The sequence below is a fragment of the Neobacillus sp. NPDC093127 genome (genome assembly GCF_044754175.1).
Lineage (GTDB): Bacteria > Bacillota > Bacilli > Bacillales > Cytobacillaceae > Neobacillus.
Map to the genome: position 1 here is coordinate 115,344 of NZ_JBIVOP010000013.1, position 56,431 is coordinate 171,774.

Below are 56,431 nucleotides of genomic sequence, written 5' to 3' on the forward strand. Positions count from 1 at the left end.
CGAAATCACGATCAAATCGTTGTACTGCTAACTTTTCAACAAAAAGTATCACCCACATACGCACATCATCAGGTGAAGGAGCTTGTATCAAAATTTCGGCAGGAAATCCAGATAAAAAACTGGGGAACAACGGTGTCGATCGGCATCGGCAGAATTCATTCAAGCTTATTAAAGGTAACAAAATCTTTACATGAAGCGGCGAAAAGCCTTCAATTCCTTCATAGTTTCGGAAGAAAAAATCAAGTTATCAGCTATAAAGAACTCGGTGTCCAAAGGCTTCTGCTTCAAAATAGCGAGGAGGAACTTATCGATTTTATCAATGAATTTCTAGGACCCCTTTTTGAATATGATCAATCTCGAAAAGGTGAACTCCTCCCTTCGCTTTTTGCTTATCTTGATTACAATCAAAATGCGAAAGAAGCAGCAGAAGCCATCCATGTTCATACAAACACATTAATGTACCGTTTAAAACGGATAGAGGACATTCTTTCCACTGACTTATCGGATAGCCAACAATTTTTAAATATCCACTTAGCGGTAAGCCTTTATCCTTTTTTGAAAGAAAAGCTGACGCAGCACGGGTCATAACGAAATGGCGCCCCTGGATAAAAGGGACGCCTAACTATCTATTTTTCACATGCATCCCCTATATGTACGTTTTTTCCTTTAAACGACAGTAATAATAATACCAAGAATTGTGATCACACATGCTGTTAGTTTTGCGGGCGTAATCCGTTCCTTAAAATAGAACCATGCTAGGAAAACAGCAAATAATGGTGATGTAAACGCTAGTGACACAACAAGTGTTCCATCTGCAAACTTTAATGCCGTAAAAAGACAAATCCATTGGATGATGACTGTCATTCCGCGTAAACTTAAATGTTTATTCAGCCCAGGAAACCACAGCTTTGGCCGGTAAAGCAGATAGGTAATCGCAGCAATACCGCTGGCACGGTAAAAGTAAAGTGTAACTGGATTTACCCATCCATGAACAAGTAACTGCTGCGAAGGCACCATACTCACTCCAAAGACAACTGCTGCAGCAATTCCCAGTAAATTTCCTGGCTTTTTTAATTCAAGAAAAGGTGTTAATGGGTTCCGGCCTTTCAAATTTAAGAAATAGACCCCCACCATGATAAACAAAACAGACACGAGAACAAAGGGATGGAACCCATTTAAGAAGGAATTCGGAATGAACGTGAATAAGGGTGTTAAAGCCATGTACACGGAAAGGACGGATACCTCGATTCGTTCCATTGCTTTAAAGAAGAGCAAATTTCCTGCCATATCTAGGAAGACGACCAATAAAAGTAAGGGAATTGAGACCGCGTTCGCTTTAAATAAATAAAGCCACGGCAATGTTAGTCCGAGAAACAAACCTACGAATGCAAAGGATGTGACAATAAAACTATTATTATCTTTCATTTCCCCAACAATTTTCTTTGCATAAAGTGCATTTAGTGCATTAAAAAAAGAACTAATCAGTGACAAAAAAATCATAAGTCCATTCCTCCTTTTCAATATAACTATTTGATAATTTCGATTTTCTAAATATTTAATAGATTACAACAAAAGAGCGCCGATTAAAAGAAGGAATTTATTATCAACGAAAAAAATTCGTGCTAGCAATAGAAAAAACCGTCCATGTAATGGTACATGGACGGTCGATTACTTATAACTCACCTTTATTGAAAATATCTGTCAAGACAGGAACGATTTGTTTTTTACGGGAAACAACGCCTTTTAATGTGGCGGTATGATTGGTAAGTGTCACATTGTAGGCTTTTTCCACTGCACTTGTTTTGCTTCCTAACGCTAAACCAACTGAATCGTTTGTTAAAATATCCGTTACGACAAACAAGAATAAATCCAAGTTCTTCTTCTCGATTTCTTTCGAGATTACTGCTTCCAATTCCGCTTGAAGGGCAAGAACTTCATTTGGATCAACGGCATTGACTTGAGCAATTTCCACCTTGCTCCCGCCCATTTCAAACTCTTTCGCATCAAGCGAGATGAGCTGTTCCACAGTCTTATCACTTAAATCAGCGCCGGCTTTCAACATTTCAAGGCCGTAGTTGTCAGCGTCAACACCAGCAATGGCCGCTAATTCGCGCGCTGCTGCCACATCTTCAGCCGTACAAGTAGGTGATTTAAACAACAATGAATCGGAAATAATCGCTGATAACATCAATCCGGCAATTTCCGGTTTAATCTCTTTGCCGTTTTCCTTATACATTTTATTTAAAATCGTCGCCGTGCAGCCAACAGGCTCGCAGCGATAATATAAAGGATCACTTGTTTCAAAATTAGCAATCCGGTGATGGTCAATGACTTCAAGGATGCGCACATCCGTAATATCATTGGCACTTTGCTGGCGTTCATTGTGGTCCACAAGGATAACAGCGTTAACTTCCGCCGAAACCTGCTCAACCAAACGTGGAACCTCAGCATTAAATTGATTCAGCGCAAACTCTGTTTCCCCATTAATCTGCCCAAGGCGGACCGGTTCAACGTCCATGCCTAATTGTTTTTTTAAATCTGCATAAGCAATCGCAGAACAAATCGTATCGGTGTCGGGATTTTTATGCCCGAATATAAATACTTTTTCCATGTTACTACTCCCAATCGTTTGAAATTATGTAGGACAAGCCAAAACAACTGATAATGGCCCACCTGAAAATTATATATTATTCTGGTGAAGGATTCAAAAAAAAAATTTATAAACTGAACCCTTGCTTTTCAGCCGCTCCGCGGAGCCGTTTGATTGCTTGCGAGTGGAGCTGTGAAATACGGGATTTATGAACGTCTAATACTTTGCTTACATCTGTTAAACTTAAATTTTCGTAATAGACTAAGGACAAGACCAGTTTTTCTCTATCTGGCAGCGAATCGATCAGTGCTGCTAATTGCTGTTTACGTTCTTTTGCTTCTATCCATTCCTCTTGTTTTTGAAAATAATGGTCCTCAATCTGGTGATAGCTGGGAGCCTCAATTCCATCGTCAGCCATTGGCTCATCAAGAGAGTCCTGTTTAATCGAAGATATTTGGATGAGTGTCTGCTCGTATTCCGCAGCCGGCATTCCTAGATATTTACTCATTTCCTCAGCAGAAGGCTTCCTTAGCAGGACTTGCTCTAACGTTTCCAAGGCTTCGCGGATTAACTTTTCCTTTTTTCTTAGGGAGCGGGAAGCATGATCTGTTTGCCGGATGCCATCAAGGATTGCGCCGCGGATGCGCTGAACGGCATACGTTTCAAATTTAACGCCTTGTTTCGTATCAAATTTAAGGCTGGCATCCCATAATCCCACCATCCCAGACGAAAAAAGTTCGCCTTCATCCGCCTGATCCGATAATTTTTTTTTCATCTGAGCGACAACCATTTTAACCAATGGAATATATTTATCAAGCATCTCTTCCATTATCAAATCCCCCATTGATTAAAAATTCAACATCTTCGTCAATTTACGGACAAAGCCTTTAATTCCGCTGTTCTCATTTGGTTCAGCACTTCCGGTAACAAACCGTTCTGCTAATCTTTTTAACGTAAGTGATGCTGCCGACTTTGGCGCAGCCAAACAAAATGGTACTTGTTTTAACACGGCTTGGAGTACATGACTATCTTCGGGAATGGCGCCAAATATTTTTATTTCTCTATTTAAAAAGGAATGGACCGCTGTTTTGAATTTACTCGCTACTTCCATACCTTCCTTCGGATTGGTGACGCGATTAATCACGAGCTGAAACGATAAAGACGGGCGTTGACTATGCAAAATCTTCACAACTGCATAGGCGTCGGCAATCGCAGTTGGTTCAGCAGTGGTGATTAAAATGACCTCATCTGCTGACAGATGACATTGTTGCGATTCAAGGGTTAAGCCTGCGCCTGTATCGATAATGATCGTGTCCGCATAGCCGTGCAATTTTTCTAATTCGGAAAAAAAGTAGCTTCTTTCCTCCTCCTGAAGCTGCAGGAGCTTGGTGAATCCTGAACCGCCGGCAATAAATTCCAAACCGTTTGGTCCCTTTTCTAATACATCCCAGACACTTTTCTGTTGCTGAATCATTTCTAGTAAATTGGACTGAGGTGTCATCCCCATTAAAATATCGATATTGGCCATGCCAAGGTCAAGGTCGACCAAGACGACTTTTTGACCAAGTCCAATCAGGCTAAGCGCAAAATTCAGGGCAAAATTGGATTTTCCCACCCCGCCCTTCCCACTGGCAACCGTCACCACTCGTGAAGACCGAACAGGCTCCGCTAAGGATTTAGATAACTGCCGCAAACTATAAGCTTGGTCTTGCTGCATACTCATCCACTCCCAATATCTTTTTCGCGATATAATTGGCCGTTGCCGGCATGATGTCCTGTGGAACTGCTTGACCAATACTAATATATGATAAAGGATATGGATAGTGGTATAGAATATTAAGGGCGGCACCGTAACAGGTCGTTTCATCCCATTTTGTTAAAATTAACTTATCAATCGGAACCGATTTCATTTTCTCAATGACCATCTTCAAATCACGCCAGCGCGTTGTCATACTGAGCACTAAATAATTTTCTTGTGGTGCATCAAAATGAAGGTATTGATTAATTTCTTCAATGTATTCGTCCTCAAGATAGTTTCTCCCCGAACTATCCATTAACATTACCTGACAGCCCTTTAAACCATCGACTGCATCCGCGAGTCCGTCTGGGTTTGTCACAACTTCGACGGGAACATTTAAGATGTTCGCGTATGTTTTTAACTGTTCAACTGCGGCAATTCGGTACGTATCGGTTGTCAACAGCCCGACACGCTGCCGTCCCTGCAACACCCTTACGGCTGCCAATTTGGCGATTGTTGTCGTCTTTCCAACACCGGTTGGCCCGATTAAGGTAATCAAGAATGGACTCGAATCCATCTCTTTTGTGATGCCCTCTTCTAGAAGCTCTTCAACGTTGTTGAGAAAGGTTTCTTCGATTACTTCACTTGGCACATGCTCTAAATTGTCATATTTCATCGTCACTCGTTTAACAAGAAATTGAATGACTTCCTCATCTACTTCCTGGTCTCTGAGTCTCATAACCCATTTTTCTAGCGGCTTCGGAATCGTCTTCGAGGCAGGGCCCCCCTTAACGATGGAGTGAATTAACCCCTTTACCTCAGAAAGTTCCTTAAGAACTTCTTGATGCGATTCCATTTTTACCTGTTCCGGTTCGGGTTCGGGTGGCTTTGACGCTGCTTCCTTCTGGCTCTCTCCGGCAGCAAGGTCACTTGCGGCAACCACCTCAAGTTTCTTGCGGCGCAAAAACCAGAAAAAACCGGCAGCCTTAACGGGTTTTGTTTTTAAAATAATCGCTTCTTTGCCGAGATCTTGAAAAATCAGCGGATAAGCATCGGATAAATGGTCGACTACATAGGTTTTTATAATCATAAATTCACAACTCCAACACTTTGAACTTCCACATTCGGTTCGAGCTCATTATAAGAAAGAATCGGAATATCCCCAAACGCTATTTCCGTCACCTGTCTGACAAACATCCGAATTCCGGCGGACGTCAGGATGATGGGGCGAATCCCCAGCTGTGAAGATTGCTGAATTGATTCCGTAAACGAATGCAGCATTCTCTGGTTTGATTCTGGATCCAAAGCCAAGATATCGCCCTGCTCTGTCCGTTGAATCGACTCGGCCAATTTCTTTTCAATCCCGGCCCCAACACGAAGGGCATGGATGACGCCGTTTTGCGTATGCTGAGAGGTTAATTGCCGTGATAATCCCTGGCGGACATACTCCGTTAAAATATCGGGATTTTTCGTATAGACTGCATTATCAGCTAATGCCTCAAATATCGTAGACAGGCTGCGGATCGACACATGCTCCTTCAACAGCTTCTGAAGCACTTTCTGAATCTCTCCAACAGACAATGTCTGACCGACAAGCTCCTCCACGAGCGACGGGTAGCCCTCTTTCACATGATCAATTAATTGCTTCGTTTCTTCTCGTCCTAAAATTTCATGGGCATACTTCTTAATTGTTTCTGATAGATGTGTACTAATAACAGACGAAGGGTCAACGACAGTGTAGCCAAACAATTCCGCATGATCCTTCATTTCTTCATTCACCCATAAGGCAGGAAGTCCAAATGTCGGCTCGGTCGTTTCAATCCCTTCAATTCCATGCTCTTCAGCACCGGGATTTAACATCAGAAAATGATCGAGCAAGATCTCACCGTTTGCCACTTCATTGCCTTTTATTTTAATACTATATTCATTGGGACGAAGCTGGATATTATCGCGGATGCGAATAACCGGGACAACGAGCCCTAATTCCATCGCGATTTGCCTGCGAATCGCGACAACCCGGTCTAATAAATCGCCGCCCTGATTGGCATCGGCTAATTTGATCAACCCAATGCCAAACTCAAATTCAATCGGGTCTTCCCTGAGCAGGTTAAAGACGTTCTCAGGCTTACGAACCTCCTCGAGCTCTTGTTCCGATTGCAGATTTTCTTCCGCTTCCTCTGATTTGATGCGGCTCCTTTGCATCGTAAAACCGCCGAACGCAATCAGACCGGCAATCCCCCAGGTCAAGATAATCCCGATTGGTGTCACGATTCCAAGCACGGCTATCACAGCTGCTACTATATACAATAGAACGGGATAGGCAAAGATTTGCTTGGTCAGATCATCGCCGAGACTTCCGTCAGAGGCGGCTCTCGTTACCATAATTCCCGTTGCGGTTGAAATTAACAGCGCAGGAATCTGGCTGACTAAACCGTCGCCAACCGACAAGAGCGTAAACGTGCTGAGTGCTTGGGAAAAATCCATCCCGTGCATCGTCATCCCAATGATGAAACCGCCGATGACATTGATAATCAGGATAATAATTCCGGCAATTGCATCGCCCTTTACGAATTTACTGGCCCCATCCATAGAGCCGTAAAAGTCGGCTTCGCGCTCAATTTTTTGGCGGCGATTCCGGGCATCCTTCTCGCTAATCATCCCGGCATTTAAGTCGGCATCAATACTCATTTGCTTTCCGGGCATCGCATCCAAGGTAAACCGCGCCGCTACTTCAGCTACCCGCTCTGCGCCCTTTGTAATCACTAAGAATTGAATGATAACTAAAATTAAGAAAACGATGAAGCCGACGACGGCATTTCCGGCGATGACAAAGTTTCCAAATGTCTCAATCACATTCCCCGCTTTTGCCTTTGATAAAATCGACCGTGTACTTGAAACGTTCAAGGCTAACCGAAAAAGCGTCGTTAATAACAGCAGTGATGGGAAAATCGAGAAATCAAGCGATTCCTTCGTATTCATAGCTATTAATAATATTAAAATCGAGATCGATAGATTTAAGATTAGCAGTATATCAAGCATAAACGTCGGCATGGGAATAACCATCATGGCGACAATCATAATAACAGCCAGTAATACGACAAGATTTTTAAGTTTCATTGTTTCACCTTCGCTGACTACTCAAAGTTCCTTTTATTCGATAAACATAAGCTAAAATCTCTGCTACAGCTTTAAAAAGCTCTTCGGGAATTTCCCCGCCAATTTCCACACTGGCATACAGGGCCCGCGCTAATGGCTTGTTTTCCATAATCACAATCTTGTGTTCCTTGGCGGCTTCTTTAATTTTAAGGGCAAGAAAGTCGGCCCCTTTAGCGACCACAATCGGAACCTGCATTTTTCCTGCTTCATAGGCAATCGCCACGGCGTAATGCGTTGGGTTTGTCACGATAACCTGGGCGTTTGGAATCTCCGCCATCATCCGCGCCCGTGACATCTGCCGTTGTTTTTCCTTGATTTTATGCTTAATTAACGGATCGCCTTCCGACTTTTTAAATTCATCTTTAATTTCTTGCTTTGACATCCGCAGCTTTTTGGCAAAATCAAACCGTTGATACACAAGGTCCGCTGCCGCGATTACTAAATAGACCGCAGAAATCGTCAGGCCCATCCGAATCATCAAAGAAGAAATAAAGCCGACAATCTGTAATGGTTCCATTTGTGGAAGCTTAAGAAACTCACCCTTTTCAGACCAGAGAAACAGTCCCGCGACCGTAGCGACAGCGATAACTTTTAGCAGCGATTTAACAAATTCAACCAGCGTCCTTGCTGAGAATAAGCGCTTTGCCCCTGTAATCGGGTTCAGTTTATTAAGGTCCCACTTCAATGACTCGGGTGCCACCAGAAAGCCTACCTGTGAGAGATTAGACGCTAACGACGCCAGCCAAGCAATAAATATCACCGGCACAGCAATAATAGCCCCCTCTTTAAGCAGACCGACAAACAAGGTCGGGACAGATTCTTCTGTCAGGTTCATCAGCAGCAGATCGGACAAACCGGATCGAACTAGCTGAAATAAGCGGATAGCCATCTGCTGCCCATAGATTCCTAGAATCGAAAACGAGGCAATTAAAACAATCGCATTTGTGAGGTCGGTACTCTTGGCAACCTGGCCTTTTTTCCTGGCATCCTGTTTTTTTCGTGGTGTCGCTTTTTCTGTTTTTTCCGCGAATAATTGTAAATCTAATGATAGCAGCATAATCTTTGTTCCTTTATGAGCCAAAAATCTGGAGAATGTGTTCAAACGACTTGACCATGACATTGACAAGTCTGCCTAACACATAAAAAAATGCCGGCAATGTCACGTAGAGTACGATATAATGCATAATCATTTTAACTGGGATCCCAATGACAAAAAGATTCATTTGCGGTGCGGTTTTCGCTAGTATTCCTAAGGCGATATCGACTAAAAAGATGGAACCCAGCATCGGTGCAGCAATTAAAAACGCAAGCCAAAACATGTTTTTGATTGAATCCAGGGCAAGGATAACGAGATTACTAGAGGCATCACTAGGGAGCCACGAATCAATCGGAATCCATTGAAAGCTGGCCATGACCCCTTGAATGAGGATGTGATGACCATTGATAGATAGAAAAAAGACAATCGTGAGAATGTAATAAAAGCGGCCGGTGATTGGTTCCTGAATGCTCGATTGCGGATTAAACATTGAAGCCATCGCAAACCCGCTTTGCAAATCAATAAAGCTTCCAGCCAGTTCTACAGCATAAAACAAAATTGCCGCAAAAAATCCCATACTGAGCCCGACAATGACTTCCTTCATTATTAACAAAAGATAGTTTGAATTGAGCTCGAGTCCCTGTGGTACCTCCATTAAGCCAACGACAAGGAGGGAAATGAAAAATGCGCTTCCCCATTTAAACGGGGCCGGTATTTGCCGCTCCATCCATAAGGGGGCGGAAACTAAAAAGCTGGTCAGCCGCACAAATACAAGCAGAAATAACGGTATATAATCTAAATATGGCATCATCTTATCCTATGAAACTCGTAAGATTGGCCAAAATATTCCGGGTAAAATCGACTAGATGGGTAAGCATCCAGGGACCAAATACTAATAGCCCCAGGAAGACAGCAATAATTTTTGGCGCAAACGACAGCGTCTGTTCTTGAATTTGCGTAACCGTCTGGATAATACTGACAATCAATCCCACAACTAAGGCGATCCCCAAAATCGGAGCTACTACCATTAAGGTAAGGAAAATCGAATTTTGGCCCAGTCCCATAATACTCTCAGATGTCATCACAACACACTTCCTTATTTAAAGCTGACAAACAATGACTGTACGACTAAATGCCAGCCATCAACCAAGATAAACAGCAGAATTTTAAACGGCAATGAAATCAAAGAAGGCGGAACCATCATCATCCCCATCGCCATCAGGATACTTGCTACAACCATATCGATAATCACGAACGGTATAAAAATCAGGAAGCCCATTTGAAACGCTGTTTTCAGCTCACTAATTGCAAAAGCCGGGACAAGGGTAGTCAATGGGATATCGTCGATGCTGGTGATATTTTTCTTCTGACTGTAATCCAAAAATAGCTTTAAATCACTTTCACGCGTTTGCTTGGCCATAAATTCTTTCATCGGGGCAGCCGCTTTATCCATCGCCGCACTCTGGCTGATTTCACCTTTAAAAAACGGCTGTAGTGCCTGATTATTAACCTGTTGCAGCGTTGGTCCCATTACAAAAAAAGTAAGCAATAGACTGATCCCCATGATGACCTGGTTCGGCGGCATTTGCTGCGTTCCCAGCGAATTCCGGACAAACGAAAGGACTATCGCAATCCTAGTGAACGACGTCATTAATAAAAGAATGCTCGGAGCAACCGATAAAACGGTTAACAGCAGGATGAGCTTCACGGTCATCGATGTATCATTGCCCGACCCGCCAAAGTTAAGCTGCAGTCCCGTATCAGCCGGGGCAGCGAACGCATTCATGGCAAAAAGAAAAAACACTAAAGGTGTCAGGAGGACTACTTTTCTCACGTTCCATCTCCCCCTTTCATGAACGGTCTTGGTTGTGGGCCTGGTTAGATTGGACGTCCTTTAGCTGCTCGATGAATTGGGCATTCCATTTTTCTTCTTTTGTTTTCCGGTTAAAAAAGTCACGATTCCACTTCCACTTTAGCTTCCATTTCCCTTTCCACTTATCGGAAATATCCACGGGTGTCTCGGCAACCGATTCTAACAGTTTCGTTTGCTCTGCCCCAGGTGGGATCATCCGAATGACATTGATACTTTCGCCGACACCAAGAATATATAACGTATCGCCAATCATCAGGAGCTGAACGGAACGATTATTGCCAAACGGATGCCCGCCGATGGCATGAAAGGCACCCCCTGAACCGAGGAGTTTCGTCTTCCGTGAAATAAATCGTAACACGAGATAAATTAAGGCAATGATTAATAGAAACGACCCAATAAATTGCAGCGCATAAAGCCCGGTAGAGGCGGCTGAAGTATCAGGCTTAGCCGGGGGAAGGTTTTTTTCTTGCTGTGAGTTTTTTTTGTATTGATCGTAAACCGTTTTTTCACTCGCATGTGCTGTTTGTAAAGGGACATTAACAAGAAGCAAAATAGCGGTTAACATCACAATCCATTTTTTCAAATGATGCACTAACCTTTCCCCTTTCACTTAAGATTCTTTTCCCGTTCCTGCTTTGAGACAATTTCCGCTATCCTGACTGAAAGCTTATCCTCTATCACAACGAGTTCTCCAGCAGCCATCGGCATGTTGTTGACCAATACATCAACATGCTGACCTGCGAGCTTGTCCAACCGAAGCACAGACCCTGTTTGCAGTTCAAGAATTTCACGGACTTTTTTCTTCGTTCTCCCAAGTTCAAATGATACTTGAACGGAGACATCGGTTAGCAAGGTTAGTTGTTTTTTTTCTGGAGCAATGTCCGGCTGTTCGATGATGGGCGAAAACTGCACCGATTGGACCGCACCATATGATTCGCTTCTTCTTTCCTTCACGCTGCAAGGCCCCTTTACTTATTTAATGGGAAAACCGCTGATGAAAATGACGAATGACCGCAAGTTCATCGAGCTGGTCTTGTTCGACTTTTTTCTCTTTTTGCAGAAAGGCATCAAAAGATTGATCACGGAGAAAATTCCACATCCGTTCATCCTTATGCTTTTCCATATATTTCTCCTGCTTAATCCGCAGCTCTTCATCGATTTTGCTCATCACTTCTTTTGCTTTGGAGATTTTTTGGATTAAGAGATTCAGATAATGTGACTGCTGCTGCATTTCCACTACTGAAGTCATCCCGTTGGAACGATTGATTTGTTCATCCTGTTCCTCCAGCAAACCATGAATTTCTTCTTTCAATTGATCCTTCTTCTTAACCAAACTGCCATATTCGGAAAAAGCCTGCTCTTTTTCCTTTTCTTTCAGGGACAGGATATGTTCGTATGGAAACCGAAAAGTCATCTGCTGCTCACTCCGAATCGTGATTGTAATTGTTCAATCGTCGTTTGAATGGACGGGGCTTCGGTTGTGCTTTGTTTTCGAAACTGATCAATCCAGCCCTTGGCCTCAATTGCCTCGTCAATTTCCCGGTCCGTACCCCGTTTATAAGCACCGATTTGAATCAAATCCTCCGCTTTTTGGTAGACACTCGTATGCTGCTTCAATATTTCAGCTGCCTGTAGATGTTCATTAGGGACGATATCCTTCATCACACGGCTGACACTCGCTAAAATATCAATCGCCGGATAAACTCCTTTATGGGCAAGCTGGCGGTCTAAGACAATATGTCCATCCAAGATGCCTCTGACGGTATCGGCCACTGGTTCATTCATATCGTCACCATCGACAAGCACAGTATAAAAGGCGGTAATACTGCCATATTCATTCGTTCCCGCCCGCTCCAGTAACCGCGGCAGCATCGCAAACACAGACGGGGTATAACCTTTCGTCGCCGGCGGTTCGCCAATCGCTAAGCCAATTTCCCGCTGTGCCATCGCAATCCTCGTGACGGAATCCATCATTAGATTTACATTCATTCCTTGGTCACGGAAAAATTCAGCAATCGCCGTCGTAATCATTGCCCCTTTAATCCGAATCAGGGCCGGCTGGTCAGAGGTCGCGACAATAACGACGGATTTTTTCAAGCCTTCTTCCCCTAAATCCCGTTCAATAAAATCAAGCACTTCCCTGCCACGTTCTCCGATAAGGCCAATGACGTTCACATCTGCCTCGGTATTGCGGGCAATCATCCCAAGCAGGGTGCTTTTTCCGACGCCGCTCCCGGCGAACACACCAACCCGCTGCCCTTTTCCAACCGTAAGCAATCCGTCAATCGTCCGAACACCGACACTTAACGGTTCAGTAATCCGCGGCCGCAGCAATGGATTGGGAGGTAGATTATCAGCCTTCACCTCAAGGAGGCCGACAGGAAGATGACTGCCATCTAAGGGATTACCTAAGCCGTCCAACACCTTTCCTAACAGGTCTGTGCCGACCTTCGCTGTTAACGGCCTTCCCGTTGACACCACATCACAGCCCGGTCCAATCGAATGAAGCTCCCCGAGCGGCATAAGCAGTACCTTATTATTGCGAAAGCCAACCACCTCCGCCTTGATCGGTTTTTGCTGCTGGCTGGATATAATATGACAAATGTCTCCCAATTTCACATCAGGTCCCTGTGATTCTACTGTCAGGCCAATCACTTGTGTCACTTTGCCATTCATCTTTATCGGATTCACCGTTTCAAGGACATCTAAATAGGCTTGAAGTTTCCATTTACTCACTTGTCTCTAGCTCCTGCTGATAGGTTAGTAGTGCTTTTTTGATTTCACTTAATTGGACATCGATTCTGGCATCGACACTTCCTGAAGAGGTATGAATCATACATCCCCCCTGATTTACTGAATAGTCAGGAACAATTTTTATCTCAATTTTGCCATTTACGACCGATAACAATTGCTCACGCTGCTTTTGGACAAAGGCGAAATCCGCTGGAGCGACACTAATCGTTAAGGAAGTGGTTTCGTAAACGGATGACAGCGACTGTTTGATCATCGGCAGCAATGCCTCTTGGTTCAGTTGTAATTCCTGTTGTAAAACTTTCTTGGCTATCTCGACGCTCAACGCAATCACAAACGGCTCTGCCTCTTCGATGACCGCTTGTTTTTCTTGAAAGGCTTGTTCTAAAATAGCGCTTGCGTGTTCAATCAGCTCGCGATATTGAAGCTTTGCGTGTTCCTTCCCCTCGTCAAAACCGTTTTGATAGCCTTCCTGATAGCCGCGCTTTTTTTCTTCTTCAAGCAGGAGACGGAATTGCTCTTTCTCCTTATTTTTCCATTCCGCTAATTCCGCAGCGATTTGCGCCTTTTGCTCAGCAAGCTCGATTTCAAGCTGCACGCCCAGCAATTGATCTGGCTCGGAGGCAATTTCTGTTAGTTCTTCCTGGGTATGTTGATGATTTGGGAGCCCGATTAGTTTCTGTCCATCTTTTTTGACAACATGCAACGATTTAACAATCTTAGATGACAAGGTCCTCTTCCTCTTCCATAATCTCTTCTATTTGTTCCTGCGCCGGTTGATTTCGAGAAATAATAATGACTCCTTCGTACTCTAATTTCCTCACGATGCTGACAATTCGGCTTTGTGCCTCTTCCATCTCTTTCTGACGAACCGGTTCATTAGCAGCTAATTCTTCCTCAAGACCTTCCAAACGGCGTTTGGAAATATTAGCGTAGATAGCATTTTTAACCGCTTCACTGGCACTGCGTAATGCAAGCGGGAGGTCTTGATTGGTAACATCCATCAAAATCCGCTGGATGGAGCGATTATCTAGAAGGCTCAGATCCTCAAACACAAACATCCGTTGTTTGATTTCGTTGGCAAGCTCTGGGTCCTTATCTTCTAACGTCTCAAGAATATTCTTCTCCGTTGGACGGTCAACACTGCTGAGAATATTGACAATCGAATCGATTCCGTTTTGACCGTTCGAGTCGTTATTTTCAGCCATTAACAGCTTTTCAACTAATGCCTGTTCCACCTGGCGGACAATCTCCGGTGAGGTGGTGCCCATCAAGGCAATCCGCTTCGAAATTTCAAACTGGCGCTCCGGGGAAATTAACGAAAGCACCGCGGCTGCTTGTTCCGAATGAAGGTAAGACAAGACGAGCGCAATCGTTTGGGCATTTTCCGTTTGCAGTAAGTGGACGACTCTTTTCGACTCCACTTCAGCAAGAAATTCAAACGGCTTCTCATCCGGTCGTTTGACCTCATCGATTCGATTCATGAAGCTTGCTGCCTTTTCCTCGCCAAAGGTTCGAAGCAATAATTCTTTGGCCACGTCGGCCCCGCCGTAAGAAACGACCCGGGAAGCGACCACAATATCATGAAATTCCTTTAAAATTTTCTCGGTCACTTCAGGCGGCACCTTGCGTAAATTGGAAATTTCGGTTGTAATACTCTCAATCTCTTTTTCTTCCATATGCTTCATTACTTGGACGGTTACGTCCGGACCTAAGGAAAGCAGTAAGATGGCTGCCTTCTGTATGTTTGTATAGTTTTCCATCTTAATGCACCTCCTCCTCTTATTCCTTCATCCAATTTCTAAGCAAACCAACAAATTCGCCCGGGTGCTCTTTTGCCATTTGTTCGATTTGCTGTTTAAGGGCTACTTTTTCCTCTTCTTTGTCGACAGCGGTTCTAATCATTTGCGGCTCAAACATTGGGAACACTTCATCTTCTAGTTCCTCTGGCTTTTTCCTGCGAAAAATAAGAACCAATATAAGCAGAATGAGCAGAACTCCTGCACCAATTATGCTGTAAAGCAGCCAATCTGGGAGTTTGCTTGCCGTTGCTGTATCACTCGCTGGCACTGTATTCCCGCTAAATTCCCTTGGGAAGACGGTAATCCGTGAGCCCACATTCTGATCGGTTACATTCGGGTTATCGCTGAGTGCCGTTCTGACTACATTCGAAAGGATTTGCTGAATATTATCTTTCGTATCCTTTGTTAATGAACCAGGATTCTTCGGGTCAGGCGGTTCGACGCCGACATTAATCGTCATGTCCTCGATTTTGTACGGACTTTGCACAATCTCCTTTGAAATCCGATTTACTTCATAATTCACACGACTTTCAATATCGTCCGACTTATTTTCCTGGCCCCCATCCGTTCCAGTCCCGGCATAGCTAGGGGTGTCGGATTGGCCGGTACCGCTGACAGCGCCTGAATTATCCTTCCCACTGTATGTTTTTTGGATTTTTTCAGCACTGATCGCGATGCCTTCGTTTGTTTCTTTATTGACAGGCTCGACGAGATCTTCCTTTGTCTTTACCTGGTCAAAATTCAAACGGACATAGGCTTGCACGAGTACTTTATTCTGGCCGATAATCGTCCCTAACATTTGCTGAAGGTTTTTTTGGATATCCGCTTCGACATCTTTTTGAATCTTCCGCTGATCCTCATACGTCCCGGTTGTGCCTGCATTTTCCTGGGATAAATTGTCCAAGCCATTCCCATATTGGTCGGTCATGATGATATTATCTTTAGGCAAATTAGGAATACTCTTCGAGACTAAATGATATAAGGTTTGAACCTGCTTCGGTTCCAGTTCATAGCCGGGCTGGAGGGTGATGACGACTGAAGCCGAGGCCTTTTCTTTTTCGTTTGGTTTAATAAATAAGGTTTCCTTAGGAGTCGAAATCACGACCTGTGCGCTTTTTACTCCATTTACATGTGACAGTAAATTGGCTACTTGTCCCTGAAGCGCTTCTCGCTCCATCGCATCCAGCTGCCGGTCCGTCGCCCCGAACTGCATGTTTTTTGCCATCTCGGAAAAACTGATCGAGCCTGTTTTCGGCAGCCCTTTGGCCGCCAGTGACACGAGTAAATTCGAAGCATCTTTTTCAGGAACTAAAATCGTTGTCCCGTTATTACCCAGCTGATATTGTGTAAATCCTTGACGATCAAGTTCCGCCTTAATATCACCAATTTCCTGCTGGCTCATCTCATTGGTGTAGAGCGGCACAAGGTTGGGTTTGGAGACAAAGTAAATGGTGAGCGACAACACTAAGACAATAAAAATAAACAGTCCAAAGGATAGAAGTTTATTTTTAGAGCTAACCGATTTCCAATACTCACTGATTTTTCCACTAAATTCTCGTATCTGTTGATTCATGATTTCTCCACTTTTTCTTTAAAAAATAAACGGTAGCTTCCGCTTTTAGACTTATCTAGCTCCAGCGACTAGTGGACGCTTTCGCCTTTAAACTTGCATTCTCATCATTTCTTGATAAGCTTCTACTGCTTTATCACGTATTTGTGTGGTTAGTTGCACGGCGATGTTTGCTTTTTGCGCCGCAATCGTGACATCATGCAAATTGATATCTTCACCTTTTGCCAAGGAAATCGATTTGGTTTCAAAATCTTTTACAGCATTATCTGTCTGTTGAATATATTGATTTAACATCGATTCAAACGATGATGATCCTGCAGTCTTTTGCGGTTTATTTAACGATAATAAACTGCTTGTTGGATCGATTCCTGTAATTTTCATCACAATTTCACCCCTTATTTACCAATTTCTAATGCTTTTTGCAGCATCGTTTTTCCGGCATTAAAGGCCGTTATATTTGCCTCATAGGCCCTGGAGGTCGCCATTAAATCAACCATTTCCTTTGTTACATCAACATTCGGCATCATCACATAGCCCTGCTCGTCGCTGTCCGGGTTTGATGGGTCATAAACAGCTTTAAAGGGTGTCTGATCCGCAACAATTTTATTGACACGGACTCCTGTGGGATTTAATTCCTGCTTTAAATAGGATTCGAAAGTGGACGGCGTGCCAGCAGCAAGTTCAACCATTTTTCTGCGGTAAGGAACCCATTTGCCGTTCACGAACTCTCCTCTTGTCGTATTAGCATTGGCAATATTGGACGAAACGACATCTAATTTAAGGCGCTGGGCTGTTAAGGCTGAGCCGTTAATTGAAAGAGATTGGAATATCGACATTTATTTACCCTCTTCCCTTAATCGACATTTTTAATAAATTGAATTCTTCATTCATTCCATAGGCTAATGATTGATACCATAATGAGTTTTTACTCATTTCCGTCATTTCAAAATCCAAATCAACACCGTTGCGATTATTCCTCATCACTGTATGTTCATTTACTAGTTTAGGAGATGGGATTGTACTTCCATTGCCGATAGCAATATGCTTTACATTTGTACGTTTCCCGGAAAAAGAGCTATGTATTTCCTGCTGAAGCATGTCCTCAAACGACACCCGTTGGGGCTTGTAATTAGGAGTATCAGCATTTGCGATGTTATTAGAAATAGCTTTTTGTCTTAACGAAGAAGCATCTAGTGCTTGAGACATAATTCCGATTATCTGACTCATCGATTTCACCTACAAATTTCATTAATTTGACAGCATTCGATATTATTCTACATTAATATAACAGTATTTGAAATCAAAAAATGCGTGTCTGGATTAAAAAAACTCCTAATGATTTCACATTAGGAGGATAGTCCTTGTTTCATCGCTGTTGCCCATGTATTTTTTAGTTCTAATAGCATATTTTCAATTTCAATAATAACTGCTATGTCCTTGGCGATATTCGCTTCAATTAAGCGATTTTTCATATAGTCATATAGTGATAACAACGAGTTGGAAATCTCATAGTCCAAATTCAAGGTGGTCATCAATTCGGTAAGAATGTCCTGTGTTTTAACAAGGGAACTATTTGCCTTCGGGATATCCTTTTTTTCAATCGCCAGTTTTGCCTGATGAAGAAACTTGATGGCGCCATTATAGAGCATTAAGATTAGTTCTTCCGGGCGAGCTGTCATTACTTGATTTCTTTGGTAGACTTCCTGCGGATTTAGCATCTTACAACTTCCTCATTTCTTAGAATCATAAAATATCCCCTTAGATACCGGGATTAATTCTTCGTATTGCTTGGTTAAAAAAGTTTCATTTTGTTGTGTGCGCATTTGGATGCTGAGCTTTTTCAATGCTTGCTGGAGCTTCTGCTGAACGTCTCGTTCTAAGAGCATTTGCTGCTGAAGCTGCTGCTTTATTTGCTCGTTCATCAGGGTGGTTCCCGCCTGCTGATCAAGTTTATCGATGGCAGCGATACAGTTCTGCCGACTTTCTAGTAAATCAAAGACATCTTCGTCTTTGCCTGTTTCGAGCGCCTTTTTCATTAATAGTGTCTGCTGATAAAATTCTTCCAGCAGTCCTGCTTTTTCATTTATCATTTTAGATTCACCTGGTTTACAAGTTTAAAAGGGCGCAGGCGAAATTTCCGTTAGTCTGACGCCGAAGTGTTCGTCAATCACGACCACTTCCCCTTTAGCAACAAGTTTGTTGTTCACATAGATATCAACCGGTTCTCCTGCCATTTTGTCCAAATCGACAATCGAGCCGCTGGTCAATTCTAGAACCTCACTGATTTTCTTTTTTGTCCTGCCAAGCTCGACGACGACTTCTAATGGGATATCAAGGAGGAGCGGTAAATTTACCGACTCTTCTTTCAACTGCTTCGTTTCGTTTGCCGTAAACTCAGAAAAACGAAATGATTCCTCCGTCTTTTGTCCACTGCTGCCAAGAAGTGTTTCCATTTCCTCCTGTGTTAGCTTTCCATTATCGTTCATTTTTTTCTTCCCCTTCTACTACTTGTTCAATCTTAATTGCCATCCGTGACTTTTTCGTTCCCGGGAAAGCCAAAAATTTCGTCTCTTCATTGATTTTTACACTTAGTGGTTCATCAACGAGCTGATCCAATTGGATCACATCATTGACAGACAAACCAAGAAATTCCTCGATCGAGATCGCTGCCCGCCCTAATTCCACCCGAACGGGAACCGTTAAATGTTCAATTCGTTCCTGAATGAAGTCGTTATCTAGATTGTTTTTCACTTCTTGGCTTTGTACTAACAAGTTGTGAGCCGAGAGCTTTAAAATAAATGGTTCTAATAACGCATAAGGCATGCACAACTGCATTCGTTCCAGCATTTCCCCAAAGCTGACTGTAAAAGTCATAACCACGACCGGGTCAGAAGGATCGACGAGCTGTAAAAATTGTGGATTGGTTTCTACACTAGTACTTTTCAGTCTAAGCGTGAGAATATCTGCCCAAGCCTTATGCAGATTCTGAATGACCCCTTCGACAACCCGCTTTAATACATTCGTTTCAATCGGAGTGATCGTCGATGTTTCAGTATTCTCCCAAGTTCCTTTTCCTCCGAGCAGAAGGTCAATCATGGCAAAAGCCATTCGCGGAGGGAAATTCAAGGCCAAACGCTTTTCCTGTCCGGCTGCTTCAAGCACCGCTAAAACGGTAGATCCAGGCAATGTTTGAATGAAATCCTCATAGGTGACCTGTTCGGCAGAAACCACATCAACCTGGGTGATGGTCCTGAGCAGCGTTGAAAATGTGGAAGACAACCGATAGGCAAATGATTCATGAATTTTCTTCAGCACACGAAGCTGCTCTGTCGATAGCCGTTTCTGCGCCCGCTTAAAATCATAAACCTTCACATTTGCTGTCCGATTTGCTTCAGTTAACTCTTCATGTGAAATCGAATTACGATCAGCCATTGCTATGTTCCTCTCTATCTTGTTCCATTTCCATAAAATGATAAAGGGTGAGGGCGTATTCTCACCCTATCCCTTTATGATTTATTGATTATCGTTTTAAGTTCACTAATTCTTCTAAAATCGAATCTGATACCGTAATAATTTTCGCATTTGCCTGGAAGCCGCGCTGGGCGGTAATCATGTCAGTTAGTTCTTCAGACAGGTCGACATTGGACATTTCAAGCTGGCCGGTTATAAGTTGCACAGTTTTATCTTTCGGATTACTAATTGTGATTGGATCGGTATCGCGATATAATGAGCCGCCAACTTTACTTAATCTTCCTGGATTGGTAATGGTGGAAATCCCGATCGTTGTACCACCAGGAAGCTCTTTACCATCTTTATCAAAACCTTTAACATTTCCGTGTAGGTCAATAGAAAAAGCAACGCTGTCAGTTGGAAGTTTAACAGGGTTACCATCTATACCTAGTAGAATCATCCCATCTGGATTGACCAATTGATTATTACTATCAAATGAAAAAGTACCAGCTCTCGTTAATAATTTTTCCCCCGAGGAATTCTGAACAACAAAAAAACCATCCCCATCAATGTATAAATCTGTTGGATTATTCGTTGTTGTAGGAGTGCCCGGTGTAAATAAATTATCAACACTAGCTACCTTTGTTCCCAATCCAACCTGGAGAGGATTAATTCCGCCTGAAGACGCTGATGGCGCTGTAGCACCCCTTAACGTTTGACTGAAAATATCTTCAAAGACAACCCGGCCTTTTTTATAACCGACGGTATTAACGTTGGCAATATTATTGCCAATGACATCTAACTTTGTTTGAAAGGCACGAAGACCTGATACTCCAGTATTTAATGAACGTAACATTACTTTTCCACCTCGTTATGATTAATTTCTACTGATATTATTGCAGATGAAAGCACTTCTTTCTCGCCAATTTTAAAGTAAACAAGTCCATTTTTATATTGGACACCCGTGACAATACCACTCTCGATTTTGTTCGTTTCCGGATTCATCCACGTTACCTTCTTATCTAACATACTAGAATATTGCGCTAAATTATCTTGGTTAGCATTTAAATATAGATAGGCGGATAGTGAATTATTTAAGTTTGATAACTGCTCTAACACACTTAGCTGAGCCATTTGCGAAATCATTTCCCCGTCCTGCATCGGCTGGGTTGGATCTTGATTTTGCAGCTGGGCAACCAAGATTTTCAGAAACTGTTCTTTGCCCAGCTCTTTTTTTTGCGGATTGTTGCTTGTTTGTTGTGTATATGGATTAAGCGCATTAATTGTTGCCAACTAGTTTCCTCCTCTAGGCCGTCGTATTTATTTGTGAACTCCAGCCAATCTCGCTCGGAAAATCTTGATAGGCATCTTCCTTCGTTTGGATGTAGCGTTCATTCCGCTTACGTGAATCCGGCTGCCCTTGCCTTGGGTTGGAATCTCCCTTTTGTGAAAAAGAGTTGGCCAAATGGCTGTATTGCTGCGAAATATCAATTTTATCAACCCGAAAGCCCTGTTGTTCCAGTGCTGTATGGAGCGCTTGCACATTTGTTTGCAGCAAATCCTTTCCTAACGGGGTGCTCGCCAGAAATTCTGCCGTCACATTCCCATCCTTAACCAGCACTTTCACATCGACTTTCCCTAAATGCTCCGGCTGTAAGGTAAAGGTTGCTTCCATCCCCTTCTTTGCCTCCTGGACTTTAATCGCCGCTTGAAAAACTTGCCCCACGTCCTGTTGAAAATTTGTTGCTCGGACTGGCATAGGGAAAACAGGCTTATCACCCGGATTTATCTGACTTGCGGACGATTCGTTTGTCTGTCGATTATCAGAAGGAATGAATCCAGTTATGTTGAAATGATTCGAATCTTCTTTTTTCTGTACAATTTCCGGTTCCACCGTAGAGGTCAACACTAAGGTGTCCTTAAGTGAACCTTCAGGTGCTTGTGCAGTTAACTGTGACACTGCTGTTTCCATCACCGTCTGTTTTGACAGCTGTTGTTGAAAAATAGGAATCTCATTTTCCTTTAATACTTCCGTTTGAGCCGCTGGTTGATGATTAGCTGCTTTTATTGGGAGTTGGTGGTAATCATCTTTTTTTATTATGTTAGGGGAAACTCGTTGCTGGTTTTCCGCTAACAGTGGAGCATCCTCTTGTTCTGTTACAATCCTCATCGAAAAATCCGATATTTGTTGGTCTATTAATTGAGGTTGTCCTTGTTGCACCGTTGACTGTGCCATCGGGGCTGGTAGGAAATTCAATATCCCTAAAAGCAAATCAACATTTCCCTCGTCATTTTCCTGCTCATTTCCGGCTGTGGATTGCAGCAACTCATCAAAAAGAGTGTTCTTTTCTTTATTCTCTGTCCTGTTAGTCCCGTTAATTATGTATTTATTTCCTGCAATTGGAGGCTGAATCACCTATTGCCACCTACTATTCTATAACTTTACTATCATAAGGATAATCGTTTTCTAGGAATCAAACAACAAGAAATAAACAAAGTTTGACAAAATTTTTATTAATCATTCCATTTTCGACAAAATCAGGTAGAATAGAAGGGTATGCTTGTTTGAAGGGAAAGAAGTTCATGAATATTAATTCCTTGCTTACCGAACAGTTATTGAATAAGACTATTTCGAACAACGGTCATGCGGCCACTGCTGCTAAAACAACAAGTAGTTCTTTCTCCTCACTGCTGACCCAAGTAATTCTCGAAGCAGAACTTGCCAAAATGGATAGTGGAAACAGCGAGTCAATCGCTGATTATTTTCAGATGAATCCGATTAATTTACGAATAAACCCTAACTCAAATCATTCGGCTGGTATGGAAGAATTGCTGTCCACTTTAGCGGGCGGAACACCGGTACAATATGAAAATGTAGATTCCGCTGCCCTTGATTCCAAGTTAAAGGGCGCTTTAAAAAATACAGGTAATATCTTTATCGAAGCTGGGAAGAAGTATCAAATTAGTCCGGCACTGCTTGCCGCTATTTCCATCCACGAGACAGGAAACGGCAGTTCAAATGCGGCCAATTATAAACATAACGTTGCGGGAATGATGGGGAAAAACGGCTTAAAGACCTATGCCTCTGTTAAAGAAAGCATCTTCGATATGGCCCGCAACCTAAAGAAAAATTATTTGGACGATGGCAAAATGACAATTGCCCAAATCGGCGCAAAATACGCACCCATAGGCGCCGCCAACGACCCAAACCAATTAAATAACGATTGGGTATCAGGCGTACAGCATTACTTTGAAAAACTAACAAAGGCCGATTTCGCATAAGCGAAATTGGCCTTTTCTTTTATTGTCCGCTATTAAATTGTGAATAGAGCCACGAGCCTTGGGAGTTAAATTTATTTACTGCTACTTCCATTGCGGCGAATTGTTTGTAATATTGATTTTCCTTATCAAACATCCTGCTGTTTTGCCGTGAAATATCCTTCTGGATGTTTGCGAGCAATTTTCCAATGACACTTTGATCATATTGTGAGCTTCCCGTAACTCCGGCTTTTTTTGTTAAATCTTTAATCCCTTGTGTCATCACATCAGAAAGACGTTGAACTACACCATTTGTTCCCTTATCCGTATCCCCTATTTGTGAAAATAAAGTGCGGACACCATCCGGATCAGCTTGAATCGCTTCCCGTAATTTTTTTTCATCAATATAAAGCTTACCACAGTCCTGATAACTTTTCGAAGAAATCCCAATCGAACCAAGCGAGTTATATGTACTGCCATTACTTACGATGACACCCATGGCGCTTCGCATTTTATTCATCATATCAGAGAGGATACTATCTCGGCGAAGCAGACCGCTTTTCGCCTTTTCTTCCCACTGTTCAATTTGCTTTTCCGACAGATCCTTCCGTTGGTCATCTGTCAGTGGCGGATAATCTTTATAGATTTGTTCATCGAGAGCTTTGTTTAATTTATCTAATAAGTCATTGTATTTATCAACAAAATCTTGAATATTTTTAACTTCTGCATCGATATTTTGCGAGACATTTATCGTGCTAGTAAGCGGGTTTCCAGCCGCATCCAATGTTGGGCTCTTTAGTGTCAGGCTGATCCCCATAATCGTCACATTGTTTGATGATAACGATGTGATTTGATTTCCATTAAAGGTAATATCCGCATTTTTACCCGATTTCGAGAGTTCTTCAAACCCAAGTATGTTTTTTAAAAAGTCCTGACCATCTTGATTAGTCTGGCTAAAATCGATTTTTGTTTCTTCACCAGTGACCTTTGTTTTTAAAATAAATTGCTGCAAGTTTTTATCATATATTGCTTGCAACCCCAAACTCTTACCAGAGGAGTCTTTCGCACTATTAAATTTTGAAATGACATCATTAAGTGTATCGGAATTCTTGATTTCAATATCGATTGTTTTTTCAGAATCATTGTTATCCTTAATTTTGATGGTTGTCAAAACACTATCCGTTCCATCACCCAATGGTTTTGATGGGTCTAATTGAACTTTGTTGCCCGTAAATGTGGCCGACTCGGCAATTCTGTTCACAGCAACTGTATAGGTACCGGCAATTGCACTGCTTGTTGCAGTTCCAGATATTGAGTTTGATAGGCTAGAATTTACATCAAATGTATTATAAGCACTTGATAGTTTCATATTAAACAATGTATTGGATTGAAACGAGAGCAGATCTTTATTCCACTGGCGGTAGGCATCACTTAACCATGTCTGCTTTTGTTGCTGTTGTTTGAGCTTATTTAACGGGATCTTCTCGACATCCATCAATTTTTTTACAATTGAATCGGTATCCATTCCTGTCGCCATACCGGTTATTCTTGTAATCGAAGAACTAGCCAATTTATTCACCCCACATTAAGAAATATCTATGTATTAGTATCGGCTATTTAGAAAATAAAAGATAGGGTAAACATCAATCTAATGTAATTCTTTAGTTCTAATTAAAAATGATTAAACCCGAATATCAACTATTAAGCCATGATTTTCTTTCGCTTCGGCTATCATTTTTAAAAATTCCTCTGAAGGAATTTGTTTTAGAACTTCCTTCGTCTTGTCATCGACAATCTCGACAAAGTACTTACCTGAATCTTGGTGTATTTGGAACTCTAGATGGGTAGGCTTAAAAATTTTATTGAAAGTTTCAAGAGCATTTTTTGACTGTTCCGGGGTTAATTCTTGTTGAGGTCCAATTTGTTTTGTTTCAACAGTTTTCTTTTTCTCGTTTATAGTCTCTTGTGTTATATTCTCCCTACTATTGGCAGATTGTGTGGTAAGTCTTTGATTAACATTATTGGTTGAATTTATTTGCATTGTCATTACTCATCCCCCCCCTTATTAAATAATTTTTTAACCCCATAAAAAGATGAATCTGAATCTATATATTTAGTATCGGCATTTTTCAAATAAATGGATAGGGTATTCATTTAATCAAAATTATTTTAAGACTTGTTTTAATAAACCCTATAAAGAATTGAAGTGCAAATTATTAAAATATTTGTTATAATAAATTTTAGAACATACATTCTCTTTTAAAGGAGGCTCTTTTAAATGTTCGGCAATTTAAACGAAATACAGATAAATGTCTTAATTGCTAGTATTATTGGAGATGGTGAACTTACGAAGTTATATAAGAATAGTAGAAGGAGAAATAGTAGTTATAGAGAGCATTATGGAGAAAATCAAAAAGAGTACCGTGAATGGAAAGTACAAATAATGGATGGGCTATTTTATATTAGACCGAAAAGTCATACGTTATGTTCTGCCTCTAGCCCCTTTTTCACAAATTTATTAAAACTATTTTATAATGAGACTGGTAAAAAGACTATTCCACCATCCTTGTTACCGAATTGCAAACATCCTTCTTTTTTAGCAGTCTTATTTATGGATGATGGTACCCTATCAATTACTTCTAAAGTTAACCATAATAAAAAAAGAATTTACCTTACCCCACATATTTATTTATATCTACAAAATTACTTTTATGAAGATTTATTAATCCTGAAAAATCACATAAAAAATCAATTTAATCTTGATTTACATTTTGGATATAGAAATGATGGCTCTGGAATTATTTTAAGAACGACATCTGTAAAAGAAACATTTGCATACTTAGATGTCATAAATGACGCTACAGTCAGTTGTCCATCTATGTTTTATAAAACAAATTGGAATTTTCGTCTAAAACTTGAAGAAGATAAATGGGGGAGGAATTTCCCAAATTACACTTTTCTTGTTACTAGTTCAGAAAGAAATAAAAATTATTCAATAGAAGAAATTAAAAAATTAATCTCCCTAAAGAATAATGGAAAAACTGATAAAGAAATAGCCTTAACACTTTCAAGAAGCTATTGGTCTATAGTCTACAAATTGAGGGAATTAAGAAAGGATGGCATATTTTAGATTTTTTCAATTGGAGAGTGTAGCCATAAAAAAGAGACTCTAGGTTTCCTAGAGCCCCAATTTTCATTAAAACTATCCACGAAGTAATTGAAGAACTGATTGTGGAGCCTGGTTTGCTTGACTAAGCATTGCTTGAGCAGCTTGTGCAAGAATACCATTCTTACTGCTTTCCATAATTTCACGAGCCATGTCTACATCCCTGATACGTGATTCAGCAGATGTTAAGTTTTGAGATACAGAAGCTAAATTATTATTTGTAAACTCTAAGCGGTTTTGTGCTGCACCCAAAGAACTTCTTTGCGTAGATACAGCAGCAATTGCAGTATCCAATGTTTTAGTCATAGCTTGAGAAGTTGTAACATCACTCATTGTATTCTTAGTTAGGGTATCTAATCCTAATTTATCTGCACTCATATCTTTAAAAGCTACTGTAATTGTTTCTTTATCAGTTCCATTTGCACCCACTGAAAATTGAGCACTCTCTTTACCAGCAGTAGTAGTTATCGCCTTGCCAGCAAGGTCTGCTGCGGTATCATCTGCTTCAGAACCAGTATTTGGCGCAGTCGAATCTAATGTTATTTTTATACCTAACTTATCGAAATCCAATACTGTTTTCTTACCAGCTGTATCAAACATTGAATTAGTTAGTTTAATTTCTTGAGATACTCCATTTGCCGTCATAACTACTGTATCGGTACTTAAATCTTTTAATTTCAAATCAAATTGTGTACCTGCTTTAGCACCAGAAACATCAATTGAATCCACTTTTGCAGCTCCAACTGTATTACCAGCTTGTAAACCTCCAGTAGCTTGAGAAGCAGCTAAATCACCATTTAGGATGTTCTTGCCGTTAAATTGAGTTGTTTGTGAGATTGTATTAATTTGATCTCTTAAAGCTACCATCTCTTCACCAATAGCATCTCTATCCTGTTGTGCTAGAGTATCAGTTGAAGATTGAACACTTAGTTCTCTCATACGTTGAAGGATGTTGTGTGTTTCGTTTAATGCACCATCCGCCGTTTGGATCATAGAAATACCATCTTGTGCATTTTTAGAAGCTTGATCTAAGCCGCGAACTTGAGCCCGCATTTTTTCAGAAATTGATAACCCTGCCGCATCATCCGCACCACGGTTGATACGAAGTCCTGAAGATAGTTTCTCCATGTTTTTTGCTTGGTTCGCATTGTTTGTTGATAATTGACGGTAAGTGTTTTGTGCTGAAATGTTATGATTAATTCTCATTTTATGTACCTCCTCGTTTGATAAGGAACTTCTTCCTCTCTATTTCTATGTATCGACAGGGTTATTGAATTAGTAGAGGGGAAAGGTGAAATAATTTATCATATTTTGCATCTTTTTGTATTAAAATTGAAAAAACTCGCCAAACCAGCGAGTTTTTTCAATAGCATTCTATTTATCTCAAGAAATCCACCAATGTCGGCTGCATAAGTCTCGCCCCAGCTGAAAGTGATGCTTTTAATGCTGTCTCATGTGCTGTTAATTCAATATAAGCTTTTGCATAATCCGTATCTTCTACCTTCGATAGCATTTTTTCCTGAAGGGAGGTGGCTTGATCGATTTTATTGGAGGCTAATTCGAGCAAATTTTGATTGGCCCCTGCTACCGTGCGCTGGGTGAGAACGTTGTTCATCTGCTTTTCAATTACGCCAATCAGGTCATTAGGGTTTTCGTTAGCTTCTAATGTTGTTGCAAGAAGATCAAGGGTTTCAAATAAATTTTTCCCATCAACCGCAAATCCAAATACCGAACTAGCATTTACATTCGCACTCACCGACATGCCTTGGCCTATTTCCCAAGACATCCCAGGCTGAACACCCATTTCTAGTATCCCATCGCTATAAGGACGCTTCTGGTCCATGCCCGAAAAAAGATATTTCCCCATAAAATTGGTATTGGCAATGTTACCAAGCTGCTCTTTTAACGAACGGATTTCAACTGCTATACTCTTTCGATCAACATCATCATTTGTATCATTACTGGCTTTAACGGTTAATTCATATATCCGCTGGAGCACATTCGTGGCATTTCCGAGTGTATCATCAACAGCTGTGAGCCAGTCGATTCCGTCCTGGGCATTATTTTGATACTGCTCAAGCTGCATCATCGACGATCGGTGCGATAATCCTTTCATTGCCGCCATCGGATTATCGGAAACTTTCTCATATTTCACACCGGACGCGATTTGCTGGCGCAATGAATCAATAGCGGTGTTATTCCGCTGTAAATTCTGGTTAAAGTTTCGTGTCACCATAAGCTGTGTTACGCGCATCCTGCATCCTCATTTCTTGCCCTTTATAAGCCATTAATTAATTTATCTAACATATCGTTGACGGCCGAAACATATTTCGCCGCGGCATTGTAGGCTTGTTGAAAGCGAACCATATTCGTCATTTCTTCATCAAGCGAAACACCGGAGATTGATTGTCTGCGGTTGTCCACTTGCTGTGCGACAGCTGCCGAGCTAATACTTGCTTGGATTGCGCCATTGACATCAAGGCCCAATTGTCCAACAATCGATAGATAAAAATCTCCAATCGTCGTTTGACTGCCATTTATAGTAATCTTTTGGAATTGCAAATCGGCCATTGCTTTCGCATTGGAGCCGTCGCCAGCGAAATCCGATTTTGCGGTGGCAATTTTTCCAGGTGAGGCCAATAGTTGAGGATTGACCATCATGTGGGCAGCATCTCTAGGCGGCTGGGTCGGATCGTCTTTATCAACAAAAAACAGTATCTTTTCTACCTGTGTTTGCGCTGCAATATCATCTAAATTTCTGGCATCATCGCTTGTCTGCAGGCTATTCATTTGTGAGGCAATCGCACCAGCTAATAGATCCAAATTTCTTCTTAATGATGGAATACTAGATGACCCTGTCCCGCTCAACATTTCAAGAGTGCCCTTGATTTCGCCGCCATCTAAGGTAACGGCATTTCCATCAACCATCGCTGCGCCCGTTTGTGGGTTGACTGAAAATGTCTTTGTAGTCATGCCATCGACAATGGCCACGCCGCCTATCTTAAGGTCGACCATGCCATTTTGACTAGGAGTAGCTTGAACACCCACTAATTTCGATAGATTATCAATTATTAGATCCCGTTTGTCTAATAAATCATTCGGCTGCTGGCCTGTTGCCGTCAACAGGGAAATTTGTTTATTTAAAGCAGCCACTTCTTTTATCGCAGAATTAATCTCCGCTTCTTTTAACGATACATCCTTCGTTAAATCGGTTTCGATTTGTGTAATTCCCCGTGAAATCGCTTGAATGCTGTCCGCCACTGCCTTCCCTTTCGCAGCCACAACCGTTCTAAACGCTAAACTATCCGGGTTCTTGGCCAGCTCCTGAAAGCTTCCCCAAAATCGGTCCAGCATCATGCTCAGCCCTGAATCTGATGGTTCATTAAATAAGCCCTCAATGCTTGTGAGCGCATTCGCTTTCGCATCCCAATAGCCCGAAGCCTGCTGGGCAATCCGGTATTGTCCATCTAAAAAATAATCACGAATCCGGCGCAACTCGGATACCTCAACGCCTGTCCCAACGGACTGCGGCGCCGTGCTATTATTCAAGCCCGGATAGGCATACGGGTTGGTTGCTTTCATAACCGCATCCTGTCTTGTATAGCCAATTGTATTGGCGTTGGCAATGTTGTGCCCCGTTGTATTAAGAGATGTCTGTTGTGCTAAAATCGCTCGCTTACCAATCTCTAATCCCCCAAAGGTTGATCCCACTTTTCTTCACCCCTATGCCTTTGCATCGAAAAAACGAACAGATCCCTGCTTTTCCTGTGTGCCTGCCTTTGGGCTGTATACACCCGTTCCGTCCGAAGAAGGCACCATCTGTTCGATCATATAATTTGTAAATGTTAACGATTGCTCGATTAATTGCTGGTTCGTCTGATTGACCTGCTCGATTTCCACTAATAAAGACTTTAGATGAGTGTACAGGTCACTCCATTCCTTTTTTGCCGTGTCATCCGGCTCCCGTTCGATTAATTCAGAAAGCGATAGCTGATTTGCTTGTTCGCCTAAAATCGCTGTTCGCTTTTGGTCCGCTTCATGAATTTTTTTAATCAGCTTCGACTCTTCTGCTAAAACAGATAATAGTGGATTAAGCTCGGCGCTGATTAAAATTTGCTGTTTCTTTTTCGCCGTTTCCAATAAGGTTTCGTGAAGGTTTGCCAGCGTCTGCAAAGCTTCTGTAAGTTTATTCATCGATTTTAGCTCCTGACTTCCAGAACGCTAGTAGTTTTTCAGCGACCTTCCCGCTGTCAACCTGGTAGGTCCCATTAGCAATCTGTTGTTTCAAGTGCGCAATTTTCTCTGCTTTTTCCTGTTGGATTTGCTTTTGCGCCTCACTCGATATTTCTACCTGCTCGAATTGCACCTTTTTGTCAGTGGCAGCCTTCTTTGGCTGCTCGTTATTTTTTTGATAGGCATTGTAAGCTGCACCAATTCGATTAATTTGATTAACGTTATTGATTTTCACAACGGTCCGCTCCTTTCCATCCAATCTTCTATTCCTATGTATCGGCAGGTTCGCTTCAAATGGTTAGTGGAAAACTTCTCCTTTTCTTCTTCCAATAAAAATGCTACTATTTTACTAGAAAACGCATTCAGGGGATGAATTTACATGTACATACTACTAGCTCTTTCTTTCGTGCTTGTCATCATTATTGCAACCATGCTTGTGATGATGCTGAGGAATAATCGAAAAAGAAAACCACAGGCACAAGAGAATAGTATTGATAGACGGCAAGCCTATCGTTTATACATTAATAATAAAATGTGTAACGTTCAACCACTGTATTCCTCTTCACGAGAAGCTGCGCTTATTTGTGATATCAGTACGACCGGAATTAGAATAGAGACAAAATCAGATTCCCTGACATTAAAATCGCTGCTGCTTATTTATTTCACCCTCGAAGAAGAGACATTTTTACTTGAGGGTATGGTAAAAAGAAAGCAAACCGTAGCAATCAACCGCGACCAGTACGGAATTAAATTCATTTTTATCAATCCGGCAATGGAGGAAAATTTACAAAAAAAATTAACATCGTTAACAAGGAAAATTGCTCAATAAAACGGTTAGAGAACGCCCGCACCTTTGATGCGAGCGTTTTTTTTTACGTTCTCATAATGCCGTTAGCAATTCCCAGCATTTGATCGGCATAGCTAAGGGCCCGGGCATTGGCCTGCAGTCCCCTTTGCGCCTTAATCATATCAGTCATTTCTTTGTTTAAATCGACGTTCGAGGATTCGAGATAGCCTTGTTTCAGATTAACCGAATTGGCCAACGAGACCGTTCCACCAATGAGCCGGGAGACACCGCCTTCATCGGTTAACAGCTGCGGATTTTCAATCGTCATAATCGCCATTTTCTGGCTGCTTCCAGCAATCGTTCCGTCCGTTATCACCTGAAAGTTTTCGCCGCTGTTTAGTTCAATCGGCTTCCCGTTTTGATCAAGGAGAATATCCCCTTGGGAGTTTACAAGCTGGACACGGCCATTCCCAAGCGCCATTTGTTGAAAAACCCCGTTTCTAGTATACAAGGTTTCCGTCGTATTTCCGGTTGTTCGTTGGACTTGGAAATATCCGTCCCCAACAATCATGAAGTCAAACGGATTATTTGTTTCTAGCGGCGTCCCTTGGGTTGCATCCAGTGTCGTTGCCGCTATCCTCGAGCCAAAAGTTGTCCGAATCCCTGGAGGGGAAGTACGGCCGTTTTCCTTTTGCTGCTCAGTTTGATTTTGAATCGAGACCGCGAGATTATCAGAAAATGTTGCTTCCCGCCGTTTATAGCCAGTCGTATCGACATTGGCGATATTGTTCGCAATATTATCCATTTTTCCTTGAAAGGCACGGACTCCTGTTGAAGCAATATATAAGGATGTATTCATTCGTTTATACCCTTCCCACAGTATTCAACTGTTCCAATGTTTTATCATAGGCTTGGAGTACCTTTTGGTTTGCCTCATATAGGCGGATATTGGCCATCATTTCGGTAATCGTCTGGCCGATATCGACATTCGATTGTTCGAGCATCTTCTGTTGCAATTGCACACCCTCCGGCATGGTCTTCGCAATCATCCCGGTATTCCCGCCATTAATCGTAAACAGGCCATTCCCCTCTTTCACTAGCTGGGAGGGGTCGTTGACAACAACCATACCAAGCGAGCCGACTGTTTTTGCGCGCCCGGCATCATTGGGATGGATGATAATATCGCCATTGTCGTTAATTGCCACATCACCTGAAGCCAATTCCGGGTCAGAAATCGGCGCCCCATTTTGACCTAAAATCAAATCGCCTGAAGCGGTTGTCAGCTGGCCGCTTTCATTGACGGAAAAATTGCCATTTCTCGTCAGATGAAAACCGCCATCCGCTGTTTGGACGGCGAATAAAACGGTAGGCTTTATGTATTTATTGTTGGTTAGAATCGGTGCAAGCTGTGAATCATTGATGGCGACATCAAACGGGCTGTTTGTGCTGACAAGACTGCCTTGGGTAAACAAAGCTAATGTTTCTTGATTATAGACCCCCATCGTTAAGGAGCCGATTTTTCTTCCTGGCGCTGAATTTTGATTATGTATTTGCTCTAACAGCATTTCCGGAAACGCCCGCAATGGACTGTTGTCCTGTTTGTAGCCAGGTGTTTCGGCATTGGCCAAATTATTGGTTAACGCATCTTGCTTTCGCTGCAGTGCAATCATCCCTGATGCTGCAGATTCAATTCCGCGAAGCATGGTTCGTGCCCCTCTCGCTTTTAAAATATCTATAAATAAAGATTCACTAATAACCCCTTGATTTCTCCCATTTTCCGGAGCAAATCGATTGAAGGCGCTTGCTTGTCTAACACAAGGTCAGACAGCTCCAGCAGCTGGTGATCGACTTGTTTAATCATCTTCAAACGCTTTTCCCGTCCATTTGGATAGGAACCCTTGTGTTCTTCAATCGCTACCCCGTTCTGGGCAACTTCTTTTAAAAAAGATTGAATCGTCTGCTTATAAGCAATTAAATCCTTTAAGGAACGGGACCGGCTTAAACATGTGCCATGCTGTTCCAGCTCATCAAAGAGGGTTTGTAATCGCGCCTTGGAAAGTGTGGTTTGTTTTTCTTGTAAAATATGATGAAAGGACAATGTTTCTTTTCCCTTTTCTCTTGTGGAAAAAAAACGTTCCTGGTTCACACCATGGTTCGGTTGAATCTTCAAACGGAATGTCCCCTCTCTATTAAAAAATGAATTGTCGAATTTTACCGATTCACGTACAATAACATTATAAATCTATTTATTCTACTTTTAAAGGAGAAAATGATGTCGACGATTATTGGAATTTTGCTTGCATTACTCGCTATTGGGTTTGGAATGATTTTAAAGGGAGCCTCGTTGGCAGCTTTATATAATCCTGCTGCATTATTAATAATTTTTGGCGGGACGGCCGCAGCGTTATTCATTGCTTTTCCACTCAGTGAAATAAAAAAGTTCCCTATTCTATTAAAAATCGCCTTTTTCGAACCAAAACTCCCATCTAAGGCAGAGCAAACAGCCAATTTAGTCAGATGCGCGGAAATTGCGAAGCGGGAAGGATTTCTAGCACTAGAGGAAGTCGCCGGCGAAACAAAGGATCCATTTTTAAAAAAAGGCTTGGAAATGATTATTGATGGCAATGAAGCAGATTTCATTGAAGAAGTTCTCTTTGATGAAGTTGACGCGGTTAGCAAACGCCATAAGACGGGGGCACTCATCTTCACCCAAGCAGGCACCTATGCTCCGACACTTGGCGTACTTGGAGCCGTTATTGGACTGATTGCCTCACTTGGAAACTTAAATAATGTTGAAAAACTTGGTCATTCCATTTCCGCCGCTTTTATTGCCACTTTAATGGGTATTTTTTCCGGATATGTGTTATGGCATCCGCTGGCAAATAAATTAAAACGGCTCGCGAAACGGGAACAGGAATTAAAGCTGTTAACAATTGAGGGGCTGTTAGCGATTTATCAAGGGGTTTCACCGAGTGCACTTGAGCGGAAATTAACGGTTTATATCCCGCCAAAGGAACGGAAAAAGCAAGAAAAGAAAACCGAGGACAAAGCACATGAGAAAACAGCGTAGAAATTTTGACGATGAGCATGAAGAACATATTGATGAATCATGGCTGATCCCCTATGCCGATATTCTGACACTGCTACTGGCATTATTTATTGTATTATTTGCCTCCAGTGCGGTCGATAAACAGAAATTCATGTCGATTATGCAATCGTTCAAATCGGAATTAACGGGAACCAAAATCGATAATCATAAGGCAGGATTGTCCGTTCAGCCGCCAAATAAGGATCTGCCGGACCAAGAGGTGAAAGAACCAAAGCCGGCACAGGGTGCGGTCCCCGGTCCGAGCAAAGAAGAGACCGAGCTTTTAGAGTTGAAAGGCAAAATTGAAAAGTTCATTGCTGATAGTCACCTGCAAGCAGATGTTACACTGCAAGACACGAAGCGGGGAGTAGAAATTACCTTTAAGGAAGTCATCCTGTTTGATCCCGGAAAAGCCAGTCTTAAGGGGAGTTCCAATCAAACCTTGGATGCCATCATTCTCTTAATCAAAACTGTACCGAATCCAATCAGCATTGAGGGTCATACCGATAATGTGCCAATCAACAATTCGAATTACGCTTCAAACTGGGAGTTGTCCTCTGCCAGGGCAGTCAGTGTACTCCATTATTTTGAAACAAAGAATATTGCCAAAGAACGCCTCCAGTTTGCTGGCTATGGTGAATTCAAACCGCTCGTTCCTAATGATACCGAGGAGCATAAACAGGTCAATCGCCGCGTGAATATTGTTATTTTGCGAAATAACTAGTACTTCGAAAGAAGCCAAACTCTCCCTAATGGTTGAGCTTGGCTTCTTGTTTATTAATTGACCTGTTTGACCATTTGCACCTGCTCCGTTGCTTTCGAAAATCCATTTTCGATTAAGTACTGGGTAACTGGATTTGATAAGGAGGCATTGACGGTCATGATGTTTACCGAATGGTCTGCTTCGCCACAGATGCCCGCCATAATCGTATTGATTATATCGCTAGTAAACTCCGAAAATAGTTCAAGCTGGTAGATGATTACCTTCTCCAGCTGCCCTGTTTGATTCCAAACTCTTCTAAATAAACAATAACCAAGTTGTTCGTCCCCGGCTGCATAATAAACTTGCGCTTCCCCTGGCCTGACACTCTGCCACTGACATTGCCATGGGACATTTTCTTTATAAAATTGGAATGTTGGGAGCTGCTCCGGCCGGATTGGCTTTATTTGTATCGACGAGGTCGCGGCCGACTGGGATTCTACAGCCCCGCTTAAAAAGACGACAGAATCGATGATTTCATAGCCATATTTTTGGTATAAACGAATCGCCCGTTCATTTTCCTTAATGGCTTCGAGTGTGGCGACTTCAATTCCCTCGTCAGCATACAGTTTGAACGTCTCTTCCATTAGCTGCTTGGAGACACCTTTCCCTCGGTAGGAAGTAGCAACACCCGTTCCGCCATTCCAAACTGTTTTTTTCCCGTCAATGTTGCGGACGCCATTTAAGATAATCGCCACAGGTTCCTCCCCATCAAAGGCTACCAGCGACATTGTCATGGAAAGGCCCTCATTTACGAAACGTTGAAAAAAGGTCTCTGCGGTCATTTCAATTTGAACAAAATAACCCTCAAACCCGCGATTCCAGGCAGTAACCGCCTCTTCAATCTTACATTCTGTCAATTTTTTAAAAATAATAGCCATTTTGCTTCTCTCCTTAGATGGTGCAATATATATTAACTCCTTACTGGCGGAAAACACTCGTTTACTGGCGGTTACGCCGCTATTATTGGCGTATCACCTCACTTACTGGCGATAAACCTTCATTTACTGGCGCAAAACCCTCACTTACTGGCGGAATCCCTCTCCAACTGTCGGAATCCCTCTCCAACTGGCGGAATCCCTCTCCAACTGGCGGAATACCTTCCCCAACTGTCGAATAACCACCTCCAACTGTCGGAATACCTTTCCCAACTGTCGCATAACCGCCTCCAACTGTCGGATGTCCTTCACTTACTGGCGATTAACCATCATTTACTTGCGGATGCCACTCGTTTACTCGCGCATACCACTCATTTACTGGCATATCCCCCCTCATACGAAGACTTCACAACATTGCATGGGCACCGCCATCAACAATCACAATATCACCCGTCACAAAATCCGATGCTTTTGAGGCTAGAAATAACGCCACACCTTTCATGTCGGTATCCGAGCCAAATTTTCTTAGTGGTGTCCCTTCAAGAATCGCGCGCCCGCCGTGTTCGAGGATGGCCTTAGACATTTTTGTCGGGAAAAATCCCGGGGCAATCGCGTTGACACAGATGCCATGCTGGCCCCATTTCACCGCTAAATCCTTGGTAAAAGTAATTACTGCACCCTTGCTGGTATTATAGCCAATCGCATTCATATATTTTGGATCACTGCCTTGTAACCCGGCTACAGAGGCAATGTTGATAATTTTTCCCGACTTTTGTTCAATCATCACTTTGCCGGCTGCCTGGGACATTAAGAAGGTCCCCGTAACGTTGACATTCATCACTTTATACCATGCCTCCAGCGGCATTTCCTCGACTAGGGCACCCCATGAAGCACCGCTGTTGTTAACAAGAATGTCAATCCGGCCAAATTGTTCAACTGTCCGCCGCACGACAAGTTGAACATCATCCGGTTTGGTCACATCACATTTTAACGCAAGACTTTCAACACCAAGATTTTTCAGCCGTGCGCTTACTTCCTCACAGGCCACAAGATTTCTTGAACATACCACCACATTTGCACCTGCTTCGGCAAAGCCTTCGGCAATTTGCTGACCGAGCCCGCGCCCGCCGCCTGTTACAATGGCAACCTTTCCTGTTAAATCAAACAGCTCGTTCACATGCATCATCGAAAACCTCCCATCTTAACATCATCGGTATTTTTTCAATTCCTATCTGGTAATTGTTGATCGGCCCATGGTTTCACAAAGCGCACGCATATTCATTATTGGTTAGACCTGGACCATAACTAACGTTCGTCCAAAGCCTTTAGTATTGGCGATAGACAACCTCACCCTTTAAAACCACATTCCCCTGTTGATTAATGGCTTGCACGGCGAAGCGCAGCCGTTTTTCTTGTTTTTCCTTTAACGTCGCCTTAAGGGTGATGATATCGTTCAAAAATACCATTCCTTTAAAACGGATAGAAAAATCCTGGATGAAACCTTCCTCATAGTACTCGGTAAAAAGCTTGGCTAGATTGCCCATCGTCCACATCCCATGGGCAATGATGCCGGGCAAGCCCGCTTGTTCTGCCTCAACATCAATCGTGTGAATCGGATTAAAATCCCCCGAAGCACCGGCATACTTAATCAAGTCCAGCCTTGAAACGGGCTTGAGTTGAATATCCTTAAGCGATTCGCCAACTTGTAATTCCACAACCGTACTCATCTGGTCAACACCTTCCTTACCGCTTCAGAGATTACGATTGTCGAAGTTGAACTGAAAATCGTTTTTCCTTCCAAATCTTCACCGTAGTTTTCAAGCACGAGGAAGCCCATTTCACCAAAGCTGCCTTTTTTCTCAAAATAATTCTTCACCTTTGTATAACAGTAAAGTTCTTCGCCAACCAATAATGGTCTTTCGTAATGAAACGTTTGTTCACCATGAATCAAGCCTTTATTAGGCAGGTTAAATCCTTCAATCTCACCATAATCAAAAATTCTTGGGAATGTCGGCGGGGCGATATTATTTTTAAATCTAGAACCTCTTCCCGTAGCCTCATCAATATATATCGGATGAGGGTCGCCGATTGCTTCGGCAAATTTCTTTACCGCACCTCTTTCGACCGCATTTTTTACCTTATTCGAGAGCTTGCCAATCTGGTCTTTAAACAAGTCACTTCACCTCAAGAGAAAATTAATTTTTTGGTCCACCGGCAACATACATAACCTGACCATTCACGAACGATGATCTTTCGTCAGCAAAGAAGGCGACGGCATTGGCGATATCAGCTGGCTTCCCGCTTCTTCCAACAGGTATTTGTGCTACACTCGATTGAATTAATTGCTCAAAAGGAATGCCAATTCTCGCTGCCGTTTCTTTCGTCATTTCTGTTTCGATAAAGCCTGGTGCGACCGAGTTAGCGGTAATACCATAGCGCCCGAGCTCAATCGCCAGTGTTTTCGTAAAGCCCTGCAAGCCTGCTTTTGCCGCAGCATAATTAGCCTGGCCGCGATTACCAAGTGCTGATGTCGAGGAGATACTGATGATGCGCCCATATTTTTGTGCAACCATATATTTTTGTGCGGCACGGGCCGCAATGAAGGAGCCCTTTAAATGGACATCCATAACGGTTTGCCAATCGGAATCGGTCATTTTAAACAGCAGATTATCACGGATGACTCCCGCATTATTGACAAGGATATCAATCGATCCAAATACCTCGTATGCCTCTTTAATGGCAGCTTCAACCTGAGCAGCATCCGTAACATTTGCCACCTTTGAATATACCTCATAGCCTTTTTCCATTAATTCATTTGTTGTCGCACTTAGCGCCTCCACATTTAAATCAATGAAGGCCACCTTTGCTCCTTCCTCAGCAAAAAGCTCGACAATTCCTTTGCCGATTCCCCGGCTTCCGCCAGTGACAAATGCCACTCTTCCTTCAAATCTTCCTATCATTTCTCTTCCTCCTGTCCAAGAAATAATTTAGACATCGCTTACAAAAATTAATTACATATATTATGTCATCATCAAAAAGCTAACATACCAGTTGGTATGTTAGCTTTATTTTATTCCGAAATTTCAGATAAAACAAGTTTTAATTCAACTATTTTGCCATACCTGACTAATTTCCGGCTTTATCACAAATAATAATTGGGATATTCCTAAGCGAATATCATCGTTTCTAAATCCTTTGATGAGGTGATTTGATGAGCTACAAAGATCATTTAGATCCACACTCACAGCTTTTTCAATCCACTTGGACAAGGCCTAAACATACCAAGTCGCAAATGAATGGGCAAACAATGAGGACGCCAAACAATATTATCCTTAGGAGCAATGCCAAAGCTCACCGGTGGTAATAGGTTTGGCAAGAAACGAAGAGTGGCAGCCATAGTTTAAGCTGTCATGAACAGATGAGGCCTTTTCTCGATTACAGTACTCGAGAAAGGGCCTTTCTGTTTTTTATCTAATCCAAACTTTATATTGATATTGTAAGGACGAAACGATAACATAATAAAATATTAAAAGACAGGAGTGAAGCATTTATGTTTGAGGACTTCACAATCAGACATGCAATTCTTAGTGATATACCAGCAATTATAGACATATACAATTCAACCATACCAAGCCGATTGGCTACTGCCGATCTTGAACCAGTTTCTATTGAATCCCGTGTGCAGTGGTTTAACGACCACTCTCCTAATTTCCGCCCATTATGGGTTGTTGAAAACCAAGGGGATACGTGTGCTTGGGTTAGCTTTCAATCCTTTTACGGCCGGCCCGCTTACAACGCTACGGCGGAAATCAGTATCTATATTCACCCTGATTTCCGGGGCAGAAAGCTCGGAAAATTCCTGATTCAAAAAGCTCTCGAAGCTTGCCCAACACTCGAAATCAAAACGTTGCTTGGGTTTATTTTTGCTCATAATGAACCAAGCATTAAACTTTTCTCAAACTTCGGTTTTGAAACTTGGGCACATCTTCCAAAAGTAGCAGAACTTGATGGTGTTGAGCGAGATTTACTTATCCTTGGGAAAAGAATTTCTAAATAAAGAATTTTCCCAATTAAACACGATTCATTTTTTTCTATCTTTGTAATATTCCAATATCCTTAGATTTTTAGTACTATATAGGTATAAGTAAAGTTTTTCTACCATTATGGGAAACAGCATCCTTGAAGGAATTGGAGATTTTCATGCATAAAAAGAAGCTAGTCATCATCTACTTTATTTCTAGTTTTATTTGGATATACGGTTCCAACTTTATTATACATCAATATGTGCATTCCTCCTTCATCGAGCTTATCGAAAGAGGTAAAGAAGTTCTATATATCCTTGTTACAGGCGGGTTTATTTACTTTTTCATCAATAAAAGAGAAGAGTTACATGAATCGAAGGAAGATCAAAAACGTCTATCCACGTTAATCAATTCGATGGTCGATTTCGTTAATTTTAAAGATGGCGAAGGCAGATGGATTGAAGCGAATAATTTTGGTTTGCAATTATTCCAGCTGGAGAATGTCGATTATCGCGGAAAAAAGGACTCAGAGCTAGCCGAATATACCGACTTTTATGCCGATGCCCTTCGGTACTGTGAAATATCTGACGAGGAAGCCTGGGAAAATCGAAAAATTACCCGGATTGAAGAATTTCTCCCTGTTCCCGATGGATCTTCGAAAATATTTGACACCATCAAGGTTCCCCTGTTTAATCCTGACGGCAGCAGAGAGGGTTTAGTGATTATTGGCCGCGATATTACCGAGGGGAAGAAGATGGCACAGCAATTAACCGAAAGCCAGCAGCAATATAAATCATTATTTGAATACAGTCCTGATATCGTTTATATGATGGATTTGGATGGGATTATTACTAACTTGAACCCGCAATTCGATGGGATTACCGGTTACAAGCGGGAAGACATAATAGGCAGCAATATAAATACCTTTTTACCGAAAAGATATAAAAGGTACATGAAGAATTTTTTCTCCTCAGTAGTTGAAGAAATTAAACCGCTTATGTTTGAGATTAAATTACCAGATGCTTTTGGTGAAACGATTACTTTACAATGTACATCGGTTCCGATGGTTATTAATGGCGTTACCACTGGAATTATCGGGTACGGAAGAGATTTGACTTCATTGCGGAAAACAGAGGAGCGGCTTAGAAGAACGGAAAAGCTGTCCGTTGTCGGGGAGTTATCTGCCAGTGTGGCCCATGAAATCCGCAATCCGCTTACTTCGCTAAAGGGTTTCGTCCAGCTTCTGCAAACGGAAGATAAAAAGCATCAATTCTATTATCAAATCATGTTTGATGAGTTAAACCGCATCAATCACATTGTCGGAGAGCTTTTGCTGCTGGCAAAACCACAGGTTCTAAAATTCACAAATGCAGAAATTCAAAAGCTGCTGAATGACGTGGTCTCGTTATTAAGTACCGAAGCAAGTTTATATAATGTGCAAATCGATTCTATTTTTCCAAAAGAGGCCCTGCTAATTGAATGCGAGCCAAATCAGCTAAAACAATTGTTCATCAATATTATTAAGAATTCGATTGAAGCCTCAATTAATGGCGGCACCGTTTCGATTGGTTTAGAAAAGGTTGATGGCGATAAGGTTTTAATTACCGTAAAAGACAATGGATCCGGGATTTCAAAGGAAAGATTAGCGAAAATTGGCGAACCGTTCTATTCTTCAAAAGAAAAAGGGACAGGCTTAGGGTTAACAGTCAGCTTCAAAATTGTTCAATCTCACAAAGGGACGATTCGGTTTGAAAGTGAAAAAAATCAAGGAACATCTGTTGAAGTGATGCTGCCGATTACACAGATTCATTCTAATTAGGACAAGCTAAAAAACCGACTCCATAAAAGGAAGTCGGTTTTTTATTGGCTTTGCCCTAATTGGCGCTCGCTTTCTTCTTCCTATTTCGAAAAAAGGCAATAATCAGCAGGAAGCATGGAATGATAATTTGTAATGGCCAATTCAAATAAATCGGGATGACATCCAGTCCTTCCTTTATATGTTCTGCATAATTCGATGCAATCGTTACCGATGCAATCAAGATAATGAAACCAATCGGAAAGCTAAGCATCTGGTGGTTTTTAAACTTGAAAAGATCCGCTGTTCCAGCCACTGCAGCATAGAAATACAACGATATTTTAAAGAAACCGCCAATCACTAAATAGAGCATAAATAATACATCCAAGCGTTCAATAAAATTGGCCAATTGAATTTTGCCGATTGTAGTCAATAATGGGAAATTGGAGCGAGAAAACAGTTCTGCCCCTAATGTTGCAACATTTATTGCCGCAGTGATCGCTACGTTAATTCCGGCTAAAATCATCCCACCCATACAGGCTAACTTCACTTTTTTGTGATCATTTAAAAACGGGAGGAACATCGTAAAGACAACCATCTCCCCAAATGGAAAGGTGAGTGTTTGCTTAAGAGCTGTACCAACCACAGGCTTCCAGCCATACTCGAAAACGGGTTGAAGGAATTCAATATGAATTAATCCGGAAACAGAAATTAAAATAATGCCGGCAATCGCCATAAAGTAGACAATTCCAAAATATAGTTCCCCAACTCTTGCGATTACTTCAAACCCTTTATGAATCCCATACATAATGGTAAGAATCATCAAGGAATTAATGACAATTAGCGGCGTACTTGTATAGATGGTCGTTGTTAATAACTCCCCAAAGTCGCGCAAAACCCTTGTGGCCATATAGATGAAATAGATGATATATAACAAACCAAGTAATCCACCAATCCATTTACCGGTTATCTTTTGAAGATAACTGGTAAGGGGAAGATCTGGATAATACATAAAAAGACGATAGTAGATGAGAAAAAGCAATAACCCTCCCATTAATCCTAACAAGACAGCCATCCAGGCGTCCTGTTTCGCTTGAACGCCGAGACCAACAAGAATAGCACTGCCCATTTCAAACAAGACGACCAGAATAAACATTTGGGATGCTTTTATTTTTGCCTTTTCCATAACTATCCACCTTTAACAGGGCTATTTATTCATATTAAACCAAAACGGATTCGTCCGAATCCCCTCGCGCCGAACATAGGAATCTACCTTCACATTCACTTTAAGTTCAGCAAATTGGTTGTCCCAATTCCCTTTTAATTTCTTCCATAGTTTCGGGTTGGCCCGATGAACTTTTTCCCCAAACCCAAATATATCGCTCTTTATTTTTTGGGCGTCTTTAATAGATTCTATCACTTGCTGTTTAATTTCTTTTTCAACGAGCTTGTCAATTTTTTCGATGACCTTTGGATTCGTTAAGTCGACATCTGTATTCGCTTCGCTTATCCAGCCTTCATCTTCAATCGCTATATTTATGATGGGCTTTCCGTTTTTAACCTGAACGGAAACTTTTGTTTTTGAGCGAATCGGGGCCATGGTTATCGCATGCTTCTTTCCATTCCAAGGGATATTAATATCTGTGCTTTGAACCTTATCCAAAACGTACACCACTCCGCGCGCCTTTTCATGTTCAAACCAGCCAGTTAGTTTTCCATTTTTAAAAACGGCTAATCCATTCGCTTCAAGAAAAGTCTCTGTTTTTGATTTTTGCAGATCATCTGCTCTCCCTATATGTTCCTTATTGCCTTTAACGATATAGCCATTAACAACGGGTTCTTTTCCATTGCTGACAAGCCCGGCAAGGAAATCATCGATATTAACTCTTGTGTTCTCACCTAACATACTTTCTGTCGTTTTAAGCTCTTTGGTAATCTTATTAACAGGCAGTTTATCTAGGTTGGTAAGTGCTGAAACCAATTCCTCCGCAGTAGAATGTCTTGCTACCACAATCTGGGTAGTCGTTCTAAATTCCGGATCCCTGTCCAACGCATCCATCACATCAAGGATCCCATCCCTTGCTACTTCCTCGCTTATGGCAATTAAATTCGTATGCGAATAATATAACCGTCGCGAAATCATTTTGGTCGCATTTCTAGCCGCCTCTGTCAGGGTATTACCGGCGCTCTTATAAACAGCAATCGGCAGCCCCTGCCCGGCGCCGTTTTGCCCTGATGATACATTGCCGGGATTTACAATCTGAAACGAAACCTCAAATTTTTTATTTTCTCCCTTGTCAAAGCCCATTGCCATGACAAAAGCTAGGTCGGTTAACTCCTTTTGATTCCAGCAGCCACTTAGGAAAGGAACCACCAAAATCATTAGTAAAGAAATCACAAAAATTTTCCTCATCATGATTCCCCTTTTGAAGATTGATTATCATCCCCATTTTTAGGCGGTCCTGGTTTTTGACTTTCTCCCGATCTTACCATATTCCCTTTACTGATAAACATCGGTCGATATTTCATAGCCCATATCGGAAAACGAACAAAAATGTCTTGTTGATTTCGAATGTTAAAAGGTGCAAGTGGCATCATGTATGGAATCCCAAATGAACGTAATGAACATAAATGAATCGACATAAACATGAGTCCTAACATGATTCCATAGAAACCTAAAATAGTGGCTAATCCCATCAGAACAAAGCGGATCAATCTGGCCGCAATCGCCATCGCAAAAACTGGCGTAGAAAAGTTCGCGATCGCTGTAATCGAAACAACAATAACCATAACCGGTGAAACAAAACCAGCCTGCACAGCTGCCTGGCCGATTACCAGTGCCCCTACGATGGAAACCGCTTGACCAACCGCACGCGGCAGCCTTAACCCGGCCTCCCTTAATATTTCAAAGGTAACTTCCATAATTAACGCCTCAACAAAGGCGGGGAAAGGAACATTTTCTCGTTGTGCAGCAATCGCAATCGCCATCGTTGTCGGAATCATTTCCTGATGAAAGGTCGTTCCAGCAATATAGACAGCAGGTCCTAACAAGGCAATAAAAAACGCTAAAATCCTAAGCAGCCTGACTCCAGTTGAAATATCGAACCGTGAATAATAATCATCAGCCGCCTGAAAAAATTGAATAAAAACAGCTGGTGCTGTAATAACAAACGGGGTCCCGTCTACGATGATGGCAACTCTTCCTTCAAGTAATTGTGATGTAACCACATCAGGTCTTTCTGAATGATACGTGGTCGGAAATGTTGTCCACGATTGATCTTCAATTAATTGTTCAATATATCCGGAACCAAGAATAGAATCGATATTAATTCGTTTTAATCTTTCTTTAACTTCCTCGACGATTTTTTCATTGGCAATCCCTTTGATATACATAATGGCGATATCTGTTTGTGAAACAGTGCCAATTCTCATCGACTCAAGCCATAAATTCGGACTCTTAATCCGCCGCCGTAATAAGGCTGTATTTGTCCGGAGCGTTTCAGTAAAGGAATCTTTTGGCCCCCTTATTGATAATTGGGTTGAGGGTTCCGTAATTGCACGCTTTTCCCACCCCTTTGTTTCACCGCTAATTGCTTTATTGTAACCCTCTAGAAAGATAATCGTGTTGCCTGAAAGAAGCGTGTCATAAACCTGATTCCAATCATGAATGACTTCATTACTCCCTAGAGCGACAGCTTTCTCAATCATAAATTGGAAATAATCCATTCCATCCATCACGTTATCATTTTCATTAAACGATTCCAAAATAAAGTCGCTAATGACTCGGCTGTCAGCTAATCCATCGACATAAACGAGTGCACCTCGATGCTTGCAGTGAACTATTTCCCGAATCACGATATCGTTACTATTTCCAAACTCCCCTTTTATTCGAGAGATATTATCTTTATATTCACGAAGGATAGGCGAATTTTCTGGTTTTTGCGGATCTTGCTGCTGTCTGTAATTATCGTTCTTTCGCTGTTTTTGTTTCTTTTTCAAAATCTTCGACAAAATCGACACAAGTTCCGCCTCACCTTCTAAGAAATGATCATAATGGGTATTTTACCCAATGCACTCTTATATATCCATTTCTACCAAGATACCTGTAAATATTCTTGTATAAGGAATCCTTAAAATCCAAACATTATTAATAATGTGGACTGAAGGTGACTCTCGTGAAACTATTTCTTGTAACCATTGTATTAGCTACTGGAATGTTCTCCTTAATTATGATGATAGATCTATTAATGGGCATCGTAAGACGAGGAATAATATGGAAAGCACTAAATCCTTTTCGGGTTATGGAGACTGCTGAATATATTATTATTCTCTTATTTGTTCTATTTTTTATATTTACCTTAATTGGTTCCTACCTTAAAAAGAAACAAAAAGACAATCAACCGGCAAACTGATCTTTATTCCTTAAGAAAAAGAAAAGAGCCCGGCATTGGTTTAATGCGAGCTCTTTTCACTTTCCATTTCATGGATTTCTGTTTGCTGCTTTCGTTTAAACAGCCTAAAAACTGCGGTTAATCTTTTCTTCCATTTCCTTTTCCTTTCCAGATTCGGTCCGTACACATAGCGATTCCAACTATAATAGATTAATTCCTCGATGATAATCAATATTCCAAAAAATAGTCCACAAATAGTTATCCAAAATGACATACTAAGGACCCCTTTTCAAATAGATGATTTATCCTATTCGAATATCAACTAAAGAAGTACCAACTATGTTGCGCTTACCATTCTTTTACAATTACTTCCTACCCTTTATTTTATCAGAAAAGTTGCTAAATAGTAGACAATTTACCTCTCAATGTAGTACTTTTATTTTGAGTTTCGAAATTTTTCAAGGGGGAATAATCATGGAATATCGCCGCTTAGGAAAAACAGGATTGAAGGTAAGTGAAATAAGTTTGGGCAGCTGGCTTACATATGGTGGTTATGTGGAAGAACAAAATGCAGCTGCATCGATTGATAAAGCATACGACTTAGGAATAAATTTTTTTGATACAGCCAATGTTTACATGCGCGGTGAAGCCGAGGTTGTTGTGGGCAAGGCACTAAAGAAATATGCCCGTGATTCGTTTGTATTGGCTACGAAGGTATTTTGGCCAATGGGCGATGGCCCCAACGACAGAGGTTTATCGCGCAAACATGTAATCGAACAATGCCATGCAAGCTTAAAACGTCTTAATACGGACTATGTCGACATTTATTATTGCCATCGATTTGACGCCGAAACACCGCTCGACGAGACATTGCGCGCACTTGATGACCTTGTCCGCCAAGGAAAGGTCCTCTATGTGGGTGTGAGTGAGTGGACGGCAGAACAAATTAGCGAAGCTGTTCATCTCGCTGATAAGAAGCTTCTCGACCGGATTGTTGTCAATCAGCCGCAATACAGCATGCTGCAGCGCTATATTGAAAAAGAAGTCCTTCCAGTTTCTGAGAAACATGGAATCGGGCAGGTCGTCTGGTCACCGCTCGCCCAAGGCGTCTTAACAGGTAAGTATAAAAAAGGTGAAAAAGCTCCTGCAGGTACTCGGGCCGCACAGGAAAAATACAGCAGCCTATCTGGTTTCTTAACCGAAGAGAATCTCGATAAGGTAGAATTATTAAAAGGAGTGGCCCAAGAAAACGATCTTTCGCTTGCCAACCTTGCCCTCGCCTGGATTTTAAGACAAAGTAATGTTGCAAGTGCATTAGTGGGTGCAAGCCGCCCAGAGCAAGTCGAAGAAAACGTTAAAGCTTCAGGTGTGAGATTAAGTGCAGAAACACTTGCAACAATCGAGGACATTTTAAGATAACATAGTAATGCCTCTGGATTTTATATCCAGAGGCATTTTTAATTTTGTAATCCTTAAACCGCTTCTTCTGCTCCAGTTACCCTAGATTTATTACCGGCAGTGAAGAAAATGATACTTCCGAGCGTTACGAGTGCGATTACCCAAAACATGATTTGTCCTTGGAAATGGCTAAGAAGATAACCGCCAAAGACCGGGCCAAGGAAGTTGCCAATTTTACGAAATTGGGCGGCTCCGAAATAGGTGCCACGCAGATGTTCCGGGGCAAGCTGATCAATCATCATGCTGTTGGAAGGAAAGATTAATATTTCTCCCAAGGTTAATAAGACGATGGCAACAATAGCCGTTACCCACCCACTAACAAAGCTAAAGCCAATCAATCCAGCTGCCATGAAAACGGCACCAACAACCATGACCTGCATTATCTTGAATTTTTCTGCCAGATGGCTTATTGGCATTTGCAGGACTACAACCATGACTGCATTAATCGTAATCAGCACCGAAAAAATAAAGACGCCATTTTCGACTGTTCCTTCTAATATTTGCGGCAAGTTTGAATCAATTTGAACATAACCCATGTTGACCAAAATGATGCCGATGATTAAATACCGTAACGCCTTATCTGTTTTAATAATCCGAAAAGCAGCACCAAAGGATACAACCTTCTTGCTATTTTCTTCTTGCGGTACTGGTACAACGAGCCTTTTTAAAAAGTAAACCAATACAAGCGCGTAAAGCAAATAGATTGTCCCTGTTATGCCAAAGGATAACTTAGCCGAGGTGTTGGCTAAATACGCTCCGATAAGCGGACCAACGGATGCTCCGATATTCATCGCGGTATATCGTAATGAATAAACCTTCATCCGCTTCGTCTTTTCGGTTAAATCGGCCATCAACGCTTGTGCTGTTGGTTCAAAGAAAGAGTTACTAAGCCCGTTTAAGGCATTTAACAAGATAAACCAGCCTTGTCCTGTTGACACTGTGAACCCATAGTAAACAAAGGCTACCATAAACAACGAGGTAAGCATGATTGGTTTGCGCCCAAATCTATCCGATAAGTGACCGCCAATAAAGCCCCCCACCGTCCCCATTAACGGACTCATCCCGACAGTTATACCAATAATGATCGGTGACAGATCCATTTGATAGAAACGGCAGGGTCATAAAAGCGGAGCCTCTGGATAACACCGTTCCAATTAGCAAAACCCAGACAATCGGATGGAATTGTCCAATATAGTTTTTAACTTTCATCATATGTATTTGCCTCGCAATTTTTAAGGTTACTTATTTAGTAAACCAATTTGTGTGAAAGTTGTAAAGAATTTTATTACTCTAAATAAAAAGGCCAACTCCCTAGGGAGCTGACTTAAAAAGATTAATTTGGATCTTCGTATTTTAACGCCCGGGCACTGTCGCCATAGCCTTTTGTGGTTGGATCCTGAACGAGCCCAAGCATCGATAACAAAACAAATACGGCATTGGCCAAGGCAATGATATTACTCTGAATGGCATCTGTTAATTGAAAATCGGTTATGTGTAACGAGTTTAACGCCGCCAATACTACCTGTGCGACAATCAACAGCTGTGAAATAAACGCAATCACCCAGTTTCGGTTTTTAAAACGGACTTTCCAGTTAATCATCATCCCATCTCCTTTCCTATATGTTAATTACTCTTTCTATTAACATATGCTTGTACTAAGAAATGGTTGTCTGCGATTATCATAGGTTTTCGCGATTTATTACACTTCTCTGCGCATCGCTTTTAAAACATCTACTCTCGTTGCCCGTTGCGCCGGGCGGTATCCTGAGATAATCGTCACCCCATAACAAATCACAATACAAATAACCGGTAAAATAAGTGGAATATCGCTAAAAATGATATTAAGTTCTGTCTCTTTTCCGAATGCTTGTTTAATGATTAATGGAATTGCAAAATTGACAGCGTAACTTATCCCATAGGAAACGAGTGTTCCGACGAGCGCACCAATCAAGCCAATATAGCTGCTTTCTAGCAGAAAAATTCGTTTGATTGTTTTTGGATTCGCACCAATTGCTTTCATGATGCCAATATCAGGCGCCCGCTCTGTAACCGCCATCGTCATCGTATTATAAATTCCAATCGACGCAATAAGAATAGCAATGGTCCCAATAAAGATGAGCCCTGCCTTCGCAATCATAAAAATCATATTGACTTCTTTCAATTCATTCACAACCGAATAGGTTGCGTATTTCATATCTTTTAACTTGTCCGTTATCCCTTGGACTGCCTCCATATTTTTTGCATAAATCTTCACTTCATCGAACGAATTTTCATGGACGTCTTGGTCCGTTGGAACTTCACTATTGCCATCAAGTAAATATCCCTTAGGTGTCCCAGTAAAATTCTCAATTTCTGTTAATATCGTATCAGAAATAAACACACTTCTATCTTCCGCCCACTCTCTTGTCGGCTTTTTCGAAATTCCTACCACTGTCAAAGGAATCGTCTTTTCCTCTTGTTTCCCATCCTTTAACTGTCTAACCGTTATTTCAAGTTTCTCGCCAATCAATTTGCCGGTGTATCGGTACTCTGCCTTTAATTGCCCCTTATTGTCATATCGATCATCAGGAGCGTCCTTCAAAGCAAGATTTATCGGAAAATTGTAACCTACTACCACTTCATCCTGCCCTTTTGGGAGCCTGCCCTCTGACAATTCAAGGCCCGCTTTCACTTCTGATGGGAAGTTCGCGACAAACGTTTGCGCCGGTTCTTGATAGTTTCCAATCGAAAAATTGCCTTCCTGTCGAAGCATTTTTCGTCTAGTAACAGCCTTAACATCTTTAACCTTTTCAAAAATTTGAATATCCTTCTCGTTTACTGGACGAAAACCACCTTGTTCATCCCCCTCTTTCCCATGAACATCAATTTGCGTAATGACCCGCTGTTCGGTCATTTCCTTGACAACCGATTTCTGTAAACCAAAACCAACCGACGCTAGAACGATCAGGAAAGCACAGCCCATTGCCGTTGCTAGGATGGTCATAAACACGCGTGTCTTATTTTTCTTCATATTTTGGCGCACGAAGCGAAATTGATCTTTTATTTGCATAGCAATCTAACCTCCTCAACAATCCGTCCATCCCTTAATTCAATGGTGCGATCGCCAATTTCTGCCACCTTATCATCGTGGGTAATAATCAAAAACGTGATACCCATATCCCGATTCAATTCCTTGATGAAGTGCAGTAATTCTTCCTCTGTTTCACTATCAAGACTTCCTGTTGGTTCGTCAGCAAGGATAATCGGCGGATTGACAATCAAGGCACGGGCGATACTGACCCGCTGCTGCTGTCCGCCTGACAGTTCCCCAGGATAATGGTCCTGATAGTCCAGCAGCCCGACTTTCTTCAGCATCTCCTCGGTTTGCTTTCTTCGTTCTCCCTCATTTATACCTTTTAATATCAGCGGCAGTTCTACATTCTGAAAGGCTGTCATACTTGGAATCAATTGAAAGCTTTGAAAAATAAATCCGAGATTATGAATCCGGAAATCTGCAAATTTCGCTTCATTCAAGTCAGAAACCTTTTCCCCGCTAATCCAGATTTCACCCTCTTTAGGATGAATAAAACCGCTGACCAAATTTAATAGCGTCGATTTACCCGAGCCACTTCTGCCCACAATCGTAACAATTTCCCCTTTTTCGACCGAAAAAGAAATATCTCTTAGGACCGGAATAATTGTTTGTCTACCTTTTTTCCCAATCACAAAATCATGGCTTAACTTTTTTATTGTAATCATTATTTCTTCCTCCCTATCATTTCACCCTAATAGACGAAGAACTTTTAACAAACCCCTACATAAAATTTAAAAAAATTTTTAAATTTACGCTAAAAGGGAATAGTAGTAGCAAAAAAATGCTTTTGCTAGTCTTTTCACCCGGAAAAACTTATAATAAATGAATTGAAAAATCCTTTTTGAAAGTAAGGAGCATGTATGGAAAAGCTGCATTCATTATGGGAAATAATCGTCCGTTTCTGGAAACGGAAACACCTCACACAAATTTTGCTCTTAATCCTCCTGGTTGTCGTGCTGTCGGTAATTCTATATTTTGCCTGGCTCGCCACGAGAGCAAATGTGCAATCGCTCCAGGAAGGCCTAAATGAGCCGACGGTCATCTATGATATAAATGGCAAAGTTGCAAGCAATGTTGCTACCAATCGAACAAAAGGCGTGAAAATCGCGGAACTGCCGAAGTTTGTGCCAAATGCCGTCGTGGCGATTGAAGATGAAAGGTTTTATGAACATGGCGGTTTTGATGTCAAGGGAATCGCCCGTGCTTTTTTCGGCAACTTGCTTCACGGAAGAATTACTGGCGGCGGCAGTACGTTGACACAGCAGTTGACGAAAAATGCGCTTCTCTCACCCGAACGCACCTATAAACGAAAGGCTGAGGAATTATTTTTAGCCGTAAAAATCGAAAAGGTTTATAAAAAAGATGAGATTCTGCAAATGTATCTCAATCAAGTTTATTTCGGGAGTGGAGCCTGGGGAATTAGCAATGCCTCGAAGAAATACTTTAATAAAGACATTAAAGATGTCAGCATCAGCGAAGCCGCGATGCTTGCAGGACTTCTCCATGCGCCAAATTATCTGGACCCGTATAAAAATTATGATTTGGCGATAAAACGGCGCAATGTAGTTTTAGATAAAATGAAAGAATTAGGAATGATCACCGCTGATGAAGCCGCAGCGGCAAAACAAGAAAAAATCCGCCTTCACGATGGCGGCGGCAGTTATGTGGAACGAAAATATCCTTATTATGTTGACGCCGTGTTAAATGAGGCGATCAACCGCTATGGATTAACGCAGGAAGAGATTTTAACACGAGGATACCGAATTTATACCGAAATGGATCAAAACCTGCAAGCAGGACTTGAAAAAGTGTATCAAAATAAATCGTTGTTTCCAAGCGGAAAAGGAAATACCTTAGTTCAAAGCGGCTCTGTGTTAATGGATCCCGCTTCCGCCGGTGTCCGCGCCCTTGTCGGCGGGCGTGGTGAGCATGTTTTCCGCGGCTTTAACCGGGCAACACAATTACAGGCTCAGCCGGGTTCAACGATAAAACCGCTGGTTGTCTATACACCGGCGCTTGAAAATGGTTACAACTATTCATCAGAATTAGTAGATGAGCCAACTACATTCGGAAAAAATTACAAACCGGAAAATTTCTCAAAAACCTATCAAGGAAAAGTGCCAATGTATAAAGCACTCGAAGAATCGTTAAATATTCCCACTGTCTGGCTCCTTAATGAGGTCGGCTTAAACAAGGGGCTTGATGCCTTAAATCGATTTGGCATTCCTGTTGTAAAGGAAGACAAGAATTTAGCGATTGCGCTAGGCGGCATGAGTAAGGGAGTTTCGCCGCTGCAAATGGCGAATGCCTTTTCCGCCTTTGCTAATGGCGGGACGCGGCAGGAAAGCCATCTAATTACAAAAATTGTCGGGCCGACAGGAAATATCATTGTCGAAAGGAAAGCGAAGACGACAAAGGTGACTTCGGATAAAGTGGCTGGTGAAATGACCTCGATGCTCCTTAACGTCGTGGAGTCCGGCACAGGCAAACGCACCCATATTCCAAATGTACAAATTGCCGGAAAAACAGGGTCGACCCAGCTGCCATTTAACAATGTAAATGGAACAAAGGATCAATGGATGGTCGGATACACCCCTAACCTTGTTGGCGCGATTTGGATTGGTTATGACAAAACAGACCGCGAGCATTACCTGCCGAGTTCTAGCTCGGCCAATGTGGTTCCGATTTTCAAAGAAATAATGAATGAGTCATTGCGCCATCTGCCAAAAGAAAACTTTGAGGTTGGTTCGATTAATGCCCAGCTGGCAGGCGAAGCACCGCCTAAGCAAAGCCTCAATGAGCAGGCGAAGAAAATAGGCGAAGAATTAAATAAAAACGCCCAAGAGATTGGTTCAACCATAAAAGAAAAAGCCCCAGGATGGAAAAAGGGCTTGGACAAGGCGTTATATAAGATTGGAGAAGGTATCGATTCATTAATCGAAAAAGCGAAAAGCATTGGAAAATAGCACGCCGTTCAACGGCGTGCTTTATGTCTTTACCAAACATATTATATACCACTTAATACACCAAAATCTTTAGTCAATATTTACTCAAGCAGTCCATATTTCCGCTTAAATCTTGTTAATATTTTTAGCCAAACATCACCAAACACCAGTAACAATATTACGTTTGAGACGGAATGAAAGGTGTCAAACATAGCGCTTCCAGCGAAATAGAGAAGAAATGCTTTTAAACTTACTCCGGTGCCGGACTGGACCACAGCTAAAAATCCCCAAATGTTCATAATAAAGCCGAACAAAAATCCCCAAACAGCTCCAAAGAAAATCCGGCCCCATTTCAAATTCATTAGCCACGACTTCCGCAATAACCCTGCCGTAAGACCAACCAATCCCCAAGCCGTCATTTGCCAGGGGGTCCACGGACCTTGCCCCATAATCATATTGGATGCAAGTGCTGCTACAGCACCAATCAAAAACCCGCTTTCAGCACCAAAAACATATCCCGACATCATTATGACAAAGGTGGTCGGCTGTACACTAGGTATACTGGCAAACGGAATCCGTCCCACTGCTGCAATCGAAGCTAAGACAGCCAAAAGAACCAATTCCCTCGGCTCTACTTTCCGGCTTTCAAAGCGCACCAAAAACAACAAAATTGAAAGCAAGACAAATCCAAAGCTTAACCATAAATAAGCATTTTCAAACCAAAAAGTCAGAACCAAAAAGCCTGAAGCAAGCAAGAGGAGCACTATTGTTTTTACAGTTTTGTTAAAGCGCACTGCCTTCTTACCTCCTCAAGCGTCATCGGGGCCTTTTCCGCCAAATCGCGGAAGATTCTTTGAATCATCGTTGTATAAAAGAAATTTCCTTTAAAGAATCTCCTCGGTATGTCCTCTGAGGTAATGTTACCTTGAAACATCATCCCGCATTTTGTTGCATACTGGGCAGCAAACTCAATGTCATGTGTGGACATGAAAATGGTCATTCCTGCTGCATTAAGTTCAAGGAGAATCTCCGCTAACCTTCTTTTTGAAATCGGGTCCAATCCTTTGGTCGGCTCATCAAGCAGAAGCACTTCAGGCTTTCGTAACAGCAAACAAACAAGCGCCGCCTTTTGGAGCTCACCGCCGCTTAAATCATAGGGATGACTTGTTTTCACATGAGCAATCCCTAATTGGTCTAACAGGGTGTCTGCTTCAGCGGCATCAGACAATTCCCACTGGGCAATGGTCTCCCTGATTTCTTTTTCAACCGTATCTTGAAGAAAAAAGAGTTTAGGATTCTGGGGCAAATAGCCGATTCTTCTTGTTAATTCATGATCCTTATAACTTTTCAAAGGCTTTCTATCATAAAAAACTTTTCCAACTTCCGGCTTCAACAGTCCAGCCATCACCTTTAAAAACGTCGATTTACCAGAACCGTTACCGCCCAATAGCGCGTAAAACTCCCCTTTTTTCAGGCTCAAATCAAGCTCATTCAAAATATATTCAGCTTTTTTCTCATAACGAAAAGAAATCGATTTTGCCCTAATCCGAATATCACCATCAAGGGGAGTCGATATTTGCTTTACCTCTCCATAAGCATCCGCCATTGCCCTTTGCACCCAGCTCCGGCCTTCTTTCACGGTTAAAGGGACACTTCCCTCGCCGTTCATCCTCAAAAATAACCCAGGAATACTAGGGACATAGTCTCTGTTTGCAGAATTCCAAATCTTTGGGATTACCGCCTTTGGCTCTCCTTCAATTTGAACCTGGCCGTTTTCCATCATGATAATTTGATCCGCTAAGGTAAACACTTCCTCAAGACGGTGCTCAGCAAGAATAATCGTCATCCCGAATTCATCGTTCAGCCGCTTTAGCATATCTAAAAATTCTCTTGTACTAACAGGATCAAGCTGGGCTGTCGGCTCATCTAATAATAAAATATTCGGCTGCATTAACAGCACAGATGCCAGATTAATTTGCTGCTTCTTCCCCCCGGAAAGCTGATAGGATTTCCGCGCCAGCAGCGACTCAGCACCAAAGAAATGGACCATTTCCGCAACCCGGCTTCTCATTTCATTTGGCGGCAGTCCGATATTTTCAAGTCCAAAGACCATTTCATGGAGAACATCATCCGCAACCAGCTGATTTTCCGGATCTTGAAAAACAAAGCCAATATCATTGGCGAGACCTTCTGTATCCTGAACGGGACGTCCATCAATTACAATTTTGCCCATAAGCTTACCGTGCGGTTGGATTTCTTTTTTCAAAAGTTTTAAAAGTGTACTTTTCCCTGAACCTGAGGCACCAAAAAGGACGACAAATTGGCCTTTGTTAATTTTTAATGAAAGATTGTTTATTGCTGGTTCTGAACAATCCGGATATGTAAATGTTACATTTGTTAATTCGATAAACGCCATCGGAACCATCCACCTGCTTCAACGAATAGTGGGAAACATAAAAACATCAGATAGCATGTTAGCGCACCCGTATCTAGATGTGATAATTTCCATGCTTCCATGACTGGATACACGGTTAAAAAGCCATAGCCAAAAGCTCGGCAAGAAATAATCAAGGAGAGTAGGATGACAAGATAAATGATTGCCAGCACATCC

The 56,431-nt window shown here is 41.8% G+C and carries 65 protein-coding genes and 1 pseudogene (2 of these 66 only partly in view); 12 read left to right on the forward strand and 54 right to left on the reverse strand.

The annotated features are described in order from the left end of the window. Positions 1–588, forward strand: the end of a protein-coding gene (locus tag ACIQCO_RS17860; protein ID WP_400430742.1) for a helix-turn-helix domain-containing protein. Its footprint begins 1,260 nt before the window's first position; 588 of the gene's 1,848 nt are visible here — the last part of the coding sequence; the start codon falls outside the window, past its left edge; it ends in the stop codon at positions 586–588. A 78-nt stretch (positions 589–666) separates the two neighbouring features. Here ACIQCO_RS17860 and ACIQCO_RS17865 read toward each other — a convergent pair whose 3' ends face one another. The 27 genes and pseudogenes from ACIQCO_RS17865 to ACIQCO_RS17995 all read right to left on the reverse strand — a co-directional run bounded on the left by ACIQCO_RS17865 (position 667) and on the right by ACIQCO_RS17995 (position 22,382). Beyond that, entirely contained in the window at positions 667–1,500 is an 834-nt protein-coding gene (locus tag ACIQCO_RS17865) for a DMT family transporter (protein ID WP_400430744.1), read from the reverse strand. A 172-nt stretch (positions 1,501–1,672) separates the two neighbouring features. Beyond that, positions 1,673–2,611, reverse strand: coding sequence for a manganese-dependent inorganic pyrophosphatase (locus ACIQCO_RS17870; protein ID WP_400430746.1), 939 nt, complete (start codon positions 2,609–2,611; stop codon positions 1,673–1,675). A 106-nt stretch (positions 2,612–2,717) separates the two neighbouring features. Then, the gene (locus ACIQCO_RS17875; protein ID WP_400430748.1) at positions 2,718–3,419 is read right to left on the reverse strand and encodes a FliA/WhiG family RNA polymerase sigma factor; all 702 of its coding nucleotides are present in this window, start codon (positions 3,417–3,419) and stop codon (positions 2,718–2,720) included. Positions 3,420–3,437: 18 nt separating this feature from the next. Further along, on the reverse strand, positions 3,438–4,307 hold the full coding sequence (locus tag ACIQCO_RS17880) for a MinD/ParA family protein (protein ID WP_400430750.1): 870 nt from the start codon (positions 4,305–4,307) through the stop codon (positions 3,438–3,440). Then, positions 4,285–5,418 carry a flagellar biosynthesis GTPase FlhF gene (gene flhF, locus ACIQCO_RS17885; protein WP_400430752.1) on the reverse strand — a complete coding sequence of 378 codons (1,134 nt, stop codon included), beginning with the start codon at positions 5,416–5,418 and terminating at the stop codon, positions 4,285–4,287. The genes ACIQCO_RS17880 and flhF overlap by 23 nt, the downstream gene beginning before the upstream one ends. After that, the gene (flhA, locus tag ACIQCO_RS17890) at positions 5,415–7,445 is read right to left on the reverse strand and encodes a flagellar biosynthesis protein FlhA (RefSeq protein ID WP_400430754.1); all 2,031 of its coding nucleotides are present in this window, start codon (positions 7,443–7,445) and stop codon (positions 5,415–5,417) included. Before flhA ends, flhF begins: the two co-directional genes overlap by 4 nt. A 4-nt stretch (positions 7,446–7,449) precedes the next feature. Next, positions 7,450–8,541, reverse strand: a complete 1,092-nt coding sequence (gene flhB / locus ACIQCO_RS17895; RefSeq protein ID WP_400430756.1) for a flagellar biosynthesis protein FlhB — start codon at positions 8,539–8,541, stop codon at positions 7,450–7,452. A 13-nt stretch (positions 8,542–8,554) separates the two neighbouring features. Continuing rightward, a complete protein-coding gene (fliR, locus tag ACIQCO_RS17900; protein ID WP_400430758.1) occupies positions 8,555–9,331 on the reverse strand; it encodes a flagellar biosynthetic protein FliR in 777 nt (258 codons plus the stop codon). A 1-nt stretch (position 9,332) separates the two neighbouring features. Then, positions 9,333–9,602 (reverse strand): flagellar biosynthesis protein FliQ, encoded by a 270-nt coding sequence (fliQ, locus tag ACIQCO_RS17905; RefSeq protein WP_400430760.1) that lies wholly within the window; start codon positions 9,600–9,602, stop codon positions 9,333–9,335. Between the two features lie 14 nt (positions 9,603–9,616). Continuing rightward, on the reverse strand, positions 9,617–10,306 hold the full coding sequence (gene fliP, locus ACIQCO_RS17910) for a flagellar type III secretion system pore protein FliP (protein WP_400430869.1): 690 nt from the start codon (positions 10,304–10,306) through the stop codon (positions 9,617–9,619). Between the two features lie 64 nt (positions 10,307–10,370). Continuing rightward, positions 10,371–10,985 carry a flagellar biosynthetic protein FliO gene (locus ACIQCO_RS17915; RefSeq protein ID WP_400430761.1) on the reverse strand — a complete coding sequence of 205 codons (615 nt, stop codon included), beginning with the start codon at positions 10,983–10,985 and terminating at the stop codon, positions 10,371–10,373. A 14-nt stretch (positions 10,986–10,999) separates the two neighbouring features. After that, positions 11,000–11,347, reverse strand: coding sequence for a flagellar motor switch protein FliN (gene fliN, locus ACIQCO_RS17920; RefSeq protein ID WP_400430763.1), 348 nt, complete (start codon positions 11,345–11,347; stop codon positions 11,000–11,002). A 22-nt stretch (positions 11,348–11,369) separates the two neighbouring features. After that, positions 11,370–11,807, reverse strand: coding sequence for a flagellar export protein FliJ (gene fliJ, locus ACIQCO_RS17925; protein WP_400430765.1), 438 nt, complete (start codon positions 11,805–11,807; stop codon positions 11,370–11,372). Continuing rightward, positions 11,804–13,129 (reverse strand): flagellar protein export ATPase FliI, encoded by a 1,326-nt coding sequence (fliI, locus tag ACIQCO_RS17930; RefSeq protein ID WP_400430767.1) that lies wholly within the window; start codon positions 13,127–13,129, stop codon positions 11,804–11,806. Before fliI ends, fliJ begins: the two co-directional genes overlap by 4 nt. Continuing rightward, entirely contained in the window at positions 13,122–13,874 is a 753-nt protein-coding gene (locus tag ACIQCO_RS17935; protein WP_400430769.1) for a FliH/SctL family protein, read from the reverse strand. Before ACIQCO_RS17935 ends, fliI begins: the two co-directional genes overlap by 8 nt. After that, a complete protein-coding gene (gene fliG, locus ACIQCO_RS17940) occupies positions 13,864–14,907 on the reverse strand; it encodes a flagellar motor switch protein FliG (protein WP_400430771.1) in 1,044 nt (347 codons plus the stop codon). The genes ACIQCO_RS17935 and fliG overlap by 11 nt, the downstream gene beginning before the upstream one ends. Before the next feature lie 19 nt (positions 14,908–14,926). Next, positions 14,927–16,519 (reverse strand): flagellar basal-body MS-ring/collar protein FliF, encoded by a 1,593-nt coding sequence (gene fliF, locus ACIQCO_RS17945; RefSeq protein ID WP_400430773.1) that lies wholly within the window; start codon positions 16,517–16,519, stop codon positions 14,927–14,929. Between the two features lie 87 nt (positions 16,520–16,606). Then, entirely contained in the window at positions 16,607–16,897 is a 291-nt protein-coding gene (gene fliE / locus ACIQCO_RS17950) for a flagellar hook-basal body complex protein FliE (RefSeq protein WP_400430775.1), read from the reverse strand. Between the two features lie 14 nt (positions 16,898–16,911). Beyond that, positions 16,912–17,352: a flagellar basal body rod protein FlgC gene (gene flgC / locus ACIQCO_RS17955; RefSeq protein ID WP_400430777.1), complete on the reverse strand. Its 441-nt coding sequence runs from the start codon at positions 17,350–17,352 to the stop codon at positions 16,912–16,914. A 4-nt stretch (positions 17,353–17,356) separates the two neighbouring features. Continuing rightward, positions 17,357–17,743: a flagellar basal body rod protein FlgB gene (gene flgB / locus ACIQCO_RS17960; protein ID WP_400430779.1), complete on the reverse strand. Its 387-nt coding sequence runs from the start codon at positions 17,741–17,743 to the stop codon at positions 17,357–17,359. 119 nt (positions 17,744–17,862) lie between these two features. After that, positions 17,863–18,234, reverse strand: a complete 372-nt coding sequence (gene fliS / locus ACIQCO_RS17965) for a flagellar export chaperone FliS (RefSeq protein WP_400430781.1) — start codon at positions 18,232–18,234, stop codon at positions 17,863–17,865. A gap of 12 nt (positions 18,235–18,246) precedes the next feature. Further along, entirely contained in the window at positions 18,247–18,606 is a 360-nt protein-coding gene (locus ACIQCO_RS17970; protein WP_400430783.1) for a hypothetical protein, read from the reverse strand. Between the two features lie 24 nt (positions 18,607–18,630). Then, positions 18,631–18,885: pseudogene (gene fliN, locus ACIQCO_RS17975) on the reverse strand (flagellar motor switch protein FliN); the annotation flags it as partial. 106 nt (positions 18,886–18,991) lie between these two features. Then, entirely contained in the window at positions 18,992–19,948 is a 957-nt protein-coding gene (gene fliM / locus ACIQCO_RS17980) for a flagellar motor switch protein FliM (RefSeq protein ID WP_400430785.1), read from the reverse strand. An 88-nt stretch (positions 19,949–20,036) separates the two neighbouring features. Continuing rightward, the gene (locus ACIQCO_RS17985) at positions 20,037–20,822 is read right to left on the reverse strand and encodes a flagellar hook-basal body complex protein (RefSeq protein ID WP_400430787.1); all 786 of its coding nucleotides are present in this window, start codon (positions 20,820–20,822) and stop codon (positions 20,037–20,039) included. Further along, positions 20,822–21,259, reverse strand: coding sequence for a flagellar hook capping FlgD N-terminal domain-containing protein (locus ACIQCO_RS17990; protein WP_400430788.1), 438 nt, complete (start codon positions 21,257–21,259; stop codon positions 20,822–20,824). Before ACIQCO_RS17990 ends, ACIQCO_RS17985 begins: the two co-directional genes overlap by 1 nt. 13 nt (positions 21,260–21,272) lie before the next feature. Continuing rightward, positions 21,273–22,382, reverse strand: a complete 1,110-nt coding sequence (locus ACIQCO_RS17995; RefSeq protein WP_400430790.1) for a flagellar hook-length control protein FliK — start codon at positions 22,380–22,382, stop codon at positions 21,273–21,275. A gap of 167 nt (positions 22,383–22,549) precedes the next feature. Between ACIQCO_RS17995 and ACIQCO_RS18000 the strand changes: the two genes are divergently transcribed. Then, complete coding sequence (locus ACIQCO_RS18000) at positions 22,550–23,248, forward strand: glucosaminidase domain-containing protein (RefSeq protein WP_400430792.1); 699 nt, start codon at positions 22,550–22,552, stop codon at positions 23,246–23,248. Positions 23,249–23,267: 19 nt separating this feature from the next. On the opposite strand, the gene fliD is transcribed toward ACIQCO_RS18000, so the two are convergent. Continuing rightward, the gene (gene fliD, locus ACIQCO_RS18005) at positions 23,268–24,794 is read right to left on the reverse strand and encodes a flagellar filament capping protein FliD (RefSeq protein ID WP_400430794.1); all 1,527 of its coding nucleotides are present in this window, start codon (positions 24,792–24,794) and stop codon (positions 23,268–23,270) included. Between the two features lie 111 nt (positions 24,795–24,905). Continuing rightward, entirely contained in the window at positions 24,906–25,271 is a 366-nt protein-coding gene (locus tag ACIQCO_RS18010) for a flagellar protein FlaG (protein ID WP_400430796.1), read from the reverse strand. A 231-nt stretch (positions 25,272–25,502) separates the two neighbouring features. On the opposite strand from ACIQCO_RS18010, the gene ACIQCO_RS18015 reads away from it, so the two are divergent. Next, positions 25,503–26,354, forward strand: a complete 852-nt coding sequence (locus ACIQCO_RS18015) for a DNA endonuclease (RefSeq protein WP_400430797.1) — start codon at positions 25,503–25,505, stop codon at positions 26,352–26,354. 72 nt (positions 26,355–26,426) lie between these two features. On the opposite strand, the gene ACIQCO_RS18020 is transcribed toward ACIQCO_RS18015, so the two are convergent. The 5 genes from ACIQCO_RS18020 to flgM form a co-directional block, all read right to left on the reverse strand. Continuing rightward, entirely contained in the window at positions 26,427–27,596 is a 1,170-nt protein-coding gene (locus ACIQCO_RS18020; RefSeq protein ID WP_400430798.1) for a flagellin N-terminal helical domain-containing protein, read from the reverse strand. Between the two features lie 172 nt (positions 27,597–27,768). Continuing rightward, positions 27,769–28,644, reverse strand: a complete 876-nt coding sequence (gene flgL / locus ACIQCO_RS18025) for a flagellar hook-associated protein FlgL (RefSeq protein WP_400430800.1) — start codon at positions 28,642–28,644, stop codon at positions 27,769–27,771. A gap of 23 nt (positions 28,645–28,667) precedes the next feature. Continuing rightward, a complete protein-coding gene (gene flgK / locus ACIQCO_RS18030; RefSeq protein WP_400430802.1) occupies positions 28,668–30,101 on the reverse strand; it encodes a flagellar hook-associated protein FlgK in 1,434 nt (477 codons plus the stop codon). Between the two features lie 12 nt (positions 30,102–30,113). Continuing rightward, a complete protein-coding gene (locus ACIQCO_RS18035) occupies positions 30,114–30,584 on the reverse strand; it encodes a flagellar protein FlgN (RefSeq protein ID WP_400430804.1) in 471 nt (156 codons plus the stop codon). After that, on the reverse strand, positions 30,577–30,858 hold the full coding sequence (flgM, locus tag ACIQCO_RS18040) for a flagellar biosynthesis anti-sigma factor FlgM (RefSeq protein WP_400430806.1): 282 nt from the start codon (positions 30,856–30,858) through the stop codon (positions 30,577–30,579). The genes ACIQCO_RS18035 and flgM overlap by 8 nt, the downstream gene beginning before the upstream one ends. Before the next feature lie 144 nt (positions 30,859–31,002). Here flgM and ACIQCO_RS18045 point away from each other — a divergent pair, with 144 nt between their 5' ends. Next, positions 31,003–31,452 (forward strand): PilZ domain-containing protein, encoded by a 450-nt coding sequence (locus ACIQCO_RS18045; RefSeq protein WP_400430807.1) that lies wholly within the window; start codon positions 31,003–31,005, stop codon positions 31,450–31,452. Between the two features lie 43 nt (positions 31,453–31,495). Here the strand turns inward: ACIQCO_RS18045 and ACIQCO_RS18050 are convergent, their stop codons facing one another. The 3 genes from ACIQCO_RS18050 to ACIQCO_RS18060 are packed head-to-tail and all read right to left on the reverse strand — an operon-like array spanning position 31,496 to position 33,580. Further along, positions 31,496–32,269, reverse strand: a complete 774-nt coding sequence (locus ACIQCO_RS18050; protein ID WP_400430809.1) for a flagellar hook-basal body protein — start codon at positions 32,267–32,269, stop codon at positions 31,496–31,498. A 4-nt stretch (positions 32,270–32,273) separates the two neighbouring features. Next, positions 32,274–33,113, reverse strand: a complete 840-nt coding sequence (locus ACIQCO_RS18055; RefSeq protein ID WP_400430811.1) for a flagellar hook-basal body protein — start codon at positions 33,111–33,113, stop codon at positions 32,274–32,276. 29 nt (positions 33,114–33,142) lie between these two features. After that, positions 33,143–33,580: a YaaR family protein gene (locus tag ACIQCO_RS18060; RefSeq protein WP_400430813.1), complete on the reverse strand. Its 438-nt coding sequence runs from the start codon at positions 33,578–33,580 to the stop codon at positions 33,143–33,145. A gap of 102 nt (positions 33,581–33,682) precedes the next feature. Here ACIQCO_RS18060 and motA point away from each other — a divergent pair, with 102 nt between their 5' ends. Both motA and ACIQCO_RS18070 read left to right on the forward strand, forming a co-directional pair. Further along, complete coding sequence (gene motA / locus ACIQCO_RS18065) at positions 33,683–34,480, forward strand: flagellar motor stator protein MotA (protein WP_400430815.1); 798 nt, start codon at positions 33,683–33,685, stop codon at positions 34,478–34,480. Beyond that, on the forward strand, positions 34,464–35,222 hold the full coding sequence (locus ACIQCO_RS18070) for a flagellar motor protein MotB (RefSeq protein ID WP_400430817.1): 759 nt from the start codon (positions 34,464–34,466) through the stop codon (positions 35,220–35,222). The genes motA and ACIQCO_RS18070 overlap by 17 nt, the downstream gene beginning before the upstream one ends. A gap of 53 nt (positions 35,223–35,275) precedes the next feature. On the opposite strand, the gene ACIQCO_RS18075 is transcribed toward ACIQCO_RS18070, so the two are convergent. The 5 genes from ACIQCO_RS18075 to fabG form a co-directional block, all read right to left on the reverse strand. Beyond that, the gene (locus tag ACIQCO_RS18075) at positions 35,276–36,139 is read right to left on the reverse strand and encodes a GNAT family N-acetyltransferase (RefSeq protein WP_400430819.1); all 864 of its coding nucleotides are present in this window, start codon (positions 36,137–36,139) and stop codon (positions 35,276–35,278) included. Positions 36,140–36,542: 403 nt separating this feature from the next. After that, complete coding sequence (locus ACIQCO_RS18080; RefSeq protein WP_400430871.1) at positions 36,543–37,319, reverse strand: SDR family oxidoreductase; 777 nt, start codon at positions 37,317–37,319, stop codon at positions 36,543–36,545. 142 nt (positions 37,320–37,461) lie between these two features. After that, positions 37,462–37,863, reverse strand: a complete 402-nt coding sequence (locus ACIQCO_RS18085) for a MaoC/PaaZ C-terminal domain-containing protein (RefSeq protein ID WP_400430821.1) — start codon at positions 37,861–37,863, stop codon at positions 37,462–37,464. Further along, the gene (locus tag ACIQCO_RS18090) at positions 37,860–38,309 is read right to left on the reverse strand and encodes a MaoC family dehydratase N-terminal domain-containing protein (RefSeq protein ID WP_400430823.1); all 450 of its coding nucleotides are present in this window, start codon (positions 38,307–38,309) and stop codon (positions 37,860–37,862) included. Before ACIQCO_RS18090 ends, ACIQCO_RS18085 begins: the two co-directional genes overlap by 4 nt. A 22-nt stretch (positions 38,310–38,331) precedes the next feature. Further along, positions 38,332–39,096: a 3-oxoacyl-ACP reductase FabG gene (gene fabG / locus ACIQCO_RS18095; protein WP_400430825.1), complete on the reverse strand. Its 765-nt coding sequence runs from the start codon at positions 39,094–39,096 to the stop codon at positions 38,332–38,334. Positions 39,097–39,347: 251 nt separating this feature from the next. Here fabG and ACIQCO_RS18100 point away from each other — a divergent pair, with 251 nt between their 5' ends. The 3 genes from ACIQCO_RS18100 (at position 39,348) to ACIQCO_RS18110 (ending at position 41,977) form a co-directional block, all read left to right on the forward strand. Beyond that, entirely contained in the window at positions 39,348–39,500 is a 153-nt protein-coding gene (locus ACIQCO_RS18100; RefSeq protein ID WP_400430827.1) for a YpzG family protein, read from the forward strand. A gap of 186 nt (positions 39,501–39,686) precedes the next feature. Next, the gene (locus ACIQCO_RS18105) at positions 39,687–40,193 is read left to right on the forward strand and encodes a GNAT family N-acetyltransferase (protein WP_400430829.1); all 507 of its coding nucleotides are present in this window, start codon (positions 39,687–39,689) and stop codon (positions 40,191–40,193) included. Between the two features lie 143 nt (positions 40,194–40,336). Then, positions 40,337–41,977, forward strand: a complete 1,641-nt coding sequence (locus ACIQCO_RS18110) for a PAS domain S-box protein (RefSeq protein ID WP_400430831.1) — start codon at positions 40,337–40,339, stop codon at positions 41,975–41,977. A gap of 55 nt (positions 41,978–42,032) precedes the next feature. Here the strand turns inward: ACIQCO_RS18110 and ACIQCO_RS18115 are convergent, their stop codons facing one another. The 3 genes from ACIQCO_RS18115 to ACIQCO_RS18125 are packed head-to-tail and all read right to left on the reverse strand — an operon-like array spanning position 42,033 to position 45,952. Continuing rightward, complete coding sequence (locus ACIQCO_RS18115) at positions 42,033–43,139, reverse strand: GerAB/ArcD/ProY family transporter (protein ID WP_400430833.1); 1,107 nt, start codon at positions 43,137–43,139, stop codon at positions 42,033–42,035. A gap of 21 nt (positions 43,140–43,160) precedes the next feature. Next, positions 43,161–44,366 (reverse strand): Ger(x)C family spore germination protein, encoded by a 1,206-nt coding sequence (locus ACIQCO_RS18120; protein WP_400430834.1) that lies wholly within the window; start codon positions 44,364–44,366, stop codon positions 43,161–43,163. Then, positions 44,366–45,952, reverse strand: coding sequence for a spore germination protein (locus tag ACIQCO_RS18125; protein ID WP_400430836.1), 1,587 nt, complete (start codon positions 45,950–45,952; stop codon positions 44,366–44,368). Before ACIQCO_RS18125 ends, ACIQCO_RS18120 begins: the two co-directional genes overlap by 1 nt. 176 nt (positions 45,953–46,128) lie before the next feature. Between ACIQCO_RS18125 and ACIQCO_RS18130 the strand changes: the two genes are divergently transcribed. Next, complete coding sequence (locus ACIQCO_RS18130) at positions 46,129–46,365, forward strand: YczF family membrane protein (protein ID WP_400430838.1); 237 nt, start codon at positions 46,129–46,131, stop codon at positions 46,363–46,365. 40 nt (positions 46,366–46,405) lie between these two features. Here the strand turns inward: ACIQCO_RS18130 and ACIQCO_RS18135 are convergent, their stop codons facing one another. Then, positions 46,406–46,618, reverse strand: a complete 213-nt coding sequence (locus tag ACIQCO_RS18135; RefSeq protein WP_400430840.1) for a hypothetical protein — start codon at positions 46,616–46,618, stop codon at positions 46,406–46,408. A 200-nt stretch (positions 46,619–46,818) separates the two neighbouring features. Between ACIQCO_RS18135 and ACIQCO_RS18140 the strand changes: the two genes are divergently transcribed. Next, complete coding sequence (locus ACIQCO_RS18140) at positions 46,819–47,763, forward strand: aldo/keto reductase family protein (protein ID WP_400430841.1); 945 nt, start codon at positions 46,819–46,821, stop codon at positions 47,761–47,763. A 53-nt stretch (positions 47,764–47,816) separates the two neighbouring features. Here the strand turns inward: ACIQCO_RS18140 and ACIQCO_RS18145 are convergent, their stop codons facing one another. The 5 genes from ACIQCO_RS18145 to ACIQCO_RS18165 form a co-directional block, all read right to left on the reverse strand. Beyond that, positions 47,817–48,851 (reverse strand): MDR family MFS transporter, encoded by a 1,035-nt coding sequence (locus ACIQCO_RS18145; RefSeq protein ID WP_400430843.1) that lies wholly within the window; start codon positions 48,849–48,851, stop codon positions 47,817–47,819. Beyond that, a complete protein-coding gene (locus ACIQCO_RS18150; protein WP_400430845.1) occupies positions 48,808–49,014 on the reverse strand; it encodes a hypothetical protein in 207 nt (68 codons plus the stop codon). The genes ACIQCO_RS18145 and ACIQCO_RS18150 overlap by 44 nt, the downstream gene beginning before the upstream one ends. A 121-nt stretch (positions 49,015–49,135) precedes the next feature. Beyond that, the gene (locus tag ACIQCO_RS18155; protein WP_400430847.1) at positions 49,136–49,402 is read right to left on the reverse strand and encodes a phage holin; all 267 of its coding nucleotides are present in this window, start codon (positions 49,400–49,402) and stop codon (positions 49,136–49,138) included. Positions 49,403–49,501: 99 nt separating this feature from the next. After that, entirely contained in the window at positions 49,502–50,851 is a 1,350-nt protein-coding gene (locus tag ACIQCO_RS18160) for an ABC transporter permease (RefSeq protein WP_400430849.1), read from the reverse strand. Continuing rightward, on the reverse strand, positions 50,842–51,540 hold the full coding sequence (locus tag ACIQCO_RS18165) for an ABC transporter ATP-binding protein (protein ID WP_400430851.1): 699 nt from the start codon (positions 51,538–51,540) through the stop codon (positions 50,842–50,844). Before ACIQCO_RS18165 ends, ACIQCO_RS18160 begins: the two co-directional genes overlap by 10 nt. Positions 51,541–51,735: 195 nt before the next feature. Between ACIQCO_RS18165 and ACIQCO_RS18170 the strand changes: the two genes are divergently transcribed. Continuing rightward, positions 51,736–53,841 carry a transglycosylase domain-containing protein gene (locus ACIQCO_RS18170; protein WP_400430853.1) on the forward strand — a complete coding sequence of 702 codons (2,106 nt, stop codon included), beginning with the start codon at positions 51,736–51,738 and terminating at the stop codon, positions 53,839–53,841. 80 nt (positions 53,842–53,921) lie between these two features. Here ACIQCO_RS18170 and ACIQCO_RS18175 read toward each other — a convergent pair whose 3' ends face one another. The 3 genes in view from ACIQCO_RS18175 to ACIQCO_RS18185 are tightly spaced (each overlapping or abutting the next) and all read right to left on the reverse strand, a layout consistent with a single transcriptional unit that may run on beyond the window. Next, the gene (locus ACIQCO_RS18175) at positions 53,922–54,614 is read right to left on the reverse strand and encodes an ECF transporter S component (protein WP_400430855.1); all 693 of its coding nucleotides are present in this window, start codon (positions 54,612–54,614) and stop codon (positions 53,922–53,924) included. After that, positions 54,593–56,236, reverse strand: coding sequence for an ABC transporter ATP-binding protein (locus ACIQCO_RS18180; RefSeq protein WP_400430857.1), 1,644 nt, complete (start codon positions 56,234–56,236; stop codon positions 54,593–54,595). Before ACIQCO_RS18180 ends, ACIQCO_RS18175 begins: the two co-directional genes overlap by 22 nt. Next, positions 56,218–56,431, reverse strand: the end of a protein-coding gene (locus tag ACIQCO_RS18185) for an energy-coupling factor transporter transmembrane component T (protein WP_400430859.1). Its footprint extends 665 nt past the window's final position; only the last 214 of its 879 coding nucleotides appear in the window; the start codon falls outside the window, past its right edge; the stop codon is at positions 56,218–56,220. The genes ACIQCO_RS18180 and ACIQCO_RS18185 overlap by 19 nt, the downstream gene beginning before the upstream one ends.

Coding starts and splice junctions, on each gene's coding strand:
- ACIQCO_RS17865 (WP_400430744.1), bottom strand. CDS start 1,500: ATGATTTTTTTGTCACTGATTAGTTCTTTTTTTAATGCACTAAATGCA.
- ACIQCO_RS17870 (WP_400430746.1), bottom strand. CDS start 2,611: ATGGAAAAAGTATTTATATTCGGGCATAAAAATCCCGACACCGATACG.
- ACIQCO_RS17875 (WP_400430748.1), bottom strand. CDS start 3,419: ATGGAAGAGATGCTTGATAAATATATTCCATTGGTTAAAATGGTTGTC.
- ACIQCO_RS17880 (WP_400430750.1), bottom strand. CDS start 4,307: ATGCAGCAAGACCAAGCTTATAGTTTGCGGCAGTTATCTAAATCCTTA.
- flhF (WP_400430752.1), bottom strand. CDS start 5,418: ATGATTATAAAAACCTATGTAGTCGACCATTTATCCGATGCTTATCCG.
- flhA (WP_400430754.1), bottom strand. CDS start 7,445: ATGAAACTTAAAAATCTTGTCGTATTACTGGCTGTTATTATGATTGTC.
- flhB (WP_400430756.1), bottom strand. CDS start 8,541: ATGCTGCTATCATTAGATTTACAATTATTCGCGGAAAAAACAGAAAAA.
- fliR (WP_400430758.1), bottom strand. CDS start 9,331: ATGATGCCATATTTAGATTATATACCGTTATTTCTGCTTGTATTTGTG.
- fliQ (WP_400430760.1), bottom strand. CDS start 9,602: ATGACATCTGAGAGTATTATGGGACTGGGCCAAAATTCGATTTTCCTT.
- fliP (WP_400430869.1), bottom strand. CDS start 10,306: ATGAATGCGTTCGCTGCCCCGGCTGATACGGGACTGCAGCTTAACTTT.
- fliJ (WP_400430765.1), bottom strand. CDS start 11,807: ATGACTTTTCGGTTTCCATACGAACATATCCTGTCCCTGAAAGAAAAG.
- fliG (WP_400430771.1), bottom strand. CDS start 14,907: ATGGAAAACTATACAAACATACAGAAGGCAGCCATCTTACTGCTTTCC.
- fliF (WP_400430773.1), bottom strand. CDS start 16,519: ATGAATCAACAGATACGAGAATTTAGTGGAAAAATCAGTGAGTATTGG.
- fliE (WP_400430775.1), bottom strand. CDS start 16,897: ATGAAAATTACAGGAATCGATCCAACAAGCAGTTTATTATCGTTAAAT.
- flgC (WP_400430777.1), bottom strand. CDS start 17,352: ATGTCGATATTCCAATCTCTTTCAATTAACGGCTCAGCCTTAACAGCC.
- flgB (WP_400430779.1), bottom strand. CDS start 17,743: ATGAGTCAGATAATCGGAATTATGTCTCAAGCACTAGATGCTTCTTCG.
- fliS (WP_400430781.1), bottom strand. CDS start 18,234: ATGCTAAATCCGCAGGAAGTCTACCAAAGAAATCAAGTAATGACAGCT.
- ACIQCO_RS17970 (WP_400430783.1), bottom strand. CDS start 18,606: ATGATAAATGAAAAAGCAGGACTGCTGGAAGAATTTTATCAGCAGACA.
- fliM (WP_400430785.1), bottom strand. CDS start 19,948: ATGGCTGATCGTAATTCGATTTCACATGAAGAGTTAACTGAAGCAAAT.
- ACIQCO_RS17985 (WP_400430787.1), bottom strand. CDS start 20,822: ATGTTACGTTCATTAAATACTGGAGTATCAGGTCTTCGTGCCTTTCAA.
- ACIQCO_RS18000 (WP_400430792.1), top strand. CDS start 22,550: ATGAATATTAATTCCTTGCTTACCGAACAGTTATTGAATAAGACTATT.
- ACIQCO_RS18010 (WP_400430796.1), bottom strand. CDS start 25,271: ATGACAATGCAAATAAATTCAACCAATAATGTTAATCAAAGACTTACC.
- ACIQCO_RS18015 (WP_400430797.1), top strand. CDS start 25,503: ATGTTCGGCAATTTAAACGAAATACAGATAAATGTCTTAATTGCTAGT.
- ACIQCO_RS18020 (WP_400430798.1), bottom strand. CDS start 27,596: ATGAGAATTAATCATAACATTTCAGCACAAAACACTTACCGTCAATTA.
- flgL (WP_400430800.1), bottom strand. CDS start 28,644: ATGCGCGTAACACAGCTTATGGTGACACGAAACTTTAACCAGAATTTA.
- ACIQCO_RS18035 (WP_400430804.1), bottom strand. CDS start 30,584: ATGAATAAACTTACAGAAGCTTTGCAGACGCTGGCAAACCTTCACGAA.
- ACIQCO_RS18045 (WP_400430807.1), top strand. CDS start 31,003: ATGTACATACTACTAGCTCTTTCTTTCGTGCTTGTCATCATTATTGCA.
- ACIQCO_RS18050 (WP_400430809.1), bottom strand. CDS start 32,269: ATGAATACATCCTTATATATTGCTTCAACAGGAGTCCGTGCCTTTCAA.
- ACIQCO_RS18055 (WP_400430811.1), bottom strand. CDS start 33,113: ATGCTTCGCGGAATTGAATCTGCAGCATCAGGGATGATTGCACTGCAG.
- motA (WP_400430815.1), top strand. CDS start 33,683: ATGTCGACGATTATTGGAATTTTGCTTGCATTACTCGCTATTGGGTTT.
- ACIQCO_RS18070 (WP_400430817.1), top strand. CDS start 34,464: ATGAGAAAACAGCGTAGAAATTTTGACGATGAGCATGAAGAACATATT.
- ACIQCO_RS18075 (WP_400430819.1), bottom strand. CDS start 36,139: ATGGCTATTATTTTTAAAAAATTGACAGAATGTAAGATTGAAGAGGCG.
- ACIQCO_RS18080 (WP_400430871.1), bottom strand. CDS start 37,319: ATGCATGTGAACGAGCTGTTTGATTTAACAGGAAAGGTTGCCATTGTA.
- ACIQCO_RS18085 (WP_400430821.1), bottom strand. CDS start 37,863: ATGAGTACGGTTGTGGAATTACAAGTTGGCGAATCGCTTAAGGATATT.
- fabG (WP_400430825.1), bottom strand. CDS start 39,096: ATGATAGGAAGATTTGAAGGAAGAGTGGCATTTGTCACTGGCGGAAGC.
- ACIQCO_RS18100 (WP_400430827.1), top strand. CDS start 39,348: ATGAGCTACAAAGATCATTTAGATCCACACTCACAGCTTTTTCAATCC.
- ACIQCO_RS18105 (WP_400430829.1), top strand. CDS start 39,687: ATGTTTGAGGACTTCACAATCAGACATGCAATTCTTAGTGATATACCA.
- ACIQCO_RS18110 (WP_400430831.1), top strand. CDS start 40,337: ATGCATAAAAAGAAGCTAGTCATCATCTACTTTATTTCTAGTTTTATT.
- ACIQCO_RS18115 (WP_400430833.1), bottom strand. CDS start 43,139: ATGGAAAAGGCAAAAATAAAAGCATCCCAAATGTTTATTCTGGTCGTC.
- ACIQCO_RS18120 (WP_400430834.1), bottom strand. CDS start 44,366: ATGAGGAAAATTTTTGTGATTTCTTTACTAATGATTTTGGTGGTTCCT.
- ACIQCO_RS18135 (WP_400430840.1), bottom strand. CDS start 46,618: ATGTCATTTTGGATAACTATTTGTGGACTATTTTTTGGAATATTGATT.
- ACIQCO_RS18140 (WP_400430841.1), top strand. CDS start 46,819: ATGGAATATCGCCGCTTAGGAAAAACAGGATTGAAGGTAAGTGAAATA.
- ACIQCO_RS18145 (WP_400430843.1), bottom strand. CDS start 48,851: ATGGGGACGGTGGGGGGCTTTATTGGCGGTCACTTATCGGATAGATTT.
- ACIQCO_RS18150 (WP_400430845.1), bottom strand. CDS start 49,014: ATGATGAAAGTTAAAAACTATATTGGACAATTCCATCCGATTGTCTGG.
- ACIQCO_RS18155 (WP_400430847.1), bottom strand. CDS start 49,402: ATGATTAACTGGAAAGTCCGTTTTAAAAACCGAAACTGGGTGATTGCG.
- ACIQCO_RS18160 (WP_400430849.1), bottom strand. CDS start 50,851: ATGCAAATAAAAGATCAATTTCGCTTCGTGCGCCAAAATATGAAGAAA.
- ACIQCO_RS18165 (WP_400430851.1), bottom strand. CDS start 51,540: ATGATTACAATAAAAAAGTTAAGCCATGATTTTGTGATTGGGAAAAAA.
- ACIQCO_RS18170 (WP_400430853.1), top strand. CDS start 51,736: ATGGAAAAGCTGCATTCATTATGGGAAATAATCGTCCGTTTCTGGAAA.
- ACIQCO_RS18180 (WP_400430857.1), bottom strand. CDS start 56,236: ATGGCGTTTATCGAATTAACAAATGTAACATTTACATATCCGGATTGT.